The sequence below is a fragment of the Georgenia alba genome (assembly GCF_042665525.1).
Classification (GTDB): domain Bacteria; phylum Actinomycetota; class Actinomycetes; order Actinomycetales; family Actinomycetaceae; genus Allobogoriella; species Allobogoriella alba.
Genome location: NZ_JBHTCQ010000002.1, coordinates 854,637 through 897,580 on the forward strand (window position 1 = coordinate 854,637; position 42,944 = coordinate 897,580).

Here is a 42,944-nt window from a genome sequence, read left to right on the forward strand (position 1 = left end):
AACCTCGCTGAGGACCGGGAGGCCTTCAAGGGCGTCGTCGAGCGGTGCGGCGCCGAGAGTGCCCGCTCGGCGATCGCCCACAGCCTCCAGGAGTGCCACGCCATCGCCGACGAGCTCGGCTACCCGCTCGTGGTGCGGCCCTCGTTCACCATGGGTGGCCTCGGCTCGGGCCTGGCCTACACGCCCGAGGACCTCGACCGCATCGCGGGGGCCGGCCTGCACCACTCGCCGACCACGGAGGTCCTCCTCGAGGAGTCCATCCTCGGCTGGAAGGAGTTCGAGCTCGAGCTCATGCGCGACAAGGCGGACAACGTCGTGGTCGTCTGCTCGATCGAGAACGTCGACCCGGTCGGGGTGCACACCGGCGACTCGGTGACCGTGGCCCCGGCCCTGACCCTCACCGACCGCGAGTACCAGAAGCTGCGCGACGTGGGCATCGCGATCATCCGCGAGGTGGGCGTCGACACCGGCGGCTGCAACGTGCAGTTCGCGGTCGAGCCCACCACCGGCCGCGTCGTCGTCATCGAGATGAACCCGCGGGTCTCCCGCTCCTCGGCCCTGGCCTCGAAGGCCACCGGCTTCCCCATCGCGAAGATCGCGGCGCGTCTCGCCGTCGGCTACACCCTCGACGAGATCCCGAACGACATCACCGGCTCCACGCCGGCGAGCTTCGAGCCCACGCTGGACTACGTCGTGGTCAAGGTGCCGCGGTTCGCCTTCGAGAAGTTCCCCGCGGCCGACCCCACCCTGACCACGACGATGAAGTCGGTCGGCGAGGCGATGGCGCTCGGCCGCAACTTCACCGAGGCGCTCCAGAAGGCCATGCGGTCCATCGACAAGGGCGGCAGCACCTTCCACTGGGACACCCCCGTGCCCGACGCGGCTGCCACGGCCGAGCTGGTCGCCGGCGTGCGGACCCCGAGCGAGGGCCGGCTCGTCGACGTCCAGCAGGCGCTGCGGGGCGGCGCCGGGGTGGAGGAGCTGCATGCCGCCACCGGTATCGACCCGTGGTTCCTCGACCAGCTCGTCCTGCTCGAGGAGGTCGCCCAGGCGGTCCGGGACGCGCCGGCGCTGAGCGAGCGCGTGCTGCGCCTGGCCAAGCGGCACGGCTTCTCCGACGCGCAGATCGGCCGGCTGCGTGGCCTGGGGGAGGAGGCCGTGCGCGAGGTCCGCCACGCCTACGGCCTGCGCCCGGTCTACAAGACCGTCGACACCTGCGCCGCCGAGTTCGCCGCTCGGACGCCGTACCACTACTCGGCCTACGACTCCGAGACGGAGGTGCGTCCCCGCGAGAGGGAGGCGGTGATCATCCTCGGCTCGGGCCCGAACCGCATCGGGCAGGGCATCGAGTTCGACTACTCGTGTGTGCACGCCACGCTCGCCCTCGCCGACCGCTACGAGACCGTCATGGTCAACTGCAACCCGGAGACGGTCTCGACCGACTACGACATCTCCGACCGGCTCTACTTCGAGCCGCTCACCTTCGAGGACGTCCTCGAGGTCTACCACGCCGAGGCCGCCGCGGGTCCCGTGGCCGGCGTCGTCGTGCAGCTCGGCGGTCAGACCCCGCTGTCGCTCGCCCAGCGGCTCGCCGACGCCGGGGTCCCCATCCTCGGTACCAGCCCGGAGTCCATCGACCTCGCCGAGGACCGCGGCGCCTTCGGCACCGTGCTGCGCCAGGCCGGCCTGCCGGCCCCCGCCTACGGCACCGCCACGTCGCCCGAGGAGGCGTTGCGCGTCGCGGACTCCATCGGCTACCCGGTCCTGGTGCGGCCCAGCTACGTGCTCGGCGGGCGCGGCATGGAGATCGTGTACGACGAGCCCGGGCTGCGGGACTACCTCGCGCGCACCGCCGCCTCGGCCGGGACCGCGGGAGACGCCGTCCACCGCGCAGCCCCACTGCTCATCGATCGGTTCCTCGACGACGCCATCGAGATCGACGTCGACGCCCTGTACGACGGGACCGAGCTGTTCCTCGGGGGCGTCATGGAGCACATCGAGGAGGCCGGGATCCATTCCGGTGACTCGGCGTGCGTCCTTCCGCCCGTCACCCTCTCCGAGGCGGAGATCGCACGGATCCGCCGCTCCACCGAGGCTATCGCCGCCGGTGTCGGGGTCCGTGGCCTGCTCAACGTGCAGTTCGCCCTGGTCTCGGACGTGCTGCACGTCATCGAGGCCAACCCCCGCGCGTCCCGTACCGTGCCGTTCGTCGCGAAGGCCACCGGTGTGCCGCTCGCCCGCGCGGCCGCCCGCGTCATGGCCGGCGAGTCGATCGCCGAGTTGCGGGCCGCGGGTGTGCTCCCGGACCAGGACGGCGGCGTCGTCGACCTCGCCGACCCGCTGGCGGTCAAGGAGGCCGTGCTGCCGTTCAAGCGGTTCGCCACCCCTGCCGGTTCGATCGTCGACAGCCTGCTCGGACCCGAGATGCGCTCCACCGGCGAGGTCATGGGCTTCGACAGGGACTTCCCGACGGCGTTCGCGAAGTCCCAGTCCGCGGCCTACGGCGGGCTGCCCACGGCGGGTCGGGTCTTCGTGTCGGTCGCCGACCGGGACAAGCGCTCCATCGTCTTCCCGGTCACCCGGCTGGTCGAGCTCGGCTTCGAGATCCTCGCCACCCGCGGCACCGCCGCCGTGCTGCGACGGTACGGCATCGGCGCCACCGTGGTCCGCAAGGCGAGCGAGGGACGCGGGCCGGCCGGCGAGCCGACCATCATCGACCTCATCCGCGACGGCCACGTCGACATGGTGGTCAACACGCCCAACGGGCAGGGCGCCCGGGCCGACGGCTACGAGATCCGGGCCGCGACGACCGCCGCCGACCGGCCGATCGTCACCACCGCCGCAGAGTTCGGCGCCGCCGTGCAGGCCGTGGAGGCGCTGCGCTCCCGGCAGTTCGACGTGCGGAGCCTGCAGGACCACGACGCGGACCGTGCCGCCCGCCGTGCCGGCGACGGCGGCCGGCACGGGGACGACCTCGCGGCGACCGCCGAGGTGGGTGTCGGATGAGCCCGTTCGGCGACCGCCTCGCAGGCGCGATGGCCGAGCACGGACCTGTGTGCGTGGGCATCGACCCGCACCCGGGGCTCCTCTCGGCGTGGGGCCTGGGCGACGACGCCGACGGCCTCCGGACGATGGGCCTGACGGTGGTCGAGCGGCTCGCGGGCCGAGTCGCCGCGTTCAAGCCGCAGTCCGCGCTCTTCGAGCGGCACGGGTCGGCGGGCGTCGCGGCCCTCGAGGACGTCCTCGCCGCCGCCCGTCGGGCGGGCACCCTCACGGTGCTCGACGTCAAGCGCGGCGACATCGGCTCCACCATGGACGGCTACGCAGAGGCCTACCTCGCCGACGACGCCCCGCTGCGGGCCGACGCGGTCACGCTCAGCCCCTACCTGGGCTTCGAGTCGCTGCGACCGGCACTGGACCTCGCACGCAGGACCGGTCGAGGCGTCTTCGTGCTGGCACTGACCTCCAACGCGGAGGCCGCGGGCGTTCAGCACGCCAGGCACGACGGCGTCCCGGTCGCACGCGCCGTGGCCGCCGCCGCCGCCGCCGAGAACGCCCGGGCGCACGACGCCGGGGAGTGGCGGCGGATGGGCTCGGTCGGGCTCGTCGTCGGCGCGACGGTCGGGTCGGCGCCGCAGCGGCTCGGCCTCGGACTCGACGCGGTCCGGGGCCCGGTGCTGGCTCCCGGGGTCGGCGCGCAGGGCGCGGGTGCCGCCGAGCTGGCCCGGACGTTCGGCGCGGCCCGCGCCCAGGTGCTCGCGAGCTCCTCCCGGGAGGTCCTGCGCGCCGGCCCGGACGGGCTGGTGGACGCCGCCGCGAGCCTCGCCCGGACGGCCCGGACGGCCCTCGCACCACCGCGAACGCCCGAGGGACCGTTGCCGTAGCGAGGGCTGACGACTACCGTCCTGCCCACGCAGACCCGTGACCTGACGAGGTGACCGACGTGCCCCTCCCGCCGTTGACCCCCGAGCAACGCTCCGACGCCCTGGCCAAGGCCGCCGCGGCGCGAGCGACTCGTGCCGAGGTGAAGAACAAGCTCAAGTACTCCCAGGTCTCCCTCTCGGAGGTCCTCCAGGCGGCCAAGAGCGACGAAGCTCTCGGGAAGCTCAAGGTTGTCTCGCTGCTCGAGTCCCTCCCGGGCGTCGGCAAGGCCACGGCCCGCGCGGTGATGGCCGAGATCGGCATCTCCGAGGCGCGCCGCGTCCGAGGGCTCGGACCACACCAGAGCTCGGCCCTCGTCGAGCGCTACGGGTGAGGGCGGCGCCAGACCCCCGCGTGGCTCGAGCCGTCGCCACGGCCTGGCAGGATGGCGGGATGACGCGCGCGGCCCCCGACCCTCACCAGGTCCCGGACCGCCCGCACGCCCGTCTCACGGTGCTGTCCGGCCCGACGGCCGTCGGCAAGGGCACCGTCATGGCGGAGATGCGCCGCCGGGCCCCCGACGTGTGGATCTCGGTCAGCGCCACCACACGCCCGCCGCGGCCGGGTGAGGTCGACGGGATGCACTACTTCTTCCTCACCCCCGAGCGGTTCGACGAGCTCGCCGGCTCCGGCCAGATGCTCGAGTGGGCGGTCGTGCACGGACGGCACCGGTACGGCACCCTGCGCGCCCCCGTCGAGCGTGAGCTCGCGGCCGGGCGGCCGGTCTTCCTGGAGCTCGACCTGCAGGGCGCCCGGCAGGTGCGCGCCGCCATGCCGGACGCTCAGTTCGTCTTCCTGGCGCCCCCGTCGTGGGAGGAGCTGGTGCGCCGGCTGACCGGACGCGGGACCGAGGGCCCGCAGGAGCGGGAACGGCGGCTGGAGACGGCCCGCGGCGAGCTGGCGGCCGCGGACGAGTTCGACCACGTCGTCGTCAATGACGACGTGGCACGCGCCACGGACGAGGTCCTGCGTCTCATGGGCGTCCCCGCGCACGTGAACGAGTAGACTGGCGCACTGCACGTGCGTGGGTGCCGCCGCACCTGCACCACCCGAACCGCGAGAAGGTCAACTGTGTACGGAACCGTCGCCGCCCCCGAGGGCATCACCGACCCGCCGATCGACGAGCTGCTGGAGAAGGTCGACTCGAAGTACGCGCTCGTCATCTACTCGGCCAAGCGCGCGCGCCAGATCAACACCTACAACGCGCAGCTGCAGGAGGGCCTCCTGGAGTTCGTCGGCCCTCTCGTCCCGGCCGCGCAGGAGGACAAGCCGCTCTCGATCGCCATGCGCGAGATCAACGAGAGCATGCTGACGGTCACCCGGATCGAAGACTGACCCGGATGTGACGTGAGCTCTCGGATGCGTCACGTCGTCCTGGGCGTCACCGGCGGGATCGCCGCGTACAAGGCCGCCTACCTGCTGCGCCTCCTGCGGGAGGCCGGGCACGGCGTGCGCGTGGTGCCGACGGAGGCGGCCCTGCGGTTCGTCGGCCGCCCCACCTGGGAGGCGCTGTCCGGGCAACCCGTGCGCACCGACGTCTTCACCGGCGCCGACGGCGTCGACCACGTGGCCCTCGGCCGCCGCGCCGAGCTCCTCGTCGTCGCCCCGGCGACGGCGAACCTCCTCGCCAAGGCAGCAGCCGGGATCGCCGACGACCTGCTGACCACCACGCTCCTGACGGTGCGCTGCCCGGTGCTGCTCGCGCCGGCCATGCACACCGAGATGTGGCAGCACCCCGCCACCCAGGCCAACGTCGCCACGCTCCGCGGCCGGGGCGTGCGCGTCCTCGACCCAGACGACGGTCGCCTGACGGGAGCCGACTCGGGCCCCGGCCGGCTGCCCGAGCCGGAGGCGATCATGGCCGCGGCGCTCGAGCTGCTCCGCGGTGCACACGCCGCGGACGGGCGCACCGCGGACCTCGCCGGCCGGCACGTGGTGATCTCCGCCGGCGGTACCCGTGAGCCGTTGGATCCCGTCCGGTTCCTCGGCAACCGGTCCTCCGGACGGCAGGGGATCGCTCTGGCCACCGCCGCCGCCCGTCGCGGCGCCCGGGTCACGCTGGTGGCCGCCAACGTCGAGGACGCCCTCCTCCCGGACGACCCGGCCGTGGCCGTCCGGCGGGTCGAGACCGCCCTGGAGCTCCGCGACGCCGTGCGCGCGGCGGCCGCGGAGGCCGACGCCGTCGTCATGGCCGCCGCCGTCGCAGACTTCCGGCCCGCCACCACGACCACGCACAAGATCAAGAAGGCGGTTGGCGGCGACGCGGACCCGGAGCCGATCCGGCTCGCCACCAACCCGGACATCCTCGCCGAGCTCGCGGCCGACCGTCCGCGGACCGGGCAGGTGGTCGTGGGCTTCGCCGCCGAGACCGGGGACGGCGACGCCGACGCCCTGGAGCACGGACGGGCGAAGGCACGGCGCAAGGGCGCCGACCTGCTCGCCGTGAACCAGGTGGGCGAGGACCGCGGCTTCGGCGATGTCCCGAACGAGGTGACCGTGCTGGACGCCGCGGGTGAGGTGGTCGCCCGGGCCGGCGGCTCGAAGACCGAGGTGGCCGACGCCCTGTGGACGCTGGTGGCGGAGCAGCTGGTGGCGGCATCTACGATCGACCGGTGACCAACGCGCTGCGGCAGTTCACCTCGGAGTCCGTCACCGAGGGCCATCCGGACAAGGTGTGCGACCGGATCTCCGACGCCATCCTCGACGCGATGCTCGCGCAGGACCCGGCCGCGCGGGTCGCGGTCGAGACCATGGTCACCACCGGCCTGGTGCACGTGGCCGGCGAGGTCACCACCGAGGCCTACGTCGAGATCCCGCAGATCGTGCGGGAGCAGGTCCGTCGCATCGGCTACACCTCCTCCGCGATCGGCTTCGACGGGTCCTCCTGCGGGGTGGAGATCTCCATCGGGCAGCAGTCGCCGGACATCGCCGGCGGGGTCAACTCCTCGGAGGAGAAGCGCACCGGCACCGACTACCACGACCCGCTGGACGACCAGGGCGCCGGCGACCAGGGCCTCATGTTCGGCTACGCCTGCGCCGACACCCCGCAGCTGATGCCGTTGCCGATCTTCCTCGCCCACCGGCTCGCCGAGCGGCTCGCCACGGTTCGCAAGGACGGCGGCGTCGCCGGGCTGCGTCCGGACGGCAAGACCCAGGTGACGATCGGGTACGACGGCGAGCAGGCCGTCACGCTGGACACGGTCGTCGTCTCCACGCAGCACGACGAGTGGGTGCGCCAGGACATGCTCGCGCACGCCGTGCGGCAGGAGGTCGTGATGCCGGTCCTGCAGGCCGCCGACCTCGACCTGCGCACCACCGACCTGCGTCTGCTGGTCAACCCGACCGGCAAGTTCGTCGTCGGCGGCCCGATGGGCGACGCCGGCCTGACGGGCCGGAAGGTCATCGTCGACACCTACGGCGGGATGGCTCGCCACGGCGGCGGCGCCTTCTCCGGCAAGGACCCGTCGAAGGTCGACCGGTCCGGCGCGTACGCGATGCGCTGGGTCGCGAAGAACGTGGTCGCTGCCGGGCTGGCGCGCCGCTGCGAGGTCCAGGTGGCGTATGCGATCGGGCGCGCGCACCCGGTGGGCCTCTTCGTGGAGACCTTCGGCACCGAGGAGGTCCCGCCGCAGCGCATCGCGGCCGCCGTGCGGGAGGTCTTCGACCTGCGCCCCGCCGCGATCGTGCGAGACCTCGACCTCATCCGCCCCATCTACGCGCAGACCTCGGCGTACGGCCACTTCGGTCGCGAGCTGGCGGACTTCACCTGGGAACGCACCGACCGGGTCGAGGACCTGCGCGCCGCGGTGGGCTGATCGCCCATGACCGGCGACCCCGCTCAGCGGCCCGAGCAGGGCACCCTGCTGGACCTGCCCGACGTCGCCGCCGGCGCCCGGCGGGTCGACGGACGCGGCGTCACCGACCCGGTGGCCCGGGTCGTGGTCGACTCGCCCCTGCCGCACCTGGACCGACCCTTCGACTATCTCGTTCCGCCCGAGCACGACGCGAACGCGGTGCCGGGTGCTCGGGTGCACGTGCGCTTCGCCGGCCAGGACCGGCAGGCCTTCGTGCTGGAGCGCCGGGCCGACACCGAGCACACCGGCACGCTCACCCCGGTCCGGCGCGCCAGCTCGGCCGTCCCGGTCCTCACCCCCGAGGTGCGGCGGCTGTGCCGGGCCGTCGCGGACCGGTACGCCGGGACGCTGATGGACGTGGTCCGGCTCGCGGTGCCGCCGCGCCACGCCACTACCGAGAAGTCCGTCCTCGAGCGCCACGACGAGTCCGCAACCCCGGCCGCCGTGGAGGCGCCCGAGCCCGGCCCGTGGGAGCCGTACACGGGCGGCCCGGCGTTCCTGCGCCACCTCGCCGCCGGGGAGCGCCCCCGGGCGGTCTGGACCACCCTGCCCGGGCCGACCGGACCGGCCGTGGCCACCGCCGTCCAGGCCACCGTCGCGTCCGGCCGCGGCGCCCTGGTGGTCGTGCCGACCACGCGCCACGTCGACGACGTCGTCGCCGCGCTGGGCGAGGCCCTCCCGGAGGAGCCCGTCGCCCGGCTCGTCGCCGACGACGGTCCGGCGCGCCGCTACCGGAGCTTCCTGCGCGTGCTGCTGGGAGAGGTGCGGGTGGTGGTCGGGACCCGTGCCGCCGCGTTCGCGCCGGTGCGTGACCTCGGCCTTGCCGTCGTGCTGGACGACGGCGACGACCGGCTCGAGGAGCCGCACGCGCCGTACCCGCACACCCGTCAGGTCCTCGTGCTGCGCGCCGAGCTCAGCGGCTCCGCGCTGCTGGTCGGCGGCTACGCCCGATCCGTGGAGGCCCAGCTGCTCGTCGAGCAGGGGTGGGCACGTCCTGTCCAGGCGCCCCGCGCCGTCGTGCGGGAGACGGCGCCGCGGGTGGTCGCTCCCTCCGAGACGGACCTGGCCCGTGAGGGGGCAGCGGCGGCGGCCCGGGTCCCGCGCCCGGCCTGGGAGCTGGCCCGGGACGCGCTCGGTCGGGGTCCGGTGCTGGTCCAGGTCGCGCGCGCCGGTTACCTGCCCGCGGTCGCCTGTGCCCGGTGCCGCGAGCCCGCCCGGTGCGCCGCGTGCCACGGACCGCTCCGGCTGGAGGGCGCCCGCTCCGCCCCGACGTGCGGCTGGTGCGGCCGGCCCGCGGCCGACTGGCGCTGCCCCGAGTGCGACGGCACCCGGCTGCGGTGGGTCCGGGTCGGGTCCGACCGCACGGCGGAGGAGCTCGGACGCGCGTTCCCGTCGGTGCCCGTGGTCGTCTCCGGCGCGCGCGCCAGCCACGGCGTGGTCGAGACGGTCGACGGCACGCCCCGGCTCGTCGTGGCCACACCCGGTGCCGAGCCGGCGGCCGAGGGCGGATACGCGGCGGCGCTGATCCTGGATGCGTCCGCCACCACCGGGCGGCCAGAGCTGTGGGCCGCTGCGGAGGCGCTGCGCCGCTGGTTCGGTGCCGCGGCGCTCGTGCGGTCGGCGCGCGACGGCGGGACCGTCATGCTGCTCGGCCAGCCCGCGCCCGTGCCTGCCCAGGCACTCGTCCGCTGGGACCCGGCAGGGTTCGCCGAGCGGGAGCTCGCCGAACGGGCCGGCCTCGCCTTCCCGCCCGCGGTCCGCCTCGCGGCCCTGCAGGGTCCCCGGTCCGCCGTGCGGTCCCTGCTGGGGCACCTCGGTCACGTGCCGGGCCTGGAGGTTCTCGGACCGGTCGAGACGGAGGAGGAGCAGGTGCGTGCGCTCGTCCGCACCGAGCGTGCCAACGGGCCGGAGCTGACCCGGGCCCTCACCCGGGCCGCCGCGGTGCGCAGCGCCCGCAAGGAGCCCGGCGCCGTCCGCGTCCGCGTCGACCCGACCGACCTGTGGTGAGGACGTATCGTGACCGCGTGACATCAGGCGGATACGACACCGTGGTCCTGGACCTCGGCAACGTGCTCGTCGGCTGGGACCCCGCGCGCGCCCTCACGGAGGAGATGACGCCCCAGGAGTGGGAGCGGTTCGCCGAGGCAGCCGACTTCCGGTCCCTCAACCTCGCCGCCGACGCAGGCATGCCGATCGCGGACGTGGCCGCCCGGGCCGCCGCCCTCGATCCCGCGCACGGACGGACCCTGTCCCGCTACTTCGCGAACTTCGCCGCCACCCTCACCGGGCCCGTCCCGGGAACCACCGCCGTCGTGGAGGAGCTCGCGGCCGCCGGGATCCGCCTGCTGGGGCTGACGAACTGGTCGGCCGAGACCTTTCACCATGCCGCCGGCGCGGCTCCGGTGATCGATCTCCTGGAGGGCGTCGTGGTCTCCGGCCGGGAGGGCGTGGCCAAGCCCGACCCCGCCGTCTTCCGCATCGTCCTCGAGCGGTACGGCGTCGAGGCGTCGCGGGCCGTGTTCGTGGACGACTCACCCGCCAACGTCGCCGGCGCGGAGGCCGTGGGTCTGACCGCACTGCGGTTCACCGACGCCGCGACGTTGCGTGCGGACCTGCACGGGCTCGGGCTGCTCGGGCCCGGGCTGCACGGGCGCACCTCCTAGACTCGGCAGCCATGCGTCTGCTCTTCGCCGGCACCCCCGAGGTGGCGCTCCCCAGCCTGCGTGCCCTCCTCGACTCCGACCACGAGGTCGTCGGCGTCCTCACCCGCCCCGACGCCCGCCGCGGCCGCGGCCGGTCGCTGCACCCGAGCCCGGTCGCGGAGCTCGCCCGTGCCGAAGGGCTGGAGGTCCTCACCCCGCACAGCCTGCGCGAGGAGGAGGTCGCCGCCCGCATCGCGCAGCTCGCGCCCGACGCCGCGCTCGTCGTCGCCTACGGCGGTCTCGTGCCGCCGGCCCTGCTCGACGTCCCGACGCACGGGTGGCTGAACCTGCACTTCTCGCTCCTGCCGGCCTGGCGCGGTGCCGCCCCCGTGCAACGCGCCCTCATCGCCGGCGACGACGTCACCGGCGCCAGCGTCTTCCGGCTCGAGGCGGGCCTGGACACCGGACCGGTGCTCGGGGCCCTGACCGAGACCGTACGGGCCCGGGACACGGCCGGCGACCTGCTCGGCCGGCTCGCCGTCTCGGGCGCGGCGCTCCTGCTGTCCGTTGTCGACGGCCTGGCGGCCGGCACCGCCCGGGCCCGGCCACAGCCGACCGAGGGGGTGAGCCTCGCCCCGAAGCTCGAGGCGGCCGAGGCCCGGGTGCGGTGGGCCGAACCCGCGCTCGCCATCGACCGGCTGGTGCGGGGGTGCACGCCTGCCCCCGGGGCGTGGACCACCCTGCCGGACGGCACCCGCGTCAAGCTGGGGCCCGTCGATCCCCGCCCCGACGTCACCGACCTCTCGCCCGGTGAGGTCCGGGCGGAGCGGCGGGCCGTCCTCGTCGGCACCGGGTCGCACGCCGTCGCGCTCGATCAGGTGGCCCCGGCCGGGCGGTCGTGGATGGCTGCGGACGCCTGGGCCCGGGGGGCGCGGCTCGAGCCCGGCACCGTGCTCGGCGGCGCCCCCGGAGAGGGCGGACGTCCGTGACACATCGCGACGGCGGAGGTGAGCGCGGCGCACGCCGGGGACCCGCACGGCAGGCCGGCAGGGGACAGGGCAGCCGGCGACAGGGCGGCCGGGGACAGGGTCCACGGCGGCACCGTCCCGATCCGGCGCGGCTCGCCGCCTACGAGGTGCTACGCCGGGTGGCGGAGTCCGACGCCTACGCGAACCTCGTGCTGCCCGGCCTGCTCCGGGAGCGCGGCATCTCCGGCCGGGACGCCGCGTTCGCGACCGAGCTGACGTACGGCACGCTGCGCCTGCGCGCGCGGTACGACGCCGTGCTCAGCACCTGCACCCGCGACCGGCCGCTGGGCTCGCTCGATCCCGAGGTGCTGGACCTGCTCCGGCTCGGCGCCCACCAGCTCCTCGGGATGCGCGTGCCGAGCCACGCGGCCGTCTCCGAGACCGTGGCGCTGACCCGTGAGGTGGTCGGTCCCGCGCCCACCGGGATGGTCAACGCCGTGCTGCGAACCGTGGGCGAGACCGGCCCCGACGCGTGGCTCGAACGGCTCGGGGCCGAGGCAGACCCGGACGGCACCGACCTGGTGGCACGGCTCTCCGTGCTCGAGTCCCACCCGGACTGGATCACCCGGGCGCTGCGGCAGAGCCTGCTCACGGAGGGGGTGGAAGAACCCGACCGGGACCTGACCGAGCTGCTCCGCGCACACAACCTCTCGCCCCGCGTGGCGCTCGTCGCGCGGCCGGGCCTGGTCGAGCTGGACGAGCTCGCGGCGCAGTGCCGACGGCTGGCGGACCAGGAGCCGGAGCGCGGCCGGTTCTCGCCCTACGCCCTTGTGCCGGGTGCGGGTGATCCCGGGCGGCTACCCGCCGTGCGGCGCGCCGCGGCGGGTGTGCAGGACGAAGGGTCCCAGCTCGTCGCCCTCGCCGTCGCCGGCGCCCCGGTGGAGGGCACGGACCAGCAGTGGCTGGACCTGTGCGCCGGGCCGGGTGGCAAGGCGGCACTCCTCGGCGCCCTCGCCCGGGAACGCGGCGCCGGGCTGCTGGCCAACGAGGTCGCGCCGCACCGCGCCGAGCTGGTGCGGGGGTCGACGGCCGCGGTCGCGGACTCCGTCGAGATCCGGGTCGGCGACGGCCGCGACCTGGGCCGCGAGATGCCGGAGCGGTTCGACCGGGTGCTCGTGGACGCGCCGTGCACCGGCCTCGGCGCGCTGCGTCGCCGGCCCGAGGCCCGGTGGCGCCGCTCGCCCGGCGACCTGGGCACGCTCGGACGCCTGCAGCGTGAGCTGCTCGCCGCCGCCGTCGAGGCGACCCGGCCCGGGGGAGTGGTCGGGTACGTCACGTGCTCCCCGCACGTGGCGGAGACGCGCCTCGTGGTGGAGGACACCCTGCGCCGCGGCGACACAGAGCTGCTGGACGCCGCGGCGGTCCTCACCGAGATCAGCCGGTCCGACCCCGGCCTGCAGGGCCCGTACGCCCAGCTCTGGCCGCACCGGCACGGCACCGACGCGATGTTCCTGGCGCTGCTCCGGCGCCGGTAGCGGCCGGGTCGCTATGTTGGCCGGGTGGGCATCGTCATCTCGCCGAGCATCCTGAACTCCGACTTCGCCGACCTGCGGGGTGAGCTGGCGAAGATCTCGGGCGCCGACTACGTGCACGTGGATGTCATGGACAACCACTTCGTCCCGAACCTCACCCTCGGCCTGCCGGTGGTCTCCGCCATCCTGGAGGCCTCCCCGGTGCCCGTGGACGCGCACCTCATGATCGAGGAGCCGGACCGGTGGGCGCCCGCGTACGCCGAGGCCGGGTGCGCGTCGGTCACGGTGCACGCCGAGGCCGCCACCGCTCCGGTGCGCCTCGCCCGGGAGCTGCGCGCCCTCGGCGCTCGCGCCGGCCTGGCGCTGCGTCCGGCAAGCCCCGTGGAGCCCTACCTCGACCTGCTGCCGGAGTTCGACATGATCCTCGTGATGACGGTCGAGCCCGGGTTCGGTGGACAGTCCTTCATCGACGGCACGCTGCCGAAGATCACCCGGGCCCGAGACGCGATCGAGGCGGCCGGGCTGGACCTCTGGGTGCAGGTCGACGGCGGGATCTCGCGGGAGACGATCGGCCGTGCCGCCGAGGCCGGTGCCGATGTGTTCGTCGCCGGCTCGGCCGTCTACAAGGCCGACGACGCCGCGGCCGAGGTCGCGCAGCTGCGGCGGCTGGCCGAGGCGGCACACCGGCACTGAGCTCCGGCGCCGCGGCGCAGGGAGGACGATCGACCATGACGCTGGCGCTCGGCATCGACGTCGGGACGACCAACACCAAGGCCGCGCTCGTGGCGGTCGACGGCGCCGGCGTCGAGGAGCTCGCCGTGACGGCCCGTCCGACACCCGACGACGCCCCGGGCCTCCTGGCGACCGTGGACAGCGTCGCCGGCGAAGTGCTCCGCGCCACCGACGATCCGCCGCAGGTGGTCGGGGTGGCGTCCATGGCCGAGACGGGTGTCGCCCTCGACGCCGCCGACCGCCCGGTGACCGAGCTGCTCCGGTGGGACGCCCACCGGGCGACGGAGCAGGCGCGGCGCCTCGCGGACCGCGTGGGTGCCGACCGGCTCTTCGCCGGTACCGGGGTGCGGCCCAGCGGCAAGGCCCCCCTGGCGACGTGGGCGTGGCTGCGCGACCGCGACGTCGCCTTCCGACGGTGGGCCGGTGCCGCGGACCTCGTCGTCCTGGCGCTGACGGGCCGGCTCGTCACCGACCACACCCTCGCCGGCCGCACGATGGCCTACCGGACGGACGGCCCTCCCTCGGCGTCGTTCGACGGCGCGCTGCTCGACATCGTCGGTCTCCGGCCGGCGCAGCTCCCCGCCGTCGCGCCGCCGGAGGGGGTGGCGGGGCACGCCAGCACCCACGCGGCGCGACGCTCCGGACTCGACGGCCTGGCCGCACGTCTGCCGGACGGCACCCCGGTCGTCGTCGCCGGGCACGACCACTCGGTGGGCTCGTGGGCGGCGGGCGCGCGGGGAACGGGCGCACGCGCCTGCTCGGTCGGCACCGCCGAGGCCGCCTTCACCATCCTGTCCGCCGCGCCGGATACCGGCCCGGTCGCGGCCGCGGGGATGAGCCGGGTGCGCACCGCCGACGGGCGACACCACGCGCTCCTGGCCGGAAGCCCGAGCGCGGGCAGCATGCTCGGGTGGCTCGAGGAGCACATCGACGGACCGGTCGAGGACGCCCTGGCCGCGGCGGCCCAGGAGCTGCGGGCACACCCGGGCCCGCCGGCTGCCGTGGTCCTGCCGTACCGAGCCGGCCGGCAGGCGCCGCGCCCGGACCCGGCGGCGACCGTGCGCGTGCTGCGGCACGGCGCCGCTGCGGCGGAGGCCCGTGACCTGGACGCCGCGGCGCTGGCCCGGGCGGTCCTGGACGGTCTCGCCCTGCAGGCCCGGTGGATGCTCACGGAGCAGGCCCGGCTCGGTGACACCGAGCCCGGCGCCCTCACGCTCCTCGGGAGCGTGCTCGACCTGCCCGGTGTGATCGAGTCGCGTCGGCTGGCGCTCACGGGTCCGCTGCGCCACATCACCGCGCGGGAGCCCGTCGCCACCGGTGCCGGTCTGCTCGCCGCGGCCCGAGCCGGGCTCCTCGGGCCGCCCCAGGACGCGCTGCGCGACGCCCCACGCCTGCCCGCGACCGACCTGCCGGCCCGTCCCGACCGGTACGGCGACGCCCTGGAGGCGTTCGTCCGCGCCGCCACCGAAGGAGCCCGATGAGTCCGACCAGCATCCCCGCCACGCTCGAGGACATCGCCCGGCCGTCCGGCGGTCTCGCCATGGTCGCGATGGACCAGCGCGAGAGCCTCCGTCACATGTTCGACCTGGCCGGTGCCGGCCGTCCCGGCGACCAGGTGCTCGTCGACTTCAAGGTCGCCGTCGCCGAGCAGCTCGGGCCGCTGGCCTCCGGGTTCCTCATCGACCGTCACTACGGCTTCGGCGAGGTCCGCGCCGTCCTGCCCCGGGCCACCGGGCTGGTCCTGGCCGTCGACGCCCTCGCGCAGGAGCCCGGCGGACCCGTGGAGGACACCGACCTGGACCAGGCCGCCCTGGCGATGGACCTTGCCGGGGTCTCCGCGCTGAAGCTCCTCCTGATCTGGCGGCGCGACGCGCGTCGCGCGGACCGCGTCGAGCTGGCCAGGCGGTTTATCGAGCTGGCCCGGGCTCGCGGCCTGCTGTCCGTCCTCGAGCCCGTGGTACGGCCCGCGCCGGACGAGCATGACTTCGACGCGGAGGCCGCCATCCGTGAGGCGGCGCGCGAGCTGTCCCCGCTCGGCCCGAGCCTGTACAAGGTGCAGGTGCCGCGGGCAGGGGAGGGGTCCGACCGCGAGCTGCAGGCCGCGTGCGACGCCCTCGCCGGCGACATCACCGGGCCGTGGGTCGTCCTCTCCCAGGGGGTGCAGCGGGAGAACTTCCTGCGCGCGGTGACCGCGGCCTGTCGCGCCGGTGGCAGCGGCTTCCTGGCCGGGCGCGCCCTGTGGAGCGACGTCGTCGGGACGCGGGACGTCGTCCGCCGGCTGCGCGTGACCTCCCGACCCCGGCTGGAGCGTCTCGCCGAGGTCGTCGATCGCGAGGCACGCCCCTGGACCCAGGTCTGACCCTCGGCCTGCGCCCGTTCGACAGGACAGCGGCACCACGCGGTGGGACCGTTTCTGTTGACGGGTCCATGACGATGTGGGTACGTTGCCACACGGCAACGATGCCGCGTTGCTTCGGACCTTCCATCCCGGCGAAGACGCCACGACGAAGGCGGAGATCGACCATGAGGACAGCTCTACGATGCGGCACGGCGCTCGCGCTCACGGCGACCCTCGCGCTGGCCGCGTGCGCCCGCGGGCAGCAGGAACCCGCGGGGGGTGACGGCGGTGACGGCGGCGAGCAGACCAGCTTCGATCCCGAGGCCGAGCTGAGCGGTGACATCCAGATCATGGGCTTCGGCCTCAACGACGAGATCGCCGAGGTGCGGTACGACTCCGCGCAGCGGGTCATGCCCGAGGTCGACTTCTCCCTCGTCGAGGGCGACCTGGACATCCAGCAGTTCCTGTCCGCCGTGGCCGCCGGCGACGCGCCGGACCTCATCTACGCCAACCGGGACCAGATCGGCACCTTCGCCTCCCGCGGCGCGATCATCCCGCTGGATGAGTGCATCGAGGGCGAGGGGATCGACACCTCCGTCTTCCGGGAGTCGGCGCTGGACCAGATCACCTTCAACGACCAGGTCTGGGGAATCCCGGAGTTCAACCAGGTCCAGATCACCATGGCGAACAGCGACCTGCTCGACCAGGCCGGCCTCAGCGTCGAGGACGTCAACGGGTCCGACTGGGCCGCCGTCGAGGACGCGGCCGGGCAGCTGCTCGCCCGCGAGGGCGGGGATCTGCAGGTCATCGGGTACGACAGCAAGCTCCCCGAGTTCCTGCCGCTCTGGGCGATGTCGAACGGGGTCTCGTTGCTCTCCGAGGACGGCCGGACGGCCAACCTCGACGACCCGGCCGTGGTGGAGGCGCTCGAGTTCGCCGTCGGGATCTACGACGCGCAGGGCGGCTTCTCCGCCGTCAAAGCCTACCGCGACTCCGCGGACTTCTTCGGCGAGGGCAACCAGTTCGCCACCGGGGTCCTCGGTGCGATGCCCATGGAGCAGTGGTACGTCAACGTGCTCAACGACGTCTCGCCCGACGCGCCGCTGGCCTTCGACACCTTCCGCGACCAGGACGGCGAGCCGATGGCGTTCGCGTCGGGCTCCGCGTGGGCCGTCCCGGCCGGCACTGACACCGCGCCCGTCGCCTGCCGGTTCATGCGGCACATGACCGCCACCGACACGTGGCTCGAGGCCGCCCAGGAGCGCCACGACATGCGGGCGGAGTCCGGGCAGCTGTTCACCGGCCTGCTGACGGGCAACTCCGAGGCCGACGACATGATCCGCGAGCAGCTCGTGCCCGACGACGCGCCCGAACCGTGGGCCTCGGCGATCGACGCCATGTACGAGGGCAACGACCACACGTTCTCCTTCCCGGCCAACCCCGCCGACGCCGAGTTCAAGACGGCGTGGCAGGACGCCGTCAACCGCGTCCTCAACGGGCAGGCCGAGCCCCAGGAGTCGCTCGAGCAGGGGCAGGAGGAGGCGCAGGCCGCGCTGGACGAGGCCTGGGCCGAGTGGGACCAGCAGGGCTGACGTTGGCCGCGACGACGCACGAGGCGCGCTCCGGGAGGCGCGCGGGACGGTCCGCCGCGACGGCCGCACCGCGGCCGGGTCAACGTGCCAGCCGACGCCGGAACCTGCTGTGGGTCGCGCTGTTCCTGAGTCCCTGGCTCATCGGCTTCCTCGTCTTCACGGCCTGGCCGGTGATGTACAGCGGGTACCTGTCCTTCACGGACTACGACGTGCTCACCGACCCGGAGTGGGTCGGCCTCGAGAACTACGAGCGGATGCTCGCAGACCCGGACGTCAGGCTGTCGCTGTGGAACACGTTCTACTTCACGGCGATCCAGGTGCCGCTGCAGGTCGTCGTCGCGCTCGCGCTCGCCCTGCTGCTCAACCAGGCGGGCCGCGCGGCCGGGTTCTTCCGCACCGCGTTCTTCCTGCCGAAGATGACCCCGCCGGTGGCGGTCGGGATCCTCCTGCTCCTGCTCTTCAACGGTCAGGACGGCCTCATCAACCAGGTGCTCGGATGGTTCGGCATCGAGGGCCCGGCCTGGACCACCGACCCGGCCTGGGTCAAGCCCGGCCTCATCCTCATGAGCCTGTGGTCCGTGGGGTCCTCGGTCATCATCCTGCTGGCGGCACTGCGCAACGTCCCCAGCGAGCTGTACGAGTCAGCGCGGGTGGACGGCGCGAGCTTCTTCCAGCGGACCGTCACCATCACGGTGCCGATGATCAGCGGCCCGATCTTCTTCATCTTCGTCGTCAACTCGATCGCCGGGTTCCAGACGTTCACCGAGTCCTACACCGCCTTCTTCGGCTCGGGGAACACCACCTACAGCAACGATGCGGCACTCTTCTTCGCGATCTACCTGTTCCGGCAGGCCTTCGAGTTCCTCGAGATGGGCTACGCCTCGGCGCTGGCCTGGCTGATGTTCGTCATCATCCTGATCGTCACGCTGATCCAGCTGCGCGTCTCCAGACGGTTCGTCTACTACGAGGGGGAGCAGCGGTGAGCGCCTCGGCCACGTCCCTGACGGACCTCGCACGGGCCGCCAGCGTCCGGGACGCCGGCGGGATGCCGCCGCAGAACCGCAGGCGCCTCTCGGTGGGTCGGGTTCTGGTGCTGCTCGCCCTGGTGGCCTGCACGATCGTCTTCATCTACCCGTTCGTGTGGCTCATCTCGGCCTCGCTCAAGCCGCGTGGCGAGGTGTTCGACAACCGGCTCGTGCCGGAGACGTTCACGCTGCAGAACTACGTGGACGTCTGGTACGAGGCGCCGATGGCGCTGTGGCTGTTCAACACCCTGCTGGTGACGGTGCTGGCCGCGGTGACGGTGACGATCTCCAGCGCGATGGTCGCGTGGGGCTTCGCCTACTTCCGCTTTCCCGGGCGAGGGTTGCTGTTCGGCCTGGTGCTCGCCACGATGATGCTGCCCGGCGCGGTGACCATGATCCCCACCTTCCTCATCTGGGACGCGCTCGGGCAGGTCGGCACCCTGACGCCGCTGTGGGCGCAGAACCTCTTCGGCTCCGCGTTCTACATCTTCCTGCTGCGGCAGTTCTTCCTCGGTCTGCCGCGCGACCCGTTCGAGGCGGCCCGCATCGACGGCGCCAGCAACTGGGGGATCTTCTGGCGCATCGCCATGCCGCTGACCAAGCCCGCGATCGTGGTGACGCTGCTGTTCGAGTTCCAGGCAGCCTGGACGGACCTCATGCGCCCGCTGATCTACCTGCGCGACTCCAGCACCTTCACCATCCCCCGTGGCCTGAAGTCCCTGCTGGACCAGTACGGCTTCGGTGGCAACTGGCACTGGGAGATCATCGTCACCGCCTCGGTGATCACCACGATCCCGATGATCGTCCTGTTCTTCCTCGGCCAGCGGCACTTCATCGAGGGCATCGCGACCACCGGGTCCAAGGGCTGAGCCGAGTCTCACGGGCCGCCACCCGCCGCCGAACGGACGAGAACGCCATGGAGCATGCGACGAGCCCGACCGCGACCGTCGAGGTCACCGAACGGGCGGGAGCCGTGCGGGTGCAGGCCGCCGACTACCAGCTCGAGGTCCGAGCCGACCCGCCGCGCGCGGTGCTCGCCGACCGTGCCGGTCGGATCTGGTCCCACCTCAGCCTGCTGGCGACCCTGGACCGCACGGACGTGCCGGACGACGCCTACGGCGTCGGCGCACCGGACGTGAGACGAGACCCGGACGGCACGGTCGAGGTGAGCCTCACGACGGCGACCACGGCCTGGCAGGCGAAACGCACCAGCCTTCGCTGCACGCCGCAGGAGGTGACCGTCGAGGCGACGGTCACCGGCCGCGGCACCCTCGGGACGGTCTGCGTGCTCGGTGGCCGGGGCTCGCTCGCCTCCGGCGCATGCGGCCCGTTCTGGTCCTCGATCGAGCACGCCTCCGTCTTCAGCCCGGCACCCAGCGAACCGGTCCAGGTGGTCCGCCCGGCACGCTCCGCCGTCGTGCTGGGGGCGCTCGGCGACGCCTCTCCGGGACGGCTCCACGCCGTCTTCTCACCGCCGCCGCTGTGCCTCGCGCTCGGCCGGGAGCCGGCACTTGACGCCACCGGCGTGCCGGCGGGGGAGTGGCTCGGACTCTGGGTGCGGGCCGCCGTCGAGGAGCTGACCTTCACGTCGCTGCGCTACGACACGGTCGACGGGGGGTTCCGGATCCTGCTGGACTACGACGGCCACACCCGGGTCGAGGACCGGTTCACGACGCCGACCCTGGTGCTGCGGCCGGCGGCCTCGCCGCACGAGGCGATCGAACGGTACCGGGCGGACCTGGTCGCCCGTGGCCTGGCGCCGCCCGGACCGGGCGAACCGGCCGCGCGGTGGTGGGAGGAGCCGATCTTCTGCGGCTGGGGCGCCCAGTGCGCGCTCGCCCCGTTGCCGGGCGCACCTTCCAGCCACCCGTACCATCTCGACGAGCTGGCGCCCGCCACCGTCCCCGACGGCGTCCCCACCGGGCCGGACATGGCGCGCCAGGACGTCTACGACGACCTGCTCGCACGCCTCGAGGAGCACGGCGTGGTGCCGGGAACGATCGTCCTGGACGACCGGTGGCAGGAGGCCTACGGCACCGCGGGACCGGACCCGGGCCGGTGGCCCGACCTACGGGCCTGGGTGGCGTCCCGGCACGCCCGCGGCCAACGGGTGCTGCTGTGGTGGAAGGCCTGGGACGCCGCCGGCCTGCCGCCCGAGGAATGCCTCCTGGATGCCGCCGGTACACCCGTCGCGGTCGATCCCGGCAGCCCCGCCTACCGTGCCCGGCTGCGGATCACCCTCGCGCAGCTGCTCGGCCCGGACGGGATCGACGCAGACGGCCTGAAGATCGACTTCACCCAACGCTCGCCCGCCGGTCCGTCGCTGCACCCCGGGCACCCCGGCTCCCGGGCGCCGTGGGGGATCGCAGGGCTCCACACCCTGCTGCGGACGATCTACCGTGCCGCCAAGGCCGCCAAGCCGGACGCGCTCGTCATCACGCACACCCCGCACCCGTCGTTCGCGGACGTGTGCGACATGGTCCGCACCAACGACGTCCTCGAGCGCGACCCCGCCGCGGCGCCCGTCCCGGTCGCCGACCAGCTGCGCGCCCGCGTCGCCGTGGTCCGGGCCGCGCTGCCCGGCCACCTCGTGGACACCGACCAGTGGCCGATGCCGGACCGCGCCGCCTGGCAGTCCTACGTCCGCGCCCAGGCCGACCTCGGCGTCCCCGCGCTGTACTACGTGGACCGGATGGACCGCTCAGGCGAGCCGCTGACCCCCGGGGACCTCGCGCTCGTGGCCACGTCCTGGCGCCGCTACCGGGAGACCCGATGACGTCGGGCGGCTACGACGTCATCGTCTACGGCGCCACCTCGGCCGGCGTCTGCGCGGCCGTCGCCGCGGCGGGCACCGGAGCCACGGTGGCCCTCGCCGAGCCGCGTCGCCACGTGGGGGGCATGACGTCCGGCGGGCTGGGCTACACCGACCTCGGCGACCTCCGGGTGCTGGGCGGGCTCGCCGCCCGTTTCCGGCAGGACGTCGCAGACCACTACGGCGTCACGCCCGGGACGTATGCCGGGCCCGAGCCGGGCGTCGCGGAGGCCGTCTTCCGTCGTTGGCTGGAGGAGGCCGCCGTCGATCTGCTCCTGGAGCACCGGGTGACCGGCGCCGAGGTGGTGGACGGGGTGATCCGGTCCGTCCGGTTCACCGCGGGCACGCTCACCGGCGCGGTGCTGGTCGACGCCAGCTACGAGGGAGACCTCCTCGCGGCCGCCGGGGTTCCGTTCGCCGTCGGCCGCGAAGGCAGGTCACGCCACGGCGAGCCGCTGGCGGGCCGGCAGGAGATGCTGCCCGGCCGGCACGCGATGCCGCCGTGGATCTCACCGTTCGCCGACGACCCGCCGCCCGGCGTCGAGGGCACGCTGCTGCCGCAGCTGCGTCCCGGGCCGCCCGCCGCCGTCGGCGACGGCGACGGCGGTGTCATGGCCTACGGCTACCGGGTCTGCCTGACCACCGCACCGGACCGGATCCCCGTCGAGCGTCGCGCCGGCTACGACGACGGCTACTTCGAGCTCGCCCGGCGGCTGTTCCACCGGTGGGAGCGTGACCGGTTCGAGGTGACGGCCGGCTGGATGATCGGGCTGGAGCCCAACCTCCCGCACGGCAAGTGCGACGCGAACTCGCTGGGGCCGCTGTCGCTCAACGTCCTGGACGGGACCTCCTGGGAGTACCCGACGGCCGGCCACGCGCGCCGTGCGGAGATCCGGCGGCACCATCGCGACCACACCACGGACTTCCTGTGGTTCCTCACCAATGACCCGGCCGTGCCGGCCAGGGTGCGGCGGGAGATGTCCCGATGGGGTCTGCCGCCCGAGGAGTTCCCCGACACCGGGCACCTGCCGCACCAGCTCTACGTCCGGGAGGCCCGCCGCATGATCGGCGATCGCACCCTCACCGAGGCGGACCTGCGGCGCCCGCGTCGCGAGCCGGACGTGGTGGCCATGGGGTCGTACAACATCGACGTCCGGGAGGTGCAGCGCACGTGGCGGTGGGTGTACGAGTTCGACGGCCCGCGGCCCATGGTCTTCAACGAGGGCTACCTCTCGGTGCCGGTCCCGCCGTACCCGATCCCGTACCGGTGCCTCGTGCCTCGCCGCGAGGACTGCCGGAACCTCCTGGTCCCGGTCTGCCTGTCGGCCTCCCACATCGCCTTCGCCTCCGTGCGGATGGAGGTCCAGTACCAGATGCTCGGCCATGCCGCCGGGCTCGCGGCGGCCTCGGCCGCTCGGGCGGGGGAGGACGTGCAGGACGTGGACGTGCCTGCGCTGCAGGAGCAGCTGCGCGCGGCGGGTCAGGTCCTCGAGCTCGGAGTGGGGCGGCGGTGAGGTGCCCGGGCGCGGAGGCTTGGACCGGCCCTGTGGGATCGATACCATCCACGACCGTGAGCACACCGACGGAGGTTGCCCCCGGGGTCTTCCGCATCCCGGACACGTGCCACGTGTACGTCGTGCTGGCCGAGCCGCACGGCCCGGAGCAGACCGCCGTCGCGATCGACTTCGGCTCCGGGGAGGTGCTCGACCACCTCCCCGCCATGGGCGTCGACCGCCTCACGGACGTGCTCATGACGCACCACCACCGGGACCAGGGCCAGGGGCTCGCCCGCGCGGTGGCCTCCGGCGCCGCCGTGCACGTGCCGCCCGTGGAGGTGGACCTGTTTCGTTCCGTCGACGAGATGTGGCGGACCAGGAACCTCGTCAACGACTACAACCTCCGGCAGGACCGCTTCTCCCTCCTCGAGCCCGTCGAGGTGGCCGGCACGGTGCCGGAGTACCGGACGGCCGACTACCACGGCGTGCGCGTCGAGGTGCATCCGACGCCCGGGCACACGACCGGATCGGTGACCTACGTCGTCGAACGGGCGGGGGAACGACTTGCCTTCACCGGTGACCTGATCTACGCCCCGGGCAAGGTGTGGTCGCTCGCCGCGACCCAGTGGTCCTACACGGAGAACGAGGGACCGGCGATGACGGTCCTGAGCTGCTACCTGCTGCTCCGGCAGGGCCTGGGCCTGCTGCTCCCGTCGCACGGCGAGCCGATGGATGACCCGGCCGCCGCCCTGGAGCTGCTGGGGACGCGCATGCAGCGGTACGTCGACTCCCGCCGGCCCTACCCGTGGGACCTGCGGGCACGCCTCGACTCACCCTTCGTCCAGCTCACCGAGCACCTCCTGATGAACCGGACGAGCAACGCGTGCAGCTATGTGCTGCTCTCGGACTCCGGTGCCGCCCTGGTCATCGACTACGGCTACGACATGACCACCGGGCTCCCGCCGGGTGCCGATCGGGCCGCCCGGCGGCCCTGGCTCGCCTCGCTGCCGGCGCTCCGCGCCGACCACGGCGTGACCCGGGTGGAGGTGGCGCTGGCCACGCACTACCACGACGACCACGTCGCGGGCCTGAACCTGCTGCGCGAGGTGGAGGGCACCGAGGTGTGGGCGGGCCAGAACGTGGCACCCGTCCTCGCCGACCCGCTGCGCCACGACCTGCCCTGCCAGTGGTACGACCCCATCCGCACCGATCGGGTGCTGCCGCTCGGCGGGACCGTCCGCTGGCGAGAGTACGAGATCACCGTGCACGAGCTGGCCGGGCACACGCTCTTCCAGACGGCCTTCGAGCTGGAGGTCGACGGCGTGCGCGTGCTGGCCACCGGAGACCAGCAGACCGGCCTCGGGGTGCCGGGAGACCGGCGGGAGGTCCTGAACTACCAGTACCGGAACCGGTTCCGCGTCGAGGACTACGTCCGCAGTGCGGAGCTCTACCGGCAGGTCGCACCGGGCCTCATGGTCAGTGGCCACTGGGACCCGCGCTGGGTGGACGAGGACTACCTCGACATGCTCACCGAGGAGGGCGCAGAGCTGGCGCGCATCCACCGCGACCTGCTGCCGCTCGAGGAGGTGGACCTCGGCGCCGACGGCCTGATCGCCCGGGTCGCGCCCTACCTCACCACGGCCCGGCCGGGGGAGACGCTGACCTACGAGGTCTCCGTGCGCAACCCGTTCCCACAGGCGGCCCGCGCGCGGCTCGTGCCCGTCCTCCCGGAGGGATGGTCGGCCCGGCCGGCGGTCGTCGGGACCGAGCTGCCCGGCTCCGCCGAGGTCACCGTCCCGCTTACGGTCACCGTCGGACCTCGCCCGTCCCGGCGGGCACGGCTGGCGATCGACGTGGCCGTGGGTGACCTGCGGCTCGGGCAGCACTGCGAGGCGCTCGTCGACGTCCACGCGGCCGAGCACGTCGCCGTCGCGAGCCTCCTCGCGGACGAGGAGGCGGCGCGGTGAGCGCCGCGCGACGGGCCACCATCCGGGACGTCGCCGAGGCTGCCGGCGTCTCCCAGTCGACCGCCTCGCGAGCCCTGACCGGCCGCGGGTACGCCGCTCCGGCGGTGCGCGAGCGCGTCCGGGAGGCAGCGCAGCGCCTGGGCTACGTGCCGGACGCCATGGCCCGCCACCTCAAGCAGCGCGTCAGCAGATCGGTCGGCGTCCTCGTGCACGACCTGCGCAACCCCTTCTACGCCGACCTGGCGGCCGGTGCAGGCCACGCCGCGCGCGCCAAGGGCTACACCCTCACCCTGACGGACCTCGGCCGTGGCGAGACGGACGAGGTCGCGGCCGCCGAGGCGTTCGTCGCCATGCGGCTCGCGGGTGTGGTCGCCACGCCGGTCTCCGGTGCCGTGGCGGAGTACCTCGGCCGGCACGGCACGCCCGTCGTCGAGGTCGACCGCCAGTTCGCACCGGACGTGTGCGACGCGGTCGTGGTGGACAACCGCGCGGGCTCGCGTGCCGTCACCGATCATCTCCTCGACCTCGGACACACCCGGATCGCGCTGCTCATCGACGAGACCGCGTGGACGACCGGCCGCGAGCGGCACGAGGGGTTCCGTGCCGCCCACGAGGACCGCGGCCTGCCGGTCGACCCCGACCTCGTGGTCGCCACGGGCTGGGACGTCACCGCCGCCCAGGCCGCCGCCGACGCGTTGTTCGCCTCCTCCCGGCGACCCACCGCCGTCTTCGCGGCGAACAACGTCCTCGCCGAGGGTGCGTGGCGCGCGGCCGCCACTGCGGGGCTCGCGGTGCCCGGCGACCTCAGCCTCGCCTCGTTCGACGACGCGCCCTGGATGACCATGGTCGACCCGCCTGTGACGACCGTCGCGCAGGACGCCGTCGCGGTGGGCGCGGCCGCCGTCGACCGGTTGCTCGCGCGTCTCGCCGACGGCGAGGAACCGCCGCGCACCGTCGTCCTGCCCGCCCCGATGGTCGTGCGCGGCTCGACCGGTCCGGCCCGCGACGGCTAGCATCGCCGGTGTGGTAACGATGCCAGGATCGTCGGACGCCTCCTCCCCGCCCGACCGGGCCCCGGTCGCCAACGCACCGTCCGGTGACCAGCCGAGCGGGCTCGAGGACGGCAGACGGCCCCGGGCCACCCCCGACCGGACGCTGCACATGATCGGCAACGCGCACATCGACCCGGTGTGGCTGTGGCCCTGGCAGGAGGGCTACCAGGAGGCGCGGGCCACGTTCTGGTCCGTCATCCACCGGATGGAGGAGTACCCGGACTTCGTGTTCACCTGCGACCAGGTGGTCCTGCTGTCCTGGGTGGAGGAGTCCGACCCGTGTCTGTTCGAGCGGATCCGCGAACGGGTCGCCGAGGGACGCTGGGTCATGACCGGTGGCTGGTGGGTGGAGCCGGACTGCAACCTGCCGGCCGGCGAGTCCTTCGTCCGGCAGGGCCTGTACGGCCAGCGCTACCTGTGGGAGAAGTTCGGTGTCACGGCCGACGTCGGGATGAACGTGGACCCGTTCGGCCACAACGTCATGCTCCCGCAGATCCTGCGTGGCCAGCGGATGGACAGCTACGTGTTCCTGCGGCCCGGGCCGCACGAGTCCGAGCTCGACGCCACCGCGTTCTGGTGGGAGGCGCCGGACGGCAGCCGGGTGCTCGGCTACCGCATCCCGTACGAGTACTGCAGCCCGCCCGGGCACGTCGACGGGCAGACCGACAAGGCGCTCGGCCAGGCCGACCGCCACCTGGGGGACCTGATGATCTTCTACGGCGTCGGCAACCACGGCGGCGGGCCGACCCGCGCCAACATCGAGTCCATCCGGCGCTACGACCGCATGGGCTCCTTCGGCCGGTTGCGCATGTCCTCCCCGCGCCGGTACTTCGACGAGCTCGCGGCGCGGCTCGGCGAGAACGGCATGGCCGCGCTGCCGGTCTGGCGGGAGGATCTCCAGCACCACGCGGCGGGGTGCTACTCCGCGCACTCCGGCATCAAGGCCTGGCAGCGCCGTGCCCAGGCCAAGGTGCTCTCCGCCGAACGCTGGGCCGTGCTCGGGGCGCTCTGGCAGGGCCTCGACCTGCCCCGGGAAGACCTGGCACGAGCCTGGCAGCAGGTCCTGTTCAACCAGTTCCACGACATCCTGCCCGGCTCGGCGATCGCCCCGGCCTACGACGACGCTCGGGACCAGCTCGGGGAGGCGGTCGCCATCTCCCAGCGCGTCATCACCCGGGTGCAGAACGTCCTCGCCTCCCGCCTGGACATCCCGCACGACGAGGGGACCCAGCCCGTCGTCGTCTTCAACCCTCACCCGTGGCCGGTGCGGACCGAGGTCGAGCTCCAGTACGGTTCCCAGCCCGGCGGTGTCCACGTCGTCGACGCCGAGGGGCACCAGACCCCCTCGCAACGGGTCCAGCCGGTCGCCACCACGAACGACCGGGGCCGGGCCGCCCAGCTGTTCGAGGTCCAGGTGCCCCCGCTCGGCTACCGGCTCTACCGCCTCCGGGGAGGCCCGGACCCCGGCGACCTGGGGTGGAGCGCGGACCCGCGCGGCCGGTTGCACGCGACCACGGAGGTCCTGGAGAACCCGCTGCTGCGGGTCGAGGTGGACCCGCAGACCGGCTGGCTCCGGTCCCTGGTGGACAAGCGCACGGGGCAGGACCTGGTGGCCGACGCCGGCGGTGAGCACCTGCAGGTGTGCGAGGACCCGACCGACACCTGGGGCCACCGGGTCGTCTCGTACGCGTGGCCCGGGGAACCGATGCGTACGACCCGTGTGCTGCTTCTCGAGAGCGGGCCGGTGCGGGCCAGGCTGCGGATCGAGCGGGAGTGGGGCCGGTCCGTCATGGTCGAGGAGCTCGTGCTCCAGCACGCCGCCGACCACCTGGAGGTCCGCGTGACGCTCGACTGGCGCGAGCCCGCGCACCTGCTCAAGGTCCGCGTCCCGACCGCCCTGCAGGACCCGACGGCGACGTACGAGGTGCCGTTCGGGTCCCTCGAGCGCCCCGTCGACGGCGCGGAGGAGCCCGCCCAGTCGTGGGTCGACCTGACCGGCGTGCTGCCGTCCCCGGGCGTCGGGGGCGCGGGCGACGCCCCTGCGGTGCGGGCCGGCCTGGCGGTCGTGACCGACGCCAAGCACGCCTTCGACGTGCTGCCGGCGCACGACGGCGCGGGCGCCAGCATCGGCCTCACCGCGGTCCGCAGCCCCGTCTACGCCTGGCACGACCCGCGCCAGCTGGACCCGGGGGAGATCTACGCCCACCAGGACCTCGGGGTGCAGCAGTTCCGGTACCTGCTCGTCCCGCACGCCGGCGACTGGCGCGATGCCGGGCTCACCCGCCGCGCCGCACTGCTCACCTCACCGGTGCGTGCCATGCTCGAGAGTTTCCACCCCGGCTCGCTGCCCGACGCCCTGCCCACCGTGTCCGACGGCGGCGGCCAGGTCATGATCACCGCCGTCAAGGGCGCCGAGGACGACGGCGAAGACGGCCCGGACCTCGTGGTGCGCGCCGTCGAGACCACCGGACGGCCCGCACGCGGTCACCTCGAGCTCCCGGTGGTCGGCAGGACGCTCGAGGCGGACTTCGGCCCGAGCCAGATCCGGACCTTCCGGATACCGCGCGACCCCGCGCGGCCCGTGGTCGAGGTGGACCTCGTGGAGTGGCCCCTCGACGAGCCGCCCGCGGACCTCCGGGTCACCGAGCTCGCCGCCGGGCGATACCGCCGTCCACCGGGCGGCACGCAGGGGTGAGGCCCCCGGGTCGCCGTCCGTCCCGAAGCGTCCTACCGTCGCCACATCGGCGGACGCGGTGGGAGGTGTCATTGCATTTCAGGGTGCGGATGGACGACCGGTGCGGCGTCCCGCAGGTGCACGTGGCCGGGCCGCTCGACGTGCACACCGCCACCGAGTTCACCCAGCTCCTGCGCCACCTCGGCGAGGCAGCGGGCCACCGGGCGTGCTACGACCTGACGGCGGTGGAGATCGGCGACGACGCCGGCCGCACGGCGCTGCGCACGTTCGTCCGCGACGCCGCCGAGTACGGTGGCCGCGTCGTCCCCCCGGGACCCGAACCGACCGGCTGAGCGGCAGGAGGACCGCGCATGAGTGACCAGGCGTACCAGGTGGCCGCGCTCGTCATCTACTTCGCCGCCATGCTCGGCGTGGGCACCTACTTCCTGCGCCGGAACACCAGCCTCGACGAGTACATGCTCGGCGGTCGTCGGCTGCCGACGCCGGTCGCCGCGCTCAGCGCAGGCGCGTCGGACATGTCCGGCTGGCTCCTGCTCGGGCTGCCCGGCGCCGTCTACGCGGCCGGTCTGGTGGAGGCGTGGATCGCCGTCGGCCTCACGATCGGTGCGTGGCTCAACTGGAAGTTGGTCGCGCCGCGCCTGCGGGTCTACACGCAGGTGGCGAGGAACTCCATCACCATCCCGAGCTTCCTGGAGAACCGCCTGCGGGACCGCTCCCGCGTGCTGCGGATCGCCGCGGGCGTCATCATCCTCGTCTTCTTCACCTTCTACGTCTCCTCCGGCATGGTCTCCGGCGGTGTGTTCTTCGCCGCCTCCTTCGGCATGCAGTACCAGCACGGGATGCTGCTCGTCGCCGGCGTCACGGTGGCGTACACGCTCTTCGGCGGGTTCCTCGCCGCGAGCTACACCGACTTCGTCCAGGGGACGATGATGTTCCTGGCGCTGCTCGCCGTGCCGCTGGTCGGCGTGGTGGCGGTCGGCGGGCCCGGCGCGGCCGCCGAGTCGATCCGGGAGATCGACCCCAGCCGGCTGTCCTGGTTCGGTGCCGGAGCCGGTGCCCTGGCGGTCGTCTCGGCGCTCGCCTGGGGGCTGGGGTACTTCGGCCAGCCGCACATCATCGTGCGGTTCATGGCGCTGCGCAGCAGCGCAGAGGCCACGGCGGGCCGGCGGATCGGGATCGGCTGGATGCTTCTCGCGGTGACCGGGGCCGTGTGCACGGCGCTCGTCGGGCTCGCCTACATCCAGCAGACCGGCCGCACCCTCGAGGACCCGGAGACGGTGTTCCTCGTGCTCGGGCAGGTCCTCTTCCACCCGCTCGTCGCGGGCTTCCTGCTGGCGGCGGTGCTCGCGGCGATCATGAGCACCATCTCCTCTCAGCTCATCGTCACCTCGTCCGCGCTGGTGGAGGACCTCAGCAAGGTGCTGCTCGGCGAGCGGCTCTCCGACCGCCGCCAGGTCCTGCTCGGGCGCGCCGCCGTGCTGCTGGTCTCCCTGGCCGCGGCCGCCATGGCGTGGACGCAGAACGACACCGTGCTGGGCCTGGTCGCGTTCGCCTGGGCCGGCTTCGGCGCCGCATTCGGCCCGACCATCCTGCTGTCCCTGTACTGGCGTCGGCTGAGCATGGCGGGTGCGCTCACGGGCATGGTCGCCGGAGCGGTGACCGTGGGCTGGTGGGGCAACACCGACGGAGGGTTGTTCGACCTCTACGAGATCGTGCCCGGCTTCCTGCTCAACACCGTGCTCGCCGTCCTCGTCAGCCTCGCGACGCACCGGGACTCCGGTGACGTCACGGCGGAGTTCGACGAGACGATCCGCACGGTGGGAGGACGCGGTCGCGCCACCGCCTCCTGACCTCCCGGCGGCCCCGGCCCTCAGGGCAGGCGGACCGAGGCGACGAGCTCGTCGCACCCCGCCTCGATGACCGGCCGGTACGTCTCGTCGGTCCACTGGCAGTAGACGTGCAGCAGCTCCTGCTGCGAGAAGAGCCACCAGCCCACGTAGTCGTAGTCCGCGAGCGAGACGCGTTGGGTCACGGCCGGCAGCCCGGCGAGCGTGGTGAGCTCGGCGTCGCTCAGCGGCTCGGCACCGATCTGGTCCATGTATCGCGCCAGCCGAGCCTCGATGTCGCCCATCGGCACGGGATCGCAGGGCCCTCCGCCGGTCGCCGGGTCCCACTCCAGTCCCGTGTACCTGACCACGTTGACCACGTTCAGCGTCGGCGCGGACCCGTCGCTCGGCTCGGCCACCCAGATCCCCGCGAGGTCCTCGACCGGGTTGTCCTCGTGATAGCCGCTCGCCTCGGTGAAGCCCGAGGGTGTCTCCCACGTGGCCTCGGTGACGTCCGTATCGGTGAGAACCAGCCCGTCGGCCGTCTCGGAGTCGTCCGGTTCGCCCGGGTCCTCGGTGCCCTCCGCGGTGGCCCCGTCGCCCGCCTCGTCACGGTTGTCGCACAACCACTCGGGCAGCGGACCGCTCACCATCTCGCCGGACTCGTCGTCGGTGGGACCCGCACCGGGCTCCGGCCCGCCGGCACCCGACCCCTGCGCCCCGCAGGCGGTGAGCACGGCGGCGAGCGCGAGCGCCGTCGTCGTGGCCGTCACGCTCCTCATCCGTCCCCCTCCTCCCGGGCACCGTACAGCGCGGTCACGACGCAAGCCGCGCGTCGTCGCGGGCAGAGGTCCCCATGGTCCGGACGTGGGGCTCAGGCCGGTTCGAGCTCGCCCAGGCCCTGGGTCAGCACCTTGCCGTAGGTCAGGTCCGGGTCCAGCCGCCGCAGCTCCTCGATGAGGGTGTTCTCGGTGTTCCGCCGGGGCAGGTTGATCACCTGGTCCGGCCGTCCGGGACGCGACAGCGTCGCGACCGTGGAGCCGGCCGGACGGTCGACCCGGATCGGCCCCGAGGGCTGCTCCAGGACGACGCCGCGCATGCCGCCGTTCCCGCTGTACTCGACCGAGACGATGCAGCCGAGGCTCACGCGCAGCCACGCGGCGAGCAGCTCGACGGACGGGTTCCCCTCGGCACCGATGACCGTGACGGACGTGACCTCGTCGCCCGGCGACTCGTCCAGCGCGGCGGCCAGCAGCGCACGCCACAGCGTCAGGGCGCCCCAGGCGAGGTCGGTGTCACCGGGCGCGTAGGCGGCCCGCAGCGCCTGCAGGGTCGCGATCGGGTCGCGGGTACGCACCGACTCGGTGATGCGGCGCTGGGCCATGGCACCGATCGGGTCGGTGGACGGCCTGGGCGGCGGAACCGACGGCCACCACGCGACGATCGGCGCGTCCGGCAGCAACAGCGCCATGACCAGCGTGCCGGGGGAGCGGCCGGCACCACCGCGCGGGCGGAGCACCACCACCTCGGAGGCGCCGGCGTGGCCGCCGACCCGGATCTCGGCGTCCAGGCCGGCCGCCTCGTCCGGCCGGTCCGGCATGACGACGAGCACGCGCATCGGGTGCTCGTGCGAGGCGCCGTTGGCGGTGCGGATCGCCCGCTCGGTGGAGTCCTCGTCCTCGGACAGCACCACCAGGGTCAGCACCCGGCCGAGCGCGACGGCGCCGCCCTCGTCCCGGAGCGAGACCAGCCGGGAGCCGACCTCGGCCGAGTTGGTGTTGCGCAGGGTGACGATCATGTCTCTTCCTCAGGGCTCGTCGGTGCTGGCGTCAGGGGCGTCGCCAGCTGCGCCCGTCGCGGGCGAGCATCCGGTCGGCCGCCGCCGGTCCCCACGTGCCCGGCGCGTACGCCTCGGGCTGGCCGCGCCGGGACCAGTGCGCCAGGACCGGGTCGAGGATCTGCCAGGACAGCTCGACCTCCTTCTGCCGGGGGAACAGCGGCGGGTCACCGAGCAGCACGTCCAGCAGGAGCCGCTCGTACGCCTCGGGGGAGTCCTGCGTGAAGGCGTGGCCGTAGCCGAAGTCCATCGTGACGTCGCGGACCTCCATCGCCGTCCCCGGCACCTTCGCACCGAAGCGGATGGTCACGCCCTCGTCGGGCTGGACGCGGATCACCAGCGCGTTCTCGCCGAGCTCCTGGGTGGCCGTCATGTCGAACGGCAGGTGTGGCGCGCGCTTGAACACCACGGCCACCTCGGTGACCCGGCGGCCCAGGCGCTTGCCGGTGCGCAGGTAGAACGGCACGCCGGCCCAGCGGCGGGTGTCCACGTCCAGTCGGACCGCGGCGTAGGACTCGGTCTCGGAGTCCGGCGGGATGCCGTCCTCCTCGAGGTAGCCACGGACCTGCTCCCCGCCCTGCCAGCCGCCGCTGTACTGCCCGCGCGCGCTGTGCGCGTCGAGGTCGTCCGGGAGCTTGACGGCGGAGAGGATCTTCTCCTTCTCCGCCCTGAGCGCGTCGGCCTCGAAGGAGACCGGCTCCTCCATGGCGGTCAGCGCCAGCAGCTGCAGCAGGTGGTTCTGGATGACGTCGCGCGCCGCCCCGATGCCGTCGTAGTAGCCGGCGCGGGAGCCGATCCCGATGGACTCGGCCATCGTGATCTGCACGTGGTCCACGTAGTTCGCGTTCCACACCGGCTCGAAGAGCTGGTTCGCGAACCGCAGAGCGAGGATGTTCTGGACGGTCTCCTTGCCGAGGTAGTGGTCGATCCGGAAGACCGCGTCCGGCGGGAAGACCTCCGAGACCACCTCGTCCAGCTCGCGGGCGGAGGCGAGGTCGTGGCCGAACGGCTTCTCGACGACGACGCGGCGCCAGCTGCCGCCGGTGGAGTCCGACAGGCCCGAGCGGGCCAGCTGCCGGAGCGTGAGCGGGAAGACGTTGGGTGGGACGGAGAGGTAGAACGCGTGGTTCCCGCCGGTGCCGCGCTCGTCGTCCAGGCTCTGCACGGTGCGGGCCAGCTCGTCGAAGGAGGCGTCGTCGTCGAGCTCGCCCTGGACGAACCGGAACCCCGACGCGAGCTGCTCCCACGCCTTCTCGTCGAACGGCGTCCGCGCGTTCTCCCGGACCGCGTCGTGGACCACCTGGGCGAAGTCCTCGTCGGACCACTGCCGCCGCCCGAACCCGGTGAGGGCGAACGACGGCGGCAGCAGCCCGCGGTTGGCCAGGTCGTACACGGCCGGCATGAGCTTCTTCTTCGCCAGGTCGCCGGTGACCCCGAAGATCACCAGCCCCGAGGGCCCGGCGATCCGGGGAAGCCGGCGGTCGGCCGGGTCCCTCAGGGGATTGCCCGGGTTGCCGTGGATCACGCCGCGGGTCCCGTCAGGACGCCGGCGAGCCAGGCGAGTGCGCCCGAGTCGCCGACGTGCAGGCGCAGCACCGGGCGGTCCAGCTCGGCGAGCACGCGCGCGTCCCCGGCCGCCTGGGCGGCCACCAGGGTCGCGAAGTCGAAGTCTCGGCCGGGGATGTCCACCGCGGCGGACGGCGTGCCCGTCAGCTGCAGGTACACCCCTCTGGCCGGACCACCCTTGTGGTACTGCCCGGTCGAGTGCAGGAACCTCGGGCCCCACCCGAAGGTGACCGGGCGTCCGGTCCGGCGGGCCAGGCCGGCCCGCACACCGCCGAGGATGGTCGCGGCCGGGCCCTCCCGGTCCAGGTACGCCATGACCGCGAGGTACCCGTGCTCGGGGTCGAGCCGGGCGAGCAGCGTGGTCAGCGCGTCCGCGATCGTCTCGGCGCCGTCCAGCAGGCCGGTCGAGCCGCGGACCTCGACGCCGGACTCGGTGAAGGCGGCCGGCTCGGCCTCGGGGGTGGACTCCAGCAGTCCGCGTGCGGCCTTCTTCGCGGACTCGACGTTGGGCTGGTCGAACGGGTTGATGCCCAGGATCGCCCCGGCGACGGCGACGGCGTGCTCCCACAGCAGGAAGGTGCCGCCCAGTGTCCCGGCCACAGTGACCTCGGTGCCCGCCGTCCGGTCGCCGTCGTCGTCGGTCTCGTCGGTGAGCGGGATCAGCCGTACCGGCAGCACGTCCTGCACGTCTCCCGCGAGCTCCGGGGCGGCGGTGTCGGCGACCACGGGAAGCAGTCCGGTGCCGTCCTTCCCGGTCGACTCGGCGACCAGCTGCTCCGCCCAGTCCCCGAAGTGGGCCAGTCCGGAGCCGTCGTCGTGGATGACGAGCTTGTCCCGCGGCGGCGGCGAGGGTGCCGGCCCGGGCGCGTCGACGCCGGCCAGCGCGGCACCGAGGACGAGCGCCGGGTTGGCCTCCGTGTCGGCCGTGAAGAAGTCCGCGACGGCCGCGGCGTCGTCGAGCAGCTCCTCGACGTCGACGCCCGCCAGCGCGGCGGGGACGAGGCCGAACGCGGTGAGCGCGGAGAACCGGCCGCCCACGGCCGGGTCCGCCTCGAACACGGCGCGGTAGCCGGCCTCCTGGGCAGCCTGCTGGAGGGGCGAGCCGGGGTCGGTGACGACGACGATGCGGCGTGCCGCCTCGATCCCGGCCGCCGCGAACGCCTCCTCGAAGGCGCGTCGCTGCGAGTCCGTCTCCACGGTCGAGCCGGACTTGGAGGAGACCACGACGACCGTGCGGGCGAGGTCGCCGTCAACGGCCCTGCGCACCTGGTCGGGATGGGTCGAGTCGAGGACGACCAGCTGCGCGCCGGCCGTGCCCGCGATCACCTCCGGTGCGAGGGAGGAGCCGCCCATGCCGCACAGCACCACCCGGTCGACGCCTTCGGCGGTCAGCTCCGTGCGCAGGGCCCGGAGGGGCTCCAGGAGGGGGCGGGAGCTCTCGTGCAGCCGTGTCCAGCCGAGCCGGACGGACGCCTCCTCCTCGGCGGCCGGGCCCCACAGGGTCGGGTCCTGGTCGCCGATCCGGCTGGCGAACCGCTCCGCGACGAGGCGCGGCACGCTCTGCGAGGCGGCCCGTGCGGCGTCGCCGGTGGCGCTGACCTCGACCAGTGCGCCGTCCTCCGGCCCGGCCCAGGCGACCATCGCGGCGCTGGACGGGTCCCCGGCCGTCACGTCGCGGCCCCGGCGGTCCGGCTCTGCAACGCAGCCTCGACGGTGGCGAGCAGCTCGGTCCAGCTGGCCTCGAACTTCTCCACGCCCTCCTTCTCCAGGAGCTCGGTCACCTCGTTGTACGAGATGCCCAGACGCTCGAGGTCGTCGAGGGTACGGCGGGCGTCCGCGTAGGTGCCGCGGACGGTGTCGCCGCGGGCCTCGGCGTGGTCCGCCGCGGCCCGGAGCGTCTTCTCCGGCATGGTGTTGACCACGTCGTCGACGACGAGCTCGTCGACGTACATGGTGTCGGGGTAGTCGGGGTCCTTCACCCCGGTGGAGGCCCACAGCGGCCGCTGGCGGTGCGCGCCCTGGGCGGCGAGCTCATTCCACCGCGGCGTGGCGAAGATCTGCTCGAACGCCTCGTAGGCGAGCCGGGCGTTCGCGACCGCCGCCTTGCCCTTGAGGGCCTTGCTGGCGCCCTTGTTCTCCAGCCGCTTGTCGATCTCGGTGTCGACGCGTGAGACGAAGAAGGAGGCGACAGATCGGATCGTGCTGAGGTCGATGCCGTTGGCGTGCGCCCGCTCCAGGCCGTCGATGTACGCGCCGGTGACGGCACGGTAGCGATCGAGGGAGAAGATCAGCGTGACGTTGACGCTGATGCCCTCGCTGATCGCCTGCGTGATCGCCGGCAGGCCCTCCATGGTGGCGGGGATCTTCACCATCAGGTTGGGGCGGTCGACGGTCTGCCACAGCATCCGGGCGGCCTTGATCGTCCGGTCGGTGTCGTGCGCCAGGCGGGGGTCCACCTCGATCGAGACACGCCCGTCCTTGCCGTCCGTGGCGGCGTGCACGTCCGCGAACAGGTCGCAGGCGTCGCGGACGTCGTCCGTGGTGATGGCGAGGACCGCGTCGTCGACGCCGGCGCCCTCGGACGCGAGCGTCTCGATCTGCTCGTCGTACGCCTCGCCCTTGCTCAGCGCGCTGGCGAAGATCGTCGGGTTGGTGGTGACGCCGACCACGTGGAAGTCGTCCACCAGGGTCCGCAGCGCCCCGGAGGACAGGTTCTCGCGTGAGAGGTCGTCCAGCCATACGGAGACCCCGAGCTCGCTCAGTCGGCCGAGCCGGTCGGTGCCGGGTAGGCTCATCGTCTGCTCCTTGGTTGGTGTCAGCGGTCGGTGCCGGTGGCCGCGGTCCTCACTCGGGACGGTCGCCGGCGCCGGTGCGGGTGGGGGCCTGGCCGCCGCTGGGCGGGGCGTCGCCCCGTGCCGCCGCGATCGACTCCTTCGCGGCCGCGGCGACCGCCTCGGCGGTGATGCCGAACTTCTCGTAGATGACCTTGTAGTCCGCGGACGCTCCGTAGTGCTCGAGCGACACGGACCGGCCGGCGTCACCGATGAGGTGGTGCCAGCTCATGGCGATGCCCGCCTCGACCGAGACGCGGGCGCGGACCGCCGACGGCAGGACCTGCTCGCGGTAGGCCGCGTCCTGCTCGGCGAACCACTCCTGGCTCGGGACGGACACCACGCGGGCGTCCACCCCCTCCGCGGCGAGCTGCTCGCGCGCCGCGAGTGCGAGCTGGACCTCGGAGCCGGTGCCCAGGAGGATCACGTCGGGCGTGCCGCCGCGGGCCTCGGCCAGCACGTACGCGCCGCGGAGGGTGCCCTCGGCGCCGGCCAGGGTCTCGCCGTCGGCCGGGCCGTCACCGCGTTCCGGGTTGGGCACGTTCTGGCGGGTGAGGATCAGCCCGGCGGGCCGGTCGTGGTGCTCGAGGATGCCGCGCCAGGCGTAAACGGTCTCCGCCGCGTCGGCCGGACGGACGACGTCCAGACCGGGGATGGCCCGCAGCGCGGTGAGGTGCTCGACCGGCTGGTGGGTGGGGCCGTCCTCACCGAGGCCGATGGAGTCGTGCGTCCACACGAAGGTCGACGGCGCCCCCATGAGCGCGGCGAGGCGCACCGCGGCGCGCATGTAGTCGGAGAACGTCAGGAACGTTCCGCCGTAGGGGCGGGTCAGGCCGTGCAGGGCGATGCCGTTGAGGATGGCGCCCATGGCGTGCTCGCGGACCCCGAAGTGCAGGGTGCGCCCGTACTCGTTGCCCGGGAACATCTTGCTCGAGCGGGCCACCGGCAGGAAGGACTGCTCGTCCTTCATGGTCGTGTTGTTCGAGCCGGCGAGGTCGGCCGATCCGCCCCACAGCTCGGGCAGGGTGCCGGCGAGCGCGGAGAGCACCTCTCCGGAGGCCTTGCGGGTCGAGACGTCCTTGCCGGGATCGAACCCGGGCAGCGCGTCCGCCCAGCCGTCCGGGAGCGCACGGGCCCGCAGGCGGTCCAGCAGGGCGGCGCCGTCGGGGTTGGCGGTGCGCCACGCGTCGTAGCGCGTGTCCCACTCCGCGCGCAGGCTCGCGGCCCGCTCCCGGGCGTTCGTGCGGGTGTGCTCGATGACCTCCGGGGCGACCTCGAAGCTCTTCTCCGGGTCCAGACCCAGCACCTTCTTGGTGGCCGCGACCTCCTCGGCGCCGAGCGCGGAGCCGTGGGCGGCACCGGTGTTCTGCTTGGTCGGTGCGGGCCAGCCGATGATGGTGCGCAGCGAGATGAGCGACGGCTTGCCGGTCTCGGCCCGGGCGGCCTCGATGGCCGCGTGCAGGCCCTCGACGTCCTCGGCGTACTCGGTGCCGCCGTTGGTCCAGTCGATGCGCTGGGTGTGCCAGCCGTACGCCTCGTACCGGGCGAGCACGTCCTCGGTGAACGCGATGTTGGTGTCGTCCTCGATGGAGATCTTGTTGTCGTCGTAGATGACGACGAGGTTCCCGAGCTCCTGGAGCCCGGCGAGCGAGGAGGCCTCGGACGTCACGCCCTCCTGGAGGTCACCGTCGGAGGCGATGACGTAGATGTGGTGGTCGAACGGGCTGGTGCCGGGGGCGGCGTCGGGGTCGAGCAGGCCGCGTTCGCGGCGCGCCGCGTACGCCATGCCGACGGCGGAGGCGAGCCCCTGGCCGAGCGGGCCGGTGGTGATCTCGACGCCGGTGGTGTGCCGGTACTCGGGGTGGCCGGGGGTCTTCGAGCCCCAGGTCCGCAGCGCCTGGAGGTCCTCGAGCTCCATGTCGATGCCGGCCAGGTACAGCTGGATGTACTGGGTGAGCGAGGAGTGGCCGGCGGACAGCACGAACCGGTCCCGGCCGAGCCACTGGTCGTCGGCCGGGTCGAGCTTCATGATCCGCTGGTAGAGCAGGTACGCGGCGGGCGCGAGGGACATGGCGGTCCCGGGGTGGCCGCTGCCGACCTTCTGCACCGCGTCGGCAGCGAGGACCCGGACGGTGTCCACCGCCCGCCGGTCGAGGTCTGTCCACGTCAGGGAGGTGGTGGTGGCGGGCGTCGCGTTCACTGATCCTCTTCTCTACGGCCCTCTTCGTGCACTGTTCAGCAGCGACTCTACCGACGTGCAACGTCCGTGTCGGGCCGAGATTCCCAGCCGTCCCGCCCTGCGGCGTCGCACGCCCGCGATGACCGGCCGCCGCGCCGGAGGTGGGGCTGACCACACCTGCGACTCGACGCCCCGGCCGGGCTCGCTCGGCGCGTCGTGACACGTAGACTCGGTCCGTGCCCAGCGTCCAGCCCGCCGCGACCCCTGCCAGCGAACCCGCGGCTCACCCGGCGACGCCTCTTCACGGCACGGACCTGCGGCGCACCCGCCGGCGCTGGCGGGCCTACCTGGCCCTGACCAAGCCGCGCATCATCGAGCTGCTGCTGGTCACCACGATCCCCACGATGATCCTCGCGGCCGACGGCTGGCCGGGGACGTGGCTGCTGGCCGCGACCCTGGTCGGCGGCTCGTTCGCCGCGGGTGCCGCGAACGCGTTCAACATGTACCTGGACCGGGACATCGACCGGGTGATGAACCGGACGAAGCAGCGTCCGCTGGTCACGGGGGAGCTGACCGACCGGCAGGCGCTGGTCTTCGCGACCGTCCTCGGCGTGGGGTCGGTCGCCTGGTTCGGGCTCCTCGTCAACGCCATGTCGGCGTTGCTGACGCTCGGGGCGATCCTGCTCTACGTGGTGCTCTACACGATGGTGCTCAAGCGCCGGACGTCGCAGAACATCGTCTGGGGCGGGGTCGCGGGCTGCATGCCGGTGCTCATCGGCTGGTCGGCCGTCACCGGCACGATCGGCTGGCCGCCGTTCCTGCTGTTCCTCGTCGTGTTCTTCTGGACGCCGCCGCACTACTGGCCGCTGTCGATGAAGTTCCGCCAGGACTACGCCCGCGCCGGGGTCCCGATGCTGCCCGTGGTGGCCGACGACGTGCGGGTCGCGCGGCAGATCCTGCTGTACGCCGCGGCGATGGTCGCGTGCACGCTCCTGCTGGTGCCGGTGAGCGGGCTCGGCTGGGTCTACGGTGTCACGGCCGTGGCCGCGGGCGCCTGGTTCCTGCTGGCCTGCGCCCGGCTGCTGCGCCGTGCTCTGCACCCGGAGCGGGGCAAGCTCGCCGCGATGAAGGTGTTCCACGGGTCGATCACCTACCTGACGATCGTGTTCGCCGCCGTCGCCGTGGACCCGCTGCTGCCGCTGTAGGCCAGGTGGCTCACGGACGATGACGTCGCTGGAGCAGGCTCGCGCCGAGTACCTCGCCCACCTGGGCGTGGAACGGGGTGTCAGCGACCACACCCTGGCCGCGTACACCCGCGACCTGGACCGGTACTGCGCGTTCCTGGCGGCGCGCGGGCGCACCGACCTCGGATCGGTCACGGAGGAGGACGTCGTCGCCTACGCCGAGGCGCTGCGGACCGGCGACGACGGCGGAACGGTGCTCGCGCCGTCGTCCACGGCGCGTGCCGTGACGGCCGTACGGGGCTGGCACCGGTTCGCCCTCGCCGAAGGGACGACGGCGTCCGATCCCAGTGCGGCGGTCAGGCCGCCCCCGGCGTCCCGCCGCCTACCCAAGGCGATCCCGGTCGAGCGGGTGGAGGCGCTGCTTGAGGCCGCGTCGCTCGGCGACGGGCCGGTGCCGCTGCGCGACCGGGCGCTGCTGGAGGTGCTCTACGGCACCGGTGCGCGGATCAGCGAGGCGGTGGGCCTCGCCGTCGACGACCTTGACCTCGACGGCGAGATCGCCGCGGTGCGGCTGTTCGGCAAGGGACGCAAGGAGCGGGTGGTGCCGGTGGGGCGCTACGCCGTCGAGGCGCTCGAGGCGTATCTGGTGCGTGGGCGACCGGCGCTGGCCCGGGCGGGCCGTGGCAACTCCGCGGTGTTCCTCAACACGCGTGGGAATCCGCTGAGCCGGCAGAGCGCGTGGGCCGTGCTGCAGACGGCGGCGGGCCGCGCCGGGCTCACGGAGCACATCAGCCCGCACACGCTGCGTCACTCCTTCGCGACGCACCTGCTCGCCGGGGGAGCCGATGTCCGCGTGGTCCAGGAGCTGCTCGGGCACGCCTCGGTGACGACCACCCAGATCTACACGCAGGTCACCGTCCAGACCATGCGCGAGGTCTACGCCGCCGCGCACCCCCGCGCCCTCGCCTGACCGGCCCGCGAGTCGTCACAGGAATGACGAGTCGGCGGCAGTGGCGGGAGGGCGACGCGCGAGGTGGGTGCTAGGGCGCCCGCCCGGCGTCGACTAGCGTGTGGGCGGTGAGTAGTGAGCAGCCAGGACTGATGCCGGAGAGCGCCGTGGGGACCGCCGAGGACGCCGACTTCCCGGCTCCCGGACCCCTGAGCAGCCACGGTCCGGCTCGTGTGATCGCCATGTGCAACCAGAAGGGCGGGGTCGGCAAGACCACGACCACGATCAACCTGGGCGCCGCGCTGGCGGAGTACGGGCGCAAGGTCCTTCTCGTGGACTTCGACCCGCAGGGTGCGGCGTCCGCGGGCCTCGGCGTCAACGCCCACGAGCTCGACCGGACGATCTACAACCTCATCATGGAGCCCCGCGGCGACGTGCGGGAGATCATCATGTCGACCGAGGTCGAGGGCCTGGACCTGGCGCCGGCGAACATCGACCTCTCCGCCGCCGAGGTGCAGCTCGTCAGCGAGGTGGCCCGCGAGCAGGCCCTCGCACGAGTGCTGCGGCCCGTCCTCGACGAGTACGACGTCATCCTCATCGACTGCCAGCCGTCTCTCGGCCTGCTCACTGTGAACGCGCTGACCGCGGCGCACGGGGTGATCATCCCGCTCGAGGCCGAGTTCTTCGCCCTGCGTGGCGTGGCGCTGCTCGTCGAGAGCATCGAGCGGGTCCAGGAGCGGATCAACCCGCGGCTGCGCATCGACGGCATCCTCGCCACGATGGTCGACATGCGCACCCTGCACTCCCGCGAGGTCCTGGACCGGGTGCGGGAGGCCTTCGGGGACAAGGTCTTCAACACCAAGATCTCCCGGACGGTCAAGTTCCCCGACGCCTCCGTGGCCACGGAGCCGATCACGACGTACGCGCCCAACCACCCGGGTGCCGAGGCCTACCGGCGCCTCGCCCGCGAGCTCATCGCCCGCGGCGACGCCGCCTGAGCCGCCGATGGCGCAGGCGGAGGCCGAGGGCGTCCCGGCGGACCCCGCTTCGGGCGGCACACGACCACTCGGCGCCTTCGCCGTCACCCTGGAGAACTTCGAGGGTCCGTTCGACCTGCTCCTGTCCCTCATCGCCAAGCACCGCCTGGACATCACCGAGGTCGCGCTCGCCCAGGTGACGGACGAGTTCATCGCGTACATCAGCGCCCAGACCGAGTGGGACCTCGCCCAGGCGAGCGAGTTCCTCGTCATCGGCGCGACCCTGCTCGACCTCAAGGCGGCGCGCCTGCTGCCGCGCGGCGCGGTGGAGGACGAGGAGGACCTCGAGCTGCTCGAGGCCCGCGACCTGCTCTTCGCCCGGCTGCTGCAGTACAAGGCGTTCAAGGAGGTCGCCGGGGAGCTGGCGGAACGGTGGGAGAAGGGCGTCCGGAGCCACCCGCGCAGCGTGCCGCTGGAGCCGCACCTGGCCGCCCTGCTGCCCGAGCTGGTCATGCAGGTCTCTCCCGAGGACCTCGCCCGCCTCGCCGCAGGGGCGCTCACCCGCCGCACCGAGGAGCCCGAGGTCGAGCTCACCCACCTGCACAACCCCGTGGTGCCGGTGCGGGAGCAGGCCGCCGTCCTGGTCGGGAGGCTGCGCCGGATGCGGCGGGCGAGCTTCCGCACGCTGACCGAGGACGCCGAGACGCTCGCCCACGTCGTCGCCCGGTTCCTCGCGCTCCTGGAGCTGTTCCGCGAGGGCGCCGTCGCGTTCGAGCAGGCCGAGGCGCTGGGGGAGCTGACGATCCGCTGGTCCGGCCACGACGAGGGCGACGTCGACGTCGCCGACGACTACGACGGCGACGAGCACGAGCGAGGGACGAGCGGAGTGCGAGGAGCCGGCGACATCGAGCCCGACGGCGACGAGCGCGAGCGAGGGACGAGCGGAGTGCGAGGAGCCGGCGACATCGA

34 protein-coding genes (1 of these 34 only partly in view) are annotated in these 42,944 nt (G+C 73.6%); 28 read left to right on the top strand and 6 right to left on the bottom strand.

The annotated features are described in order from the left end of the window. The 24 genes from carB to putP all read left to right on the top strand — a co-directional run. Positions 1–3,006, top strand: partial view of a carbamoyl-phosphate synthase large subunit gene (carB, locus tag ACFQQL_RS13770; protein ID WP_382395294.1) — the 3' portion only. It extends 369 nt beyond the left edge of the window; only the last 3,006 of its 3,375 coding nucleotides appear in the window; the start codon falls outside the window, past its left edge; it ends in the stop codon at positions 3,004–3,006. Then, complete coding sequence (pyrF, locus tag ACFQQL_RS13775; protein ID WP_382395296.1) at positions 3,003–3,884, top strand: orotidine-5'-phosphate decarboxylase; 882 nt, start codon at positions 3,003–3,005, stop codon at positions 3,882–3,884. The genes carB and pyrF overlap by 4 nt, the downstream gene beginning before the upstream one ends. Positions 3,885–3,943: 59 nt before the next feature. Continuing rightward, a complete protein-coding gene (gene mihF, locus ACFQQL_RS13780) occupies positions 3,944–4,255 on the top strand; it encodes an integration host factor, actinobacterial type (RefSeq protein ID WP_382395402.1) in 312 nt (103 codons plus the stop codon). A gap of 59 nt (positions 4,256–4,314) precedes the next feature. Beyond that, the gene (gmk, locus tag ACFQQL_RS13785; RefSeq protein ID WP_382395298.1) at positions 4,315–4,926 is read left to right on the top strand and encodes a guanylate kinase; all 612 of its coding nucleotides are present in this window, start codon (positions 4,315–4,317) and stop codon (positions 4,924–4,926) included. A gap of 66 nt (positions 4,927–4,992) precedes the next feature. Further along, the gene (gene rpoZ / locus ACFQQL_RS13790) at positions 4,993–5,256 is read left to right on the top strand and encodes a DNA-directed RNA polymerase subunit omega (RefSeq protein WP_382395300.1); all 264 of its coding nucleotides are present in this window, start codon (positions 4,993–4,995) and stop codon (positions 5,254–5,256) included. Between the two features lie 24 nt (positions 5,257–5,280). Next, positions 5,281–6,537, top strand: a complete 1,257-nt coding sequence (gene coaBC, locus ACFQQL_RS13795; RefSeq protein ID WP_382395302.1) for a bifunctional phosphopantothenoylcysteine decarboxylase/phosphopantothenate--cysteine ligase CoaBC — start codon at positions 5,281–5,283, stop codon at positions 6,535–6,537. Further along, positions 6,534–7,736, top strand: a complete 1,203-nt coding sequence (metK, locus tag ACFQQL_RS13800; protein WP_382395304.1) for a methionine adenosyltransferase — start codon at positions 6,534–6,536, stop codon at positions 7,734–7,736. The genes coaBC and metK overlap by 4 nt, the downstream gene beginning before the upstream one ends. 6 nt (positions 7,737–7,742) lie before the next feature. Continuing rightward, entirely contained in the window at positions 7,743–9,782 is a 2,040-nt protein-coding gene (locus ACFQQL_RS13805) for a primosomal protein N' (RefSeq protein WP_382395306.1), read from the top strand. A 17-nt stretch (positions 9,783–9,799) separates the two neighbouring features. Then, positions 9,800–10,438: an HAD family hydrolase gene (locus ACFQQL_RS13810; protein WP_382395308.1), complete on the top strand. Its 639-nt coding sequence runs from the start codon at positions 9,800–9,802 to the stop codon at positions 10,436–10,438. Between the two features lie 11 nt (positions 10,439–10,449). After that, positions 10,450–11,406: a methionyl-tRNA formyltransferase gene (gene fmt / locus ACFQQL_RS13815; RefSeq protein WP_382395310.1), complete on the top strand. Its 957-nt coding sequence runs from the start codon at positions 10,450–10,452 to the stop codon at positions 11,404–11,406. After that, a complete protein-coding gene (locus ACFQQL_RS13820; protein ID WP_465254046.1) occupies positions 11,403–12,920 on the top strand; it encodes an RsmB/NOP family class I SAM-dependent RNA methyltransferase in 1,518 nt (505 codons plus the stop codon). Before fmt ends, ACFQQL_RS13820 begins: the two co-directional genes overlap by 4 nt. 24 nt (positions 12,921–12,944) lie before the next feature. Next, on the top strand, positions 12,945–13,610 hold the full coding sequence (rpe, locus tag ACFQQL_RS13825) for a ribulose-phosphate 3-epimerase (protein WP_382395314.1): 666 nt from the start codon (positions 12,945–12,947) through the stop codon (positions 13,608–13,610). 35 nt (positions 13,611–13,645) lie between these two features. Further along, positions 13,646–15,130, top strand: coding sequence for an FGGY family carbohydrate kinase (locus ACFQQL_RS13830; protein ID WP_382395316.1), 1,485 nt, complete (start codon positions 13,646–13,648; stop codon positions 15,128–15,130). After that, on the top strand, positions 15,127–16,008 hold the full coding sequence (locus tag ACFQQL_RS13835; protein WP_382395318.1) for a hypothetical protein: 882 nt from the start codon (positions 15,127–15,129) through the stop codon (positions 16,006–16,008). Before ACFQQL_RS13830 ends, ACFQQL_RS13835 begins: the two co-directional genes overlap by 4 nt. A gap of 164 nt (positions 16,009–16,172) precedes the next feature. Further along, positions 16,173–17,579: an extracellular solute-binding protein gene (locus ACFQQL_RS13840; RefSeq protein ID WP_382395320.1), complete on the top strand. Its 1,407-nt coding sequence runs from the start codon at positions 16,173–16,175 to the stop codon at positions 17,577–17,579. After that, complete coding sequence (locus ACFQQL_RS13845) at positions 17,576–18,562, top strand: carbohydrate ABC transporter permease (protein WP_382395404.1); 987 nt, start codon at positions 17,576–17,578, stop codon at positions 18,560–18,562. The genes ACFQQL_RS13840 and ACFQQL_RS13845 overlap by 4 nt, the downstream gene beginning before the upstream one ends. 62 nt (positions 18,563–18,624) lie before the next feature. Beyond that, positions 18,625–19,473 (top strand): carbohydrate ABC transporter permease, encoded by an 849-nt coding sequence (locus ACFQQL_RS13850; RefSeq protein WP_382395406.1) that lies wholly within the window; start codon positions 18,625–18,627, stop codon positions 19,471–19,473. A 47-nt stretch (positions 19,474–19,520) separates the two neighbouring features. After that, the gene (locus ACFQQL_RS13855) at positions 19,521–21,380 is read left to right on the top strand and encodes an alpha-galactosidase (protein WP_382395322.1); all 1,860 of its coding nucleotides are present in this window, start codon (positions 19,521–19,523) and stop codon (positions 21,378–21,380) included. Beyond that, complete coding sequence (locus ACFQQL_RS13860) at positions 21,377–22,930, top strand: FAD-dependent oxidoreductase (RefSeq protein ID WP_382395324.1); 1,554 nt, start codon at positions 21,377–21,379, stop codon at positions 22,928–22,930. Before ACFQQL_RS13855 ends, ACFQQL_RS13860 begins: the two co-directional genes overlap by 4 nt. A gap of 56 nt (positions 22,931–22,986) precedes the next feature. Beyond that, positions 22,987–24,879, top strand: coding sequence for an MBL fold metallo-hydrolase (locus tag ACFQQL_RS13865; protein ID WP_382395326.1), 1,893 nt, complete (start codon positions 22,987–22,989; stop codon positions 24,877–24,879). After that, entirely contained in the window at positions 24,876–25,892 is a 1,017-nt protein-coding gene (locus ACFQQL_RS13870; RefSeq protein ID WP_382395328.1) for a LacI family DNA-binding transcriptional regulator, read from the top strand. Before ACFQQL_RS13865 ends, ACFQQL_RS13870 begins: the two co-directional genes overlap by 4 nt. A gap of 19 nt (positions 25,893–25,911) precedes the next feature. Further along, positions 25,912–28,626, top strand: a complete 2,715-nt coding sequence (locus ACFQQL_RS13875) for an alpha-mannosidase (RefSeq protein ID WP_382395408.1) — start codon at positions 25,912–25,914, stop codon at positions 28,624–28,626. 83 nt (positions 28,627–28,709) lie between these two features. Continuing rightward, the gene (locus tag ACFQQL_RS13880; protein WP_382395330.1) at positions 28,710–28,958 is read left to right on the top strand and encodes an STAS domain-containing protein; all 249 of its coding nucleotides are present in this window, start codon (positions 28,710–28,712) and stop codon (positions 28,956–28,958) included. Positions 28,959–28,976: 18 nt separating this feature from the next. Next, positions 28,977–30,476, top strand: a complete 1,500-nt coding sequence (gene putP, locus ACFQQL_RS13885; RefSeq protein WP_382395332.1) for a sodium/proline symporter PutP — start codon at positions 28,977–28,979, stop codon at positions 30,474–30,476. Positions 30,477–30,496: 20 nt separating this feature from the next. Here the strand turns inward: putP and ACFQQL_RS13890 are convergent, their stop codons facing one another. From ACFQQL_RS13890 to tkt, 6 genes are all read right to left on the bottom strand, one after another. Further along, on the bottom strand, positions 30,497–31,234 hold the full coding sequence (locus tag ACFQQL_RS13890; protein ID WP_382395334.1) for a hypothetical protein: 738 nt from the start codon (positions 31,232–31,234) through the stop codon (positions 30,497–30,499). Positions 31,235–31,326: 92 nt separating this feature from the next. After that, on the bottom strand, positions 31,327–32,250 hold the full coding sequence (locus ACFQQL_RS13895) for a glucose-6-phosphate dehydrogenase assembly protein OpcA (RefSeq protein ID WP_382395336.1): 924 nt from the start codon (positions 32,248–32,250) through the stop codon (positions 31,327–31,329). 31 nt (positions 32,251–32,281) lie between these two features. Further along, complete coding sequence (gene zwf, locus ACFQQL_RS13900) at positions 32,282–33,814, bottom strand: glucose-6-phosphate dehydrogenase (protein ID WP_382395338.1); 1,533 nt, start codon at positions 33,812–33,814, stop codon at positions 32,282–32,284. Further along, positions 33,811–35,496, bottom strand: coding sequence for a glucose-6-phosphate isomerase (locus tag ACFQQL_RS13905; RefSeq protein ID WP_382395410.1), 1,686 nt, complete (start codon positions 35,494–35,496; stop codon positions 33,811–33,813). The genes zwf and ACFQQL_RS13905 overlap by 4 nt, the downstream gene beginning before the upstream one ends. 26 nt (positions 35,497–35,522) lie before the next feature. Further along, a complete protein-coding gene (gene tal, locus ACFQQL_RS13910) occupies positions 35,523–36,650 on the bottom strand; it encodes a transaldolase (RefSeq protein ID WP_382395340.1) in 1,128 nt (375 codons plus the stop codon). A 49-nt stretch (positions 36,651–36,699) separates the two neighbouring features. Further along, positions 36,700–38,886: a transketolase gene (gene tkt / locus ACFQQL_RS13915; protein WP_382395342.1), complete on the bottom strand. Its 2,187-nt coding sequence runs from the start codon at positions 38,884–38,886 to the stop codon at positions 36,700–36,702. Between the two features lie 293 nt (positions 38,887–39,179). On the opposite strand from tkt, the gene ACFQQL_RS13920 reads away from it, so the two are divergent. The 4 genes from ACFQQL_RS13920 to ACFQQL_RS13935 all read left to right on the top strand — a co-directional run. Then, positions 39,180–40,070, top strand: coding sequence for a heme o synthase (locus ACFQQL_RS13920; protein ID WP_382395412.1), 891 nt, complete (start codon positions 39,180–39,182; stop codon positions 40,068–40,070). A gap of 19 nt (positions 40,071–40,089) precedes the next feature. After that, positions 40,090–41,019 carry a site-specific tyrosine recombinase XerD gene (gene xerD, locus ACFQQL_RS13925; RefSeq protein ID WP_382395344.1) on the top strand — a complete coding sequence of 310 codons (930 nt, stop codon included), beginning with the start codon at positions 40,090–40,092 and terminating at the stop codon, positions 41,017–41,019. Positions 41,020–41,150: 131 nt separating this feature from the next. Continuing rightward, positions 41,151–41,996, top strand: a complete 846-nt coding sequence (locus ACFQQL_RS13930) for a ParA family protein (RefSeq protein WP_382395414.1) — start codon at positions 41,151–41,153, stop codon at positions 41,994–41,996. Positions 41,997–42,003: 7 nt separating this feature from the next. Next, on the top strand, positions 42,004–42,944 hold a 941-nt coding region (locus ACFQQL_RS13935; RefSeq protein ID WP_382395346.1), incomplete at its 3' end, for a segregation and condensation protein A.

What these genes read in the sequence shown, in the direction of transcription:
- pyrF (WP_382395296.1), top strand. Translation starts at nt 3,003, where the DNA reads ATGAGCCCGTTCGGCGACCGCCTCGCAGGCGCGATGGCCGAGCACGGA.
- gmk (WP_382395298.1), top strand. Translation starts at nt 4,315, where the DNA reads ATGACGCGCGCGGCCCCCGACCCTCACCAGGTCCCGGACCGCCCGCAC.
- coaBC (WP_382395302.1), top strand. Translation starts at nt 5,281, where the DNA reads ATGCGTCACGTCGTCCTGGGCGTCACCGGCGGGATCGCCGCGTACAAG.
- ACFQQL_RS13805 (WP_382395306.1), top strand. Translation starts at nt 7,743, where the DNA reads ATGACCGGCGACCCCGCTCAGCGGCCCGAGCAGGGCACCCTGCTGGAC.
- fmt (WP_382395310.1), top strand. Translation starts at nt 10,450, where the DNA reads ATGCGTCTGCTCTTCGCCGGCACCCCCGAGGTGGCGCTCCCCAGCCTG.
- ACFQQL_RS13830 (WP_382395316.1), top strand. Translation starts at nt 13,646, where the DNA reads ATGACGCTGGCGCTCGGCATCGACGTCGGGACGACCAACACCAAGGCC.
- ACFQQL_RS13835 (WP_382395318.1), top strand. Translation starts at nt 15,127, where the DNA reads ATGAGTCCGACCAGCATCCCCGCCACGCTCGAGGACATCGCCCGGCCG.
- ACFQQL_RS13840 (WP_382395320.1), top strand. Translation starts at nt 16,173, where the DNA reads ATGAGGACAGCTCTACGATGCGGCACGGCGCTCGCGCTCACGGCGACC.
- ACFQQL_RS13850 (WP_382395406.1), top strand. Translation starts at nt 18,625, where the DNA reads ATGCCGCCGCAGAACCGCAGGCGCCTCTCGGTGGGTCGGGTTCTGGTG.
- ACFQQL_RS13855 (WP_382395322.1), top strand. Translation starts at nt 19,521, where the DNA reads ATGGAGCATGCGACGAGCCCGACCGCGACCGTCGAGGTCACCGAACGG.
- ACFQQL_RS13860 (WP_382395324.1), top strand. Translation starts at nt 21,377, where the DNA reads ATGACGTCGGGCGGCTACGACGTCATCGTCTACGGCGCCACCTCGGCC.
- ACFQQL_RS13875 (WP_382395408.1), top strand. Translation starts at nt 25,912, where the DNA reads ATGCCAGGATCGTCGGACGCCTCCTCCCCGCCCGACCGGGCCCCGGTC.
- putP (WP_382395332.1), top strand. Translation starts at nt 28,977, where the DNA reads ATGAGTGACCAGGCGTACCAGGTGGCCGCGCTCGTCATCTACTTCGCC.
- ACFQQL_RS13890 (WP_382395334.1), bottom strand. Translation starts at nt 31,234, where the DNA reads ATGAGGAGCGTGACGGCCACGACGACGGCGCTCGCGCTCGCCGCCGTG.
- ACFQQL_RS13895 (WP_382395336.1), bottom strand. Translation starts at nt 32,250, where the DNA reads ATGATCGTCACCCTGCGCAACACCAACTCGGCCGAGGTCGGCTCCCGG.
- ACFQQL_RS13905 (WP_382395410.1), bottom strand. Translation starts at nt 35,496, where the DNA reads ATGGTCGCCTGGGCCGGGCCGGAGGACGGCGCACTGGTCGAGGTCAGC.
- tal (WP_382395340.1), bottom strand. Translation starts at nt 36,650, where the DNA reads ATGAGCCTACCCGGCACCGACCGGCTCGGCCGACTGAGCGAGCTCGGG.
- xerD (WP_382395344.1), top strand. Translation starts at nt 40,090, where the DNA reads ATGACGTCGCTGGAGCAGGCTCGCGCCGAGTACCTCGCCCACCTGGGC.
- ACFQQL_RS13930 (WP_382395414.1), top strand. Translation starts at nt 41,151, where the DNA reads ATGCCGGAGAGCGCCGTGGGGACCGCCGAGGACGCCGACTTCCCGGCT.